We start from the raw sequence: 41,247 nt of genomic DNA on the forward strand, positions 1-41,247 counted from the left end.
TGGAAAGACCGATCGTTTTGGATTAGGTCCCTATTTGGTAGCAGATGGTAAGTTTTTTATTCTGAAAGATGATGGTGAACTAACGATTGCCAGAGCTTCAACAGAGAGATTTGAGATATTGGATAAAGTGAAGCTTCTTGACGGGCACGATGCCTGGGGGCCTATGGTTATAACCGATGGCCGGTTGTTGATGCGAGATTCAAAACACATGCTTTGTATTGATTTGCGTGCAAATTAAGATTGGACTTTGAAAAGACGAGACTATGAAGAATAAGCTAACATTAATTTTTTCTATTGTGCTCCTCCTACTTCTGGTGGCATTAATTGCTGGTGATCTATTTCTTGATAAACCCAATAGTCAAAAGAATATTTATGAGTATGATCTTAAGGCATTGAGGCAGGTTGATTCATCATTGATTGCTTATAAGGAAGTTTTCTCTTTTAAAATTAATTCAGAGGCTGTTTTCGGAATTGCTTTAGATACTAAAGATCGAATCTATGTGAGTGGTACCGATATGCTTTGGATTTTTGATTCGCAAGGGGAATTGCAATCGAGAATGAAAGTTAGAGGGGATGCTCATGCGGTTTGTATTTCCGAGTCGGGGAATATTCTTCTGGGTGTCGGGAACAGAGTTGATGTTCGCAAACCCGATGGCAGTTTGAATAATAGTTTTCAGATAAAAGGAGCGAAAGCATATATCAGTAGTTTGGTTGAAAAAGGTGGTCGGGTTTATATTGCCGATGCCGGACAGAAAATCGTTCATCAATATACTATCGACGGAAAAAAAATCAATATTATCGGGGCTAAAAATCTTGAAAAAGGGATTCGGGGCTTTGTGATTCCAAGTCCTTATTTTGATCTCATTTTGGGGCGTCAAGGTGAGCTTTGGGTTGTCAACCCTGGGCGACATGCATTGGAGGCCTATAATAAAGAAGGTGATTTGATATCAACCTGGGAGCGAACGTCTATGCAGCTTGATGGTTTTGGTGGTTGTTGCAATCCCAGTCATGTAGCCATGCTGTCGGATGGTTCGTTTGTGACCAGCGAAAAAGGATTAGAGAGAGTGAAAATTCATTTGCCATCCGGCGATTTTAAATCGGTAGTGGCAGCTCCGAGTCAATTCGATGAGGGCACTAAAGGTTTGGATTTGGCAGTTGATTCCAAGGATAGAATTCTTGTTTTGGATCCTTCCCGTAAGATGGTTCGAATTTTTGAACTTAAAGAATAAAACTGTAGTCAGAGATACATTAGATCGGAACCAGTTAAGTTATAATACAATGAATAGAAGACGTTTTTTACATCAAATTGGTAGAGGTACGATTTTAAGCGTATTAGCAATTTTTTCAGGAACGATGATTTATCGAAATCTAAACTCCGATGGAGAAAGCTGTGAATTCGATTTTGTATGTCGTAATTGTAAAAAAGTTAAGAGCTGTCGTTTACCTGATGGGATTGACTATAAGAATAAGAATTCGATACAATAACTTGTAGAAGAATGGATGATAAAGGAAAAAATAGAAGAGAGTTTATAAACACCTGTTTTCGTTTTGCGGCTGGTGCCACTTTAGTCGGCGTGACTGGTGTTTTAGCCCATAAAACAGTATCCGGGAATACGCTTTGGCAAATTGATACCACAAAGTGTACACAATGTGGACGTTGTGCAACTTCTTGTGTGATGAGCCCATCAGCAGTGAAATGTATTCATGTATACGATATGTGCGGCTACTGTGATTTGTGTGGCGGCTATTTGCGTCCGAATGTGAAGAATATTACTACGGGAGCTGAAAACCAACTTTGCCCAACCGGAGCGATTAAAAGAAAGTATGTTGAAGATCCATTTTTTGAATACGAAATAATTGAAGACTTGTGTATTGGTTGTGGTAAATGTGTAAAAGGCTGTGGTGCCTTCGGAAACGGATCGCTTCAATTGCAGGTGAGTCACGATTTGTGCGTGAATTGCAACCAATGCGCTATTGCACGCGATTGTCCTTCGGGAGCTTTTTCGCGCGTGCCAGCTGATGAGCCGTATAAGTTTTCAGGCTTCAAAAAAGAAAAGAAAGCTTAACCTAACTCAATACCTAAAATAGATTTCTAAATGTCAGAAATTTTAAAATACATATTTCGAACCTGGAATATTAAGAAGCTTGTCATGGTGCTGTCAATGTTTATTTTATTCATGACTTCAGGTTTTCCCCTTTTTGCACAACAGCAGCGATTCCCAAAACCAGAGTTTGAATCCGGTTATACGCAGCCTGTGACTTCAATGCCTGAAGCGCGCTCTGAATTTTTTGCAATTTTCGATGTTTTTGTACTCATATTTGCACTTTCGCTTATTTCCTGGTTGATATTAAAAAGAAGATCCAGAAAAGGTGTTTTGGCTGTATCCGTATTCTCAATTCTTTATTTCGGTTTTTTTCGTGAAGGCTGTATCTGTGCGGTGGGTTCTTTGCAGAATGTGACATTGGCACTCTTCCAACCGGAGTACAGTATTCCATTATCGGCCTTGGCATTTTTTGTCATCCCTTTGGTTTACACCTTATTTTTGGGTCGAACCTTTTGTGCCGGAGTTTGTCCTTTGGGAGCCATACAGGATGTTCTGTTATTGCGTCCGGTGACAATGAAAACCTGGTTGCAAAAAGTTTTGGGTTTAATTCCTTATATCTATTTAGGCCTGTCTGTTTTGTATGCTGCAACAGCTACCGATTTTATCATTTGCAGATACGATCCTTTTGTGGGAATTTACCGATTTGATGCCACCTTTTTCATGTTCTCTATCGGAGCTGTTTTTCTTCTTTTGAGTGCTTTTGTTGCTCGTCCTTATTGTCGATTCTTTTGCCCTTATGGTGTTCTTTTGAATTGGATGAGTCGTTTCTCTAAACATCATTTGACGATTACGCCTAATAAATGCATCCAATGTCGCCTGTGTGAAGATTCTTGTCCTTTGGGCGCTATTAATAAGCCCGTTCCGGTAAAGGTGATGGAAGACAGACCATCTGCAACTAAAAGATTCATAAGGTTGAGTTTGATCATACCCTTGCTTATGCTTTTGGGTGGTTGGACGCTTTCAAACTTTCATGAGAATTTGGCTAAGGTGAATTCTAAGGTTCGTTTGGCAAATGAATTGATGTCATTCAATCCTGATGTGATGTTGCCTTCTGTTGAAATTGAAGCTTTTAAATCAGCGGGGACTCCGGTTGAAGAATTGTATTCTCAGGCGGCAATTATTATTGAGCAGTTTTATGTAGGAGCCTGGATTTTGGGTGCCTTTTTAGGTCTGGTTTTCGGGCTGACTTTATCAAGTTTATCGGTATTTAAATATCGTGAAGACTATACGCCAGATAAAGGGGAATGTGTGAGTTGTGCCCGTTGTTTAAAATATTGTCCGGTTGAGAAGTGATCTCAAATTTATACTTGAATTGACTTAGGAATTAGATAAAAATATGAATACTAAATTTTCAAATAAAACAATCAATCTTCCTCTTTGGCGAGGAGTCGCTATTGTATCCGGCATTTTTGCCATATTGATTTGTACCATGGTTATTGTCAACTATATTCAAATTAATAAGGTTGATCCGGTTAATACCGAAGTGATTAATTCTTTGGTGGAACGATTGAATGACAACCCTGGCGATAATCAATTGCGAGAGCAAATCAGAGAGATGGATTTATTGGTTCGTAAAGCTTTTTTCACCAACCAGTGGGAGGTGCGAACGGGAGCTTACCTGTTATTGCTTTCTCTTATTGTGATGATTATTGCCATGCAGATTATGAGAATGGGCAAAAAAACATTGCCTTCAGTTGATGAAGCGTATAGCCAAAATATAATCAGCTATCAGCAAAATGCCAGAAAATGGGTTGGTCTTGGAGGTTCAGCCTTAGTACTTGTGACTTTGATATTGGCTTTTATCACGCATAAAGATTTGGGAACACGATTTACCGATGCGGCGAAAATCGCAAAGGCAAAAACTGAACGTGCCAATGAAGTGACGCCGGATGACGCAGTGGCTGATAAATCCAAAGAAGTTGAGAAAGAGCTTGCTGGATCAGAAGTAAAATCTGAAAACAAAGAGATTAAAAAGACTGTTGAGACACCTGTTGAAGAGACAGCACAAGCAAAGCCTGTTGAAAAAGTAGAAGAAGCTAAAAAAACGCCTGATGCTAAAAAATATACAGGCCAATATCCGAGTAAAGAGATGATGGCAAACTTCCCTTCCTTCAGGGGACCAGGAGGAAATGGAATTGCTTATCACAAAAATATACCGACAGAGTGGGATGGAGCTAGCGGAAAGAATATCAAGTGGAAAGTGACGATAGCTTTACATGCATATAATTCACCCGTCATTTGGGGAGATAAGCTTTTTTTATCAGGAGCTGATGCGAACCAAAGAGAAGTGTATTGCTACAATACACAATCTGGGAAATTAGTCTGGACAGCCAAAATTGGCCAGATTCCAGGTTCACCTGATCAGGTACCTGATGTAACCCCTGATACCGGATATGCAGCATCAAGTTTAAGCACCGATGGGGAATCCGTTTTTGCTATTTTTTCTAATGGTGATCTGATTGCTCTTGATATGAATGGGAAACCCGTTTGGTCTAAGAATTTAGGATTACCTGATAATCATTATGGACATTCATCTTCTTTAGTTGTTTTTGAGGATAAGTTGATTGTTCAGTATGATCATAAAAAAGGAGGAAAAGTGATGGCTTTTTCGACTAAAACAGGTGATGAATTGTGGAGCACAGCCAGAAAAGTGAAAGTATCGTGGGCATCTCCGGTTGTCGTTAAAAATGGCGACCGAGCGGAGGTTTTGTTAGCTGCTGATCCTTGTGTGGCTTCCTATGATGCGTTGACTGGTGAAGAGTTGTGGAAGCTGGATTGTATAACTGGTGAAGTGGGCCCATCTGTGGCTTATGCCAATGGAATCGTCTTTGCTCTTAATGAATATGCCAGTTTGGTAGCTATCAAAACAGGTGATCAGCCGGAAATTCTTTGGGAGGCTTACGATTATTTATCGGATGTTCCAAGTCCTGTTGCCACGGACAAATATCTATTTGTAGTGACATCCTATGGTCTTGTGGCTTGTTACGATGCTTTATCAGGAGAACTTTATTGGGAGCATGAGTTTGATAATGGTTTTTATGCCTCGCCAATCTTGGTTGATGGTAAAATATATTTAATAGATAGAGTAGGAAGCATGCATATTTTTAAGGCTGATAAGGAATTTGTTTCCATTGCGACATCAAATATAGGTGAAAAGACAGATTCAACACCTGCCTTTGCAGATGGTCATATTTTTATCCGAGCAGGAAAGAACCTTTATTGTATTGGAAAGTAAAGATTCTGATGATTTGAAAAAGAAACCATGAATAAGATAACCGACATAGTAGATAGAATTGTTGAAGAGAAAGGGAAGTCACCTGAAAAAGTGATTTCCATTTTGCAGGCCATTCAAGCTGAGCTCAACTATTTGCCAGAAGAGGCTTTAAAACGTGTTTGCGAAATCACAGAGATTACTCAAGCTCAGATTTCCGGGATCTCAACCTTTTATTCTCAATTCCGTCATCAACCGGTAGGTGAACATATCGTTCGTGTTTGTGTGGGGACAGCTTGTCATGTTAAGGGTGCAGGTCAGGTTTACGATGCTTTTCGAAGAGAATTGAGTTTGCCTGATGGGAAAGATACAGATACGGATAAAAAATTCACGCTTGAAGAAGTCGCCTGTTTGGGCTGTTGTACGCTGGCTCCTGTGGTGCAGATAGACGATGTGACCTATGGGCATGTCGAAACCGGAACCGTTAAGGATGTGCTTGAAGATTTTCTTTCGAAGGAGGGAATTCAAGAAGAAGAGAAAATAAGAACGCTCTCAGAAAAAGGTTTGCCTCAAGGTGAAATCCGAATCGGATTGGGGTCTTGTTGTATTGCAAGTGGCAGTTCTGGAGTGAAAGAAGCTTTGGAGGAAAGCTTGGATAGCAGTGGTATCAATGTCGATGTGAAACAAGTCGGTTGTGTTGGTGTTTGCAATCAGGTACCGATGATGGAAATTCACAAACCTGGAGAGGAAGCTGTCTTTTATACAAAATTAAAATCTGAAGATGTTGGGGATATTATTCAAAAGCATTTTCAGTCCAAAGGATTTTTGAATCGATTCAAAAGTCGATTTTACAATTATGCTGAGAATTTAACTTTCAGCGACATGCCTCAAACTTCTGGCAGGTATCGAGCTAATGAAGAAAAAACGCCTATTGCTGAGTTTCTAAAAGGGCAAGTGAATATTGCAACAGAATTTAGAGGCCTGATCAAGCCATCTGATTTTGATGAATATAAAAGTAAGGAAGGCTTTTCGGCTCTGAAAAAATGTTTGAAAGAACTGTCCCCCGATCAAATTATTGATGAGATTGAAAAAAGCGGCTTAAAAGGACGGGGAGGAGCTGGTTTTCCGTCTGCTATAAAATGGCGCTTGGTACAGAAAGCTCAAGCCGATAAGAAATTCATCATTTGCAATGGCGATGAGGGAGACCCAGGTGCCTTTATGGATAGAATGCTCTTGGAATCTTACCCATTTAGAGTGATTGAAGGGATTATTATTGGTGCTTATGCTGTAGGTGCTACGGAAGGACGTTTATATATTAGAGCAGAGTATCCTTTGGCGGTAGAGCGGATTCGGGAAGGCATAAAAATCTGTAGAGAACAGGGTATACTTGGTGAAAACATATTAGGTTCTGATTTTTCTTTTGATATGGAAATTTTCGAAGGAGCAGGTGCTTTTGTATGTGGCGAAGAAACAGCCTTGATTGCTTCTATTGAAGGCAAGCGAGGTATTCCACAATTGCGTCCGCCCTATCCGGCTGAAAAAGGACTTTGGAATCAACCCACACTTATAAATAATACGGAGACCTTTTCTCTTGTTCCCTGGATACTAAGAAACGGATCGAATAAGTTCAGTGAGATTGGAACGGATAAAAGTAAAGGAACAAAAGTTTTTGCCTTGGCCGGTAAGATCAATCGAGGAGGACTGATAGAGGTTCCTATGGGGATATCGATTCGTCAGATTGTTGAAGAAATTGGGGGTGGTATAGCCGGTGGAAAGAAATTTAAAGCCGTGCAAATTGGAGGTCCTTCAGGGGGATGTATTCCTGCTTCAATGGCGGATACAACAATTGATTTCGACTCTTTGAAAGAAATTGGTGCCATGATGGGATCAGGAGGATTAATTGTTCTTGATGAATCGGATTGCATGGTGGATATTGCTCATTACTTTTTGTCTTTTACTCAGGATGAATCTTGTGGTCGATGCACTTTTTGTCGAATTGGAACGCGTCGGATGCTTGAAATTTTGGAGAAAATAAAAACAGGTAAGGGCAAACTCGAAGATCTGGATCTGCTTGAAAAATTGGCAATCAATACCAAGAAAGGGAGTATTTGTGGTTTGGGACAAACAGCGCCGAATCCCGTTTTATCGACCTTGAAATATTTTAGACACGAATATGAAGCCCATATTAATGGGATTTGTCCATCAGGAAAGTGTGAACGTTTGATTAAGTATGAAATAAAGGATGAATGCACAGGTTGTACCAAATGTGCACAGCGATGTCCGGTTGATGCTATAAAGGCCAAGCCTTATGAATTGCACGAAGTTGATAATGAACTTTGTATTAAATGTGACATTTGCAGGCAAATTTGTCCGGTTGATGCAGTCGTTGTACGATAAAAAGGAATTCAATTTAAAATCAGTAATCTGATAGATACCGATTATGGTAAGAATAAAAATTGACAATAAAGATATAGAGGTATCTGCAGATACAACGGTTTTAAAGGCTGCTGAATCTTTAGGGATCCACATTCCTTCCATGTGCTATTTAGATGGATGTTCAAATCATCCAACTTGTATGGTTTGCATGGTGAAGGATATTAAATCGGGAAAGATGATGCCATCCTGCGCAACGAAAGTTGTTGAGGGCATGGAGTTGGCTAGTGAGGACGAAGAAGTGTTTGGTGCCAGGAAAGAGGCCGTAGAACTTCTTTTGAGCGATCATGTTGGCGATTGTGAAGCACCATGTCGGGTGGCTTGTCCTGCTTTTATGGATATTCCAAAAATGAACCGTTTTATTGCTGATGGGAAATTCGATGAGGCCATTCTGATTGTGAAAGAAGAAATCGCCTTGCCACATATATTGGGTTATATCTGCTCAGCGCCTTGCGAGAAAGTTTGTCGTAGAAAGGATGTGGATGAAGCTGTTTCAATTTGTGTTTTGAAGCGAACCGTTGCCGAAGAATCAGAAAATACTTACTTACCTGAATTGAACGCAGTAAGTGGAAAAAAAGTTGCAGTGATTGGTTCAGGAGTTGCTGGTTTGGCAGCGAGCTTTCATATTCTAAAAGAAGGCCATGCTTGCAGTCTTTTTGAAAGAGAGTCTGTTTGGGGAGGAAGCTTACAAACTGAAATAGCTGATGGAAAAATGCCTCAGGAGGTCTTGGATTCAGAAATTAGGATTCTTCAGCAATTGGGTCTAGAGATAAATTTAAACACACCATTATCATTAGAGAGCTTTGAGAATATTCGAAAGGAATATGATGCTGTGATTTTAGCAACCGGTTCGATTTCCGATGAAATAAGTAACTTGAATCTCGATTTTAAGGGTGAAAAGGAAGCTTTTAAAACCAATTTACCTGATGTTTTTGCTTGTGGCAGTCTGCTCCGATTACAAAAGATGGCTGTGAAAGCTTTGGCTCAGGGAAAAGAGGCAGCGCATTCTGTTAACCTATACTTGAGGGGGCAAGAGGTTGAAACGCCTAAGAGAAAATTCAATTCTCGTTTTGGAGTCTTAAGTCAAACTGAAGCTTTGGAATATCTGAAAGAATCAGTAGAGGGAGAGAGAAAAGATATCAATAGTAGAGAAGACGCAATTGCTGAAGCAAAAAGATGTTTGCACTGTGATTGTCGAAAGATGGACAATTGTAAATTGAGAGATTGTGCAGAAATCTATCAGGCTGATCGAAGAAAGTTTTTATTGGGGGATCGAGAATCTCTTAAGAAGCATTTTAATCACGAGAGTATCGTTTACGAACCAGAGAAGTGTATTAAATGTGGCTTGTGCATTGAAATTGCTCAAAAGAATAATGAATTAACAGGTGTGACTTTTATTGGTCGAGGTTTCGATGTAGAAATGGCAGTCCCTTTTAATCAGAATATGAATCAGGCTTTAACTAAAACGGCTCAAAAATGTGCTGAAGCTTGCCCAACGGGTGCTTTGGCTTTGAAGTAAGAACCGAAATATGAAACAATTAATATTTGTAATACTTATTTGTCTAAGTTTTGGAGGCTCAGCTCAAAACCAGTCTAACTGGTTGTCTTTTCGAGGCAACTCGGAATTAACAGGCTGTACCAATGCTGAGATTCCCAAGGCTCCAAAATTACTTTGGACTTATAAAACGGGAGATGCCATTAAATCATCCCCCATTATAAGTAATGGAACTGTTTATGTTGGATCAAATGATGGGAAGCTTTATGCTATTACGAGCGAAGGCAAGTTGAAATGGACATTCGATGCTAAAACTTCGGTTGAAGCAGCACCTTTATACTTGGATGGAAATATTTACTTTGGTTCATTAGAAGGCAAGTTCTTTTGTTTGAATGCCAGTTCTGGCGAGGAGAGATGGGAATACACAACTGAAGGACAAATTTCAGGATCGGCTTCATGGTTTTATTCCTCAGAAGAAAAGAAAAAGCGACTCCTTTTTGGTAGCTACGATTACTTCCTGCATTGCGTGGATGCCAAGACAGGTAAAGGGCTTTGGAAATATGAATCGAATAATTATATCAACGGTGCACCAGCTTGCAACGGAAAAATTGCGGTGTTTGGTGGTTGCGATGGTTTTATTCATCAAGTTGATGTGAAAACCGGATTGGTTAAAGATACTTTAAATGCGGGATCCTATATTGCTTCGTCGACAGCTCTGGACGGGCAAAAGGCTTATTTCGGTAATTACGATGGGCTATTTTATTGTGCTGATCTGAAGGCTGGAAAAGTGCTTTGGCAGAAAGAAGGGGGGATGTCCTTTTTGGGTTCGCCATCTGTCAACAAAGATAAGGTGATTATTGGTGCAACGAATAGAGTGGTATATTGCTACAATAAGAAAACAGGTGATCTCATTTGGCAATATAAAACGAAGGGGAAAATTGAGGGTTCACCAGTGATCACAAAAAACTCAGTTTTGATCGCTTCAGGTGATGGCCGAATTTATCAACTGAATTTGAATACTGGTGCCAAAATATGGTCTTATGAAATTGGACGAGCGATTGTATCAACTCCGGCTGTGATAGAAGATATGATTGTTGTAACGGCAATGGATGGCCGAATTTATGCTTTTGGAAAGAAATAATTTAATAATAGGACGGATGTTAAAACTCGATAAAATCACAAAATATTACGAAGCAACCGAATCGACTATCCGAAGAATGGTTCTGGATGAGCTTTCTCTTGAAATTTCTAAGGGAGATCGTGTTGCCATATTGGGACCATCGGGCTCGGGTAAAAGTACACTGCTTAATGTAATGAGTTCTCTTGATCTTCCCAATTCTGGTACAGTTCTATTTGATCATGAAGAAATTTCATCTTATGATTCAAATCAATTGGCTCAGTTTCGAAATCAGAAAATTGGATTTGTGTTTCAAGCTCATCATTTGTTGCCTCAGTTGAGTTTGCTGGAAAACGTTTTGTTACCCTACCTGCCCGAAAAGGATAAAGCCACGAAAAAAGAGGCTGAGACAAGAGCGTTGGAATTATTGGATTTTGTAGGTTTATCAAACCATATTCATCAACGTCCGGGGCAAATGTCAGGCGGAGAATGTCAGCGCGCAGCAGTTGTGAGAGCCTTAATTCATGAGCCTAAGTTGATTTTAGCTGATGAACCAACTGGCTCGCTGGATAAGGAGAGTGCTGATCAACTCGCAAAACTGTTTGTTCGGATTAACGAAGAGCAGGGAGTGACGATGGTTGTTGTGACGCATTCACAGGATTTGGCAGCACATATGAAACGTATTTGCCGTATTGAAAATGGTAAAATTAAGGAATAGCGAATTTTGAAGATGAATTTATATCGATACATATTAAGAAGTCTTTGGTTTTTCAGGAAACAGCACTTGGCTGTTTTGCTGGGCACCCTTATCAGTACAGCAGTTTTAACCGGGGCTCTAATTATTGGCGATTCCGTAAAATATAGTTTGCACCAATTGCTGAATATGCGATTGGGTGAAATTGATTTCGCCATGCCAACGGGTGATCGATTTGTTCGAGCCGACTTGGCAAAAGATATTTCCGAGGATTTGGGGATTAAAGTCGAGTCTGTTTTAAGTGTAAAAGGTTTGGCTATCGAGTCTGAATCACAAACACGGGTTAATGGCGTTCAGGTTTATGGTATCGACAATGCTTTTTCAGAATTATCAGAAGAGGTTTTGCCAGAACTGAATGAGGATGAAGTCGCAATTAGCGAAAATCTGGCAGAAAAGCTGGGTTTGGTTCCAGGGAATGAATTTTTACTGAGGGTTGAAAAGGCAAATTTGGTTCCGGTAAATGCACCTTTTGTTTCTGATGAGGATCAATCATTAGCCCTGCGCCTAAGTGTAAAAGCGATTCTTGATGACAAACAACTCGGACGTTTTAGTTTGAGAAGCAATCAGGTTGCACCCTATAATATTTTCATGTCGAGAGCATTTCTTGCTGAAGAAATGGAATTGCAGGGGAAAGTCAATTTGTTGCTGGCAAGTTCTCATGCTAAAGCAGAAATTACTGAGGCAAACATGAATGAAAGCCTGGCTAAGAAGTGGCAACTTGCCGATGCGGGTTTACATTTGAATGAACTGAACGAACAATCTGTTTTTGAATTGAGTTCCGATCGCATTTTTATTGATGAACCCATCGCCAACGAAATTCAGAAAATGTCTTTGCCCAAAGATGCTTTGCTTACTTATTTTGTAAATGGACTGGAATCGAAAACGGAAAGAACCCCCTATTCATTTGTAACGGCGATAGAGAATGAAGATGTGTTTTCTGATATTCGAACCGATCGAATTCATATCAGTTCGTGGTTGGCTAAAGATCTCAAACTGAAAGTTGGTGACAGTTTGAAGTTGGATTATTTTGTGATTGGTCCCCTGCGTTCTCTGGAGGAAGAGAGTCGGAGTTTTCTTGTTTCGGGCATATTTTCGGAGAATACAAAGAAGTTGGATCAGGCCATGATGCCTTCGTTCCCGGGGCTTTCGAATGCAGGAAGTTGCAACGAATGGGATGCGGGTATTCCTATCGATTTTAGTCAGATTCGCGATAAGGATGAGGCCTATTGGAAAAAATATAAAGGCACACCTAAGGCGATGATAGGCATGTCGAGTGCCTTAAACATGTGGAGTAATAAATATGGCCAATACACCGCTTTTCGCTTTCATAAGGATGAGTTGACTTTGCCTGTTTTGGAGAAACAAATCCTGAAGCGTTTGCATCCCTCAATGCTAAATTTGACCTTTATCTCCGTTCGAAACCAAGGTGAGAATGCGGCTAATAATATGGTCGATTTTGGAGAGCTGTTTTTAAGTCTGAGTTTCTTCATAATTGCTGCCGGTATTCTACTTACTTTATTGATTTACGCTTTAAATCTGGAAAATAGAAATCAGGAAACAGGTATTTTAAAGGGATTGGGGTTTAGTGATAGAAAAATATTAAAGATTCGTTTTTTTGAGTCTTTGCCTACAATAATTTTGGGTGGAATTTTAGGGAGTTTAATGGGAATAGCCTACAATCAAGCGATTATTTGGGGATTGAATTCTGTTTGGCAGGATGTGGTTCGCACCAACATGATTCAGTTAGATGTTCAAACTCAAACCTTAATGACTGGTGCTGTAATCGGAATGCTCATTGCCCTGTTATCTGTTTATTGGGTGAGTCGTAAGCATCTGAAAAAATCGGTAGTTGGGTTGATTCAAAATACAAATTTAAGCTCTAACTTAAAAAAGAAGAAAAGCCTGTCACTTCTGATTGCAGGATTGACTTTTGTGATTTCAATTTTAATTGCAGCTTATGCTTTTGCAAGTTCAGATATTCTTAATGCTGAATTATTGATGTCATCAGGTGGTTTGTTGATGATCGCTTGTTTTGCCACTTTTTACTATTTCCTGATTTTAAAAGATGAGCAAAATAGGATGTCTGTACCATCTTTAGTGGAATTGGCTATTAAGAATGCTGCCAGAAATAAAGGGCGAAGTCTGAGCACAATTATTTTATTGGCTTTAGGCTGTTTCTCGGTGATGATTACCGGAGCCAATCGTAAAACTTTTGTTGATGCCGAAGATTCCCCACAGTCTGGAACGGGAGCTTATAAATATTGGATAGAGACGAGTTTGCCTGTTTTGAATGATATCAATACCGATGAGGGAAAAGAGAAGCTTGGTTTGACAGAAGATTCCTTGATGAATTCAGCTGATTTTGTGCAATTCCGAAGTTTGGCGGGTGACGATGCATCTTGTTTAAATCTGAATCAGGTTCAACGTCCACGAGTACTGGGGTTTAAGCTTGGTCATTTTAATCAGCGATCTGCTTTCTCATTCGCATCATTACATGAAAGAGTAGATAAGAATCACCCTTGGTTAGCCTTAAATCAGGATTTTGGTCCCGATGTCATACCTGCCTATGCTGACCAAACTGTTATTGTTTGGGGACTTAAAAAAGCTGTGGGGGACACGCTTCAGTATAAGGATGAATTTGGAAAAACAATCAAGTTGCTTCTGATAGGTGGATTGAATAATTCCATCTTTCAAGGAAATATTCTGATTTCAGATCAAAACTTTCAAGCACATTACCCATCGGTAAGCGGATCGAAATTGATTCTGGTTGATGGAGTCAATAAACAGGGTATTCAGATGATTGAAGATCAATTACAGGATTATGGACCTCAGGTTCAAAAAGCCAGCCAACGTTTGGCAGCTTTTTATTCTGTAGAGAACACCTATTTGAATATGTTTATGTTGTTGGGTGCTCTTGGCGTGATGATTGGGACTCTTGGTTTGGGAATTGTTTTATTAAGAAACATGCTTGAGCGGAAAAAAGAGTTGGCTCTATTGAAAGCATTGGGATTTGAGCAAAAAGACATCTTTAGGCTGGTGATGATTGAGAACTTGTTTTTATTAGTTGTCGGTTTATCGAGTGGTGCTTTAGCGGCTTGGGTAGGCATGTTGCCTTCCTTGTTTTCCGATGCCTTTAGTATGCCGGTGGCTTTTGTTTTACAGGTAACACTCGCCATTCTGTTTTTTGCTTTGATATCGATTTATATCCCGGCAAAATTGGCTATGAAACAAAATCTGATCGAGAGTTTAAAAAATGAATAAAAATACACCAGATATAGTTCAAAGAATAACCGACCAAAATCAATAAACTAACCCAAAGAAAAATGAAAAATTTAAGCTTGTTAATCTGTTTGGTACTGTTTTTCTCATGTACCCCGAAAAAGAAAGAAGTCAGCCAATGGCGTGGTGAAAATCGAACTGGAATTTACGATGAGCCTGATTTATTAACTGAATGGCCAGAGAATGGGCCTGCTTTGCTATGGGAATTCAATGGCGTTGGAAATGGATATGGTTCGCCAGTGGTTTCGAATGATAAACTTTTTGTGAATGGTGAAATTGACAGTTTAGCCTATTTGATGGCCTTTGATATGGAAGGGAAAATGCTTTGGAAGACTGAGTTTGGAACCGACTGGATGAAGAATTTTATTGGGTCGCGTTCGGCACCAACGGTCGTAGATGGTTTGGTTTATGTGGCATCCAGTATGGGCGATATCGCTTGTATCAATACGGAGACGGGTGAGAAAAAATGGGGCTTGAACATGATTGATAAATTTAAGGGGAAGAATACCCGATTTGGCTATTCACAATCTCTTGAAATTGATGGTGATTTGGTATACTGCGCTCCGGGTGGTGAAGAGGTGAATATTGTTGCCTTAGATCGTTTTACCGGTGAAACCAAGTGGACGAATAAAGCTTTTGGAGAAATTCCTGCTTATTGTTCGCCTACTTTGTTAGAGTTTCCTACCCGAAATGTTTTGGTTACCTTTTCTGACAATGCACTTTTCGGCTTGGAATCTCAGACAGGTGAATTGCTATGGTCTCATATGCAGGATACGCTTTGCGATATTCATGGGAATACGCCTATTTATGAAAATGGCTATTTGTATTATGTTGCAGGATGTGGAAATGGTACTGTGAAACTTCAGATTTCTAAAGATGGAAGTCAGATTACCGAAATATGGAGAAATAAGCAGCTTGATAATATTATGGGGGGAGCTGTAAAAGTGAATAATAGGATTTATGCTTCCGGTCATCGTAGAAAGAAATGGAAAGCCATTGATGCCAATTCTGGTGAGATGGTTGACAGTCTTAAATTTGGACGTGGAGCGACTATTGCCGCAAATGGATTCTTGTATTGTTACAACGAGCAAGGAAAAGTGGCCTTAGTAAAAACGGAACCTAAAATGGAGATTGTGAGTTCTTTTAAAGTGAGAAAAGGGACCAAAGAGCACTTTGCCCAACCGGTAATTAATAAGGGTATCTTGTACATCCGTCATGGGAATGTCTTATTGGCATATGATATTAAATCTCAAGGATAGAGATGAGTTATAAGCTGTGAGATTTCACAGCTTATTTCCAATGATTCAAATCTAAAAATATGACTAAGAAAATATTTATTTGTGGTTGTGAGAAAGATGGTAAGATTGAGAAGGAATCTGTAGAAAGATTGATTCAGAGTCTGGAGGAGAAGAACATCGGCTACACCTATATCGAGGATCTTTGTGGAACGGTACTTAAAAACCCTGACGACTTGGAGAGTTTATTTACAGCTGAAGATGCCCTTGTTTTTGGTTGTCAGTCTCGTGCCATGCAGAATTTAATAGGCAATAGTGGGAAGAAAGTTCAAGAGAATAGAACAGAGTATTATCATATAGACGATAAGGATGGCAATAAGCTTGTTGAATCGGTTAGAACAGATAATCCTAAAGCTCTGAAAATTAAATATGCCGATGAATGGAACCCCTGGTATCCGGTGATTGACTATGAGCGTTGTAATGGTTGTCGAAAATGTCTTAACTTTTGTCTCTTTAGTGTTTATTCTGTGGAAGATGATGGATCGGTTGTGGTCTCAGCATCGGCAAATTGCAAAGATATGTGCCCGGCTTGTGCTCGTGTGTGTCCGCAAAATGCAATTATTTTCCCCAAGCATGCCGATAGTCCAATCGATGGGGGTGAAGGAGAAATGTTATCAGGAGACAATGTTTTGGAACAAATTCAGAACGATGATGTGTATTCGGTTTTAAGTGCTCGACGCAATAATTTTAAAGTTTCTCTTTTGAAAAAGGAGCAACTGAAAATGGCTGAGGAAGAAAGAAAAAACTGCAGTACTACAGAAGAAGTAGAAGAAAAGGCTTGTGATTGCAATTGTAACTGCAAAACGGAGATTGAGCCAGATTGTGCATGTAAGGATGAGGATTCGGATAAAAACTGTTGCTGCTAATAAGAGAACTCGAATATGATTTTAAAATTAGGGAATAGAATAATGCGACAGGTGGACTTCCGATTACTTTGGAAGCTTGGCTATAACTTGGGATGGAAAGGCATGCGCACTGTGGCAAAGCATAAGAAACGATTGAAGAAGGGTGAGTTATTTCCTGCGTTTTTAATGATTTCATTAACCGATAATTGCAATCTGAATTGTCAGGGCTGTTGGGTGAGCATCAACAATAAATCCCAGGGGATGGATGTTGAAACCCTCAATAATGTGATTGAATCGGGAAAGAAAAAGGGATCGTATTTCTTCGGACTTCTGGGAGGAGAACCTCTGATGTATCCCCATCTGTTTGATGTGATAGAGAAGCATTCTGATTGTTACTTTCAGCTGTTTACAAACGGAACCTTATTGTCCGACGAATATGCTCAGCGTATGCGAAAATTAGGAAATGTATCTCCACTGATTAGTGTTGAGGGATTAAAAGATGTTAGCGATGTTCGCCGGGGAGCCAATGATGTTTACGGCCGAACGATGAAAGGCATCGAAGCCTCTGTGAATAATAAGTTGTTTACCGGGGTTGCGACTTCGGTTTGTAAATCGAATTTTAAGGAATTAGTCAGTGAGGATTTTGTAAATGCATGTATCGAAAAAGGAGTTCATTATTTGTGGTACTATATTTACAGACCTGTTGGAGCGCGCCCAACAACAGAACTTGCTTTGTCCGAAGAAGAAATTCTGGAGTTGAGACAGTTTGTGGTTGATATTCGTGTGAAAGCCCCCCTGATGATTATTGATACCTATTGGGATGAAAAAGGGAAAGCATTATGTCCCGGAGCCATTGGTCTGAGCCATCATATTAATCCTTTTGGCGATATTGAATTTTGCCCACCCATTCAGTTTGCCAGAGAAAATATTGGGAATGGAAAAGATTTGGATGGCGTGATTGAAAATTCGACTTTCCTAAGGAATATGCGGACTCGAATCAGTGATAAAACCCAAGGTTGTATTTTACTTGATGATCCTGAGTATTTAAACACAATATTGAAAGACACTGAGGCTTACGATTCGTCTAACAGAAATGCGAGCTTTCAGGAGTTAAGCCAAATGCGCCCATGTGCCGGGCATCATATACCGGGTAAGGAAATTCCGGAAAAAAGTTTTGTTTATCGCTTTGCTAAGAAATATTCTTTTTTTGGATTCGGAGCCTACGGATAAAAACATATCAAACGTGCTCACTGAGTGGAGTCGAAGTGGATTATAAAGGGAGGAAAAGTGTAGTTGAAGTGAGTGGAAGTTTTAATAATCGTACCATTTAGCTATTTGTAAAATGATATTAAAAAATAATAATCCTTCGGGAGGATTAGGAAACAGTTTGCCTCAATCACCTGATAAACTGAAACAAATTCGGGATTTAATTTGTGATTATACAGCTGAAAGGGAACTGATTCCTCCTTTGCAAGAGGAGGAGGTGATTTTTCATTCGGGTGAATTGATTAAGAAACATCCTGAGCTTTTTTTATATCAAAAGCTTTTGGCAGTCATGATCAATAATCATTCGTGGCGCGATATCGTTTCAGGTATTCCGTTCAACCGACGTATTTTATTACTTCCCAAATGTATTGCTCATGCGACAGAATGCCCGGCTCAATTTGACGAATTGGGTTTGCTTTGCGAACAGTGTGGCAAGTGTGATATTGCTGATATTACGACTCGGGCGGATGAATTGGGTTACCACACGCTCGTTAGCGAAGGGACAACAACAGTCAGTACTCTTTTGGGATCGGGCAAGGTTGAATGTGTCATAGGCGTTGGCTGTTTGCATTCTTTCGAGAAATCTTTTCCCTTGGCTGTAAAAGAAGCTGTTCCTTCAATTGCAATTCCATTGTATAACAACGACTGTAAGAATTCAAAAGTGGATAAGTTATGGCTGGACGAAATTTTGCCAATTCGCAAAGAAAGCAATTGGTACGGCTGGATTAATATTGATGCGCTTAGGTCTGAAGTTAATTCCTGGTTTGAAAAAGATCAGCTTGCAGTTTATATAAATGGTGAGGATGAAAGTTCTCAAATTGCAATTGATTGGTTAGCACAAGGTGGGAAACGCTGGCGTCCTCTGATTATGCTTGCTGTATATAAAGCATTGATGGGATCAGAAGCTGTAATGGATGAATGTATTCAGAAACTGGCCGTTTCAATTGAGTGTTTTCATAAGGCGTCGTTGGTTCACGATGATATTGTTGATGAAGACCATGAACGTTACGCTCAACCAACTCTTCACAGGCAATATGATACACCTGTTGCTATAAATGTGGGTGATTTGATTTTGGGTTTTGGCTATCAGTTTATTGCAGAGTCAGGCGCAAAGCATATTCGAAAATTATTAAAAATTGCTTCGTATGGTCATCGTGATTTGGCTATAGGGCAAGGCGAAGAACTATTGTGGCGAAGAAACAAAGCCCTTTTATCTGTTGAGGATATTCTGAAAATTTTCAGTTTGAAGACTTCACCGGCTTTTGAAGTCGCTTTGCAGTTTGGTGCGATTATTTCAGATGCCGGGGACGAGGTGATGCAAGTTTTGACAACTTACAGTTCTGCATTAGGAATTGCCTATCAGATTAAAGATGATTTGGATGATTTCAATTTAGGGAATATCGATAATGCTTTTAATACCATTCAGCCTTCATTGGTTACAGCTATTGTCAATCGGGAACATCCTGACAAGATGAAAGTTTGGTTTGAGGATTTTCAGAAAGGGAATGATTTATGCAAAAAAGAGATTTGGAAGCAAACTGAAATCCGGGAAGGTATAAAAGAAGCTGAGCAGATGCTCGAGAATTATAAGCTAAAAGCTCTCAGTAGTATTACAGATCTGAAAAGTCCAGCCCTAAAAATATTATTGACTCGCCTCTTGAATAAAATTCTGAACGGATGACAAACTGCAATCAGGAGATATTAAAGGCTCTTTTAAAATCGAAGAGCTTGTTAAGCGATGAGGCTTTGCGGGAGATTCAATCTTTTGTCAGTTCTCAAAAATGCGATACGGGAGGCTTCAAGGATAGATCGGGGAAGCCTGATCTGTATTACTCTGTTTTTGCTTATACTCTGGCTTTTGTTTACGATATTGAATTGGATATCGAAAAGGAATTCAGATTCTTAAAATCCTTTCAGAACGTCCAAGAGTTGGATTTGATACATGCAGTTTGTTACATTCGCTGTTATTTGTTGCTTCTATTAATTCAGCAAAAACAAAAGTTTGGTTTTAAACCTGAGATTAGGGATTTCGACAGCTTTCTGGGGAAGGTTCTGATGAAAGGTTTAATAAAAAAGGTGAAAAAAGATTGTCAGGCTTTGCTTGAGTTGCTTGAAACTTACAAGTCCAAAGATGGAGGTTATAATCACAATAAAAAACAGGCTGATCAAGCGACTGTTTATGCTTCATTTTTGGTTTGGACGCTTTATCAGGATTTGAATGAAGATGAAGCCGTTTTAAATCGAATAACCAATCAGCTTGATACCTTAAAATGTGATGATGCTTCATTTGCTAATGATCATTCTTCACAAACGGGTGTGACTTCAGCAACCGCTGCAGGTTTAATTATGACAGCGAATAATGATCGGAATTATGACGATTCTATTACATATTTAAAGCAGAATTACACGTCCAGAGGTGGTTTTAAAGCTGCTTCTGGTTTGCCAATTGCCGACCTTCTTTCCACAAGTACGGCATTATTAGCTCTTTATATGGTTGGAGAGAATTTACAGGATCTGTCTGAAAAATCTATCGATTTTATTAATTTGCATTGGGATGAGTCAGGAGGCTTTTTTGGAAGTATCGCCGATATGACATGTGATGTTGAGTATACATATTATGCTCTTTTGGGTATTGGGATACTAATCTAATTCGAGTGACTTTATGAATGAGAAAAGGAAACAACTTTTTCAGAACCTGGAACAAAAAATTCTTTCGTTAAGAAACGAAAACAACCTGTGGACGGGGCGATTATCAAGTAGTGCTTTGTCGACAGCACTTGCCGTTTTTGCTTTATGGAAATACGATAAACAAAAATATAAGCAACAAATTACTCATGGTCTGAATTGGCTGGTTGCTAACAGAAATGCTGATGGCGCCTGGGGTGATACCATACGAAGTCAGAGTAATTTGAGTACAACATTGATAAGCTGGGCGACTTTTTCTATTGTCGAGGAGGATGAGAAATTTCAGGAGCCGATTCATGAAGCAGAAGCCTGGTTGAAAAGACGAGTGGGAAGCTTAGAGCCGGAGATGCTTAGTCAGGCTATACTCGATCATTATAAAAGTGACCAAACCTTTTCTGTACCTATATTGGCTATGTGTGCCATATCGGGTCGATTGGGTGAGAATGGATGGAAGTTGGTTCCACAACTACCTTATCATTTAGCTATTTTTCCGCATCGTTTATTCCGTTGGTTAAAATTATCAGTGGTGAGTTACGCCATTCCAGCACTAATTGCTATCGGTTTAGTGAAAAGTCAACACTCGAAAAAGAATATCTTCAGACGTGCGGTTAGAGCGACCTGTCGAAAAAGAGTTTTAAATGTACTTAAATCTAAACAGCCCGATAATGGGGGATTTCTTGAGGCAACACCTTTAACGGCTTTTGTTTTGATGAGCATGGTACATGCCGATTATCAAGAATTAGATATTTGTGAAAAGGCGGCTCAATTCCTGAGTCATTCAATTCGTGAAGATGGCAGTTGGCCAATTGATACAAATCTTTCAACCTGGGTGAGTAGTTTATCCTTAAATGCTTTGAGTGATGCTTCTCTAAGTTTGATTGATAGTCAGTCGGATATGCAGGCGAATTTATTGGAACAACAATATAAAAAGATACATCCTTTTACCCGAACAAAACCCGGAGGCTGGGCATGGACCAATTTACAGGGTGGTGTTCCCGATACCGATGATACCTCCGGTGCTCTTATTGCTTTACATCGATTAAGTAAGGATAAGGGGCTTGCTTTGGAGGCCGCTCGTAATGGTATCAGTTGGTTAATCAGCTTACAAAACAAAGATGGTGGTTTCCCCACTTTTTGTAAGGGCTGGGGTAAATTGCCATTTGATTGTTCTTGTCCTGATATTTCTGCTCATGCTCTTAAATCATTTGTGATTTGGAGAGATGAATTTGATAAGAAGTTTCAAAAGAAAATAAATAAAAGCTTGAAGAAAGCTGTAAGCTATTTGAAGAAAGCTCAATTGCAAGATGGCTCTTTTCAACCTCTTTGGTTTGGAAATGAGCTTGGAGAGCACCACCAGAATCCGGTTTACGGGACTTCTATTGTTTTATATGGGCTTGCTGAACTTCAGAAATCCGGTTATGAGGGTCTCAATACGATGATTGAAAAGGCGATTCGTTTTTTATCAATGACTCAACATCATCATGGAGGTTGGGGAGGCGATAAAGATTTGCCACCGAGTATTGAAGAAACTTCTTTGGCATTAAGAGCGATGGCTGCTTGTGGTAAGGAGAGCCTTGCACATAGAGCCGCAGAATGCTTGATGCAGATTATTCCGGAGAATTTAGATGAGATAAAAGCAACACCTATTGGCCTTTATTTTGCTTCGTTGTGGTATTACGAAGACATGTACCCATTGGTATTTGCCTGTTCGGCTCTGAAAGAGCTGGATTAAAAAACTGATAAATTGAGGGATTTAAGATGGAAAATATTTTATTCGCGTATTACGAAAGAATTTTTGAGCGTAAGCTTTCTCTTGATGAAAAAGTGTTTATCAAAGACTCATCGAAATATGAAAGTTTCAAGAAAAAACAACTTTTGTTTTCAAGTGGAGACGCGAATACCAGGCATTATATTGTTGAAAAAGGCTTGTTACGTTTGTATATTATCGATCCTTCAGGAAAGGAATTCAATATTCTTTTTGCCAAAGAAAATCAGGTGATAGGGGATCTTTCTACTCCATTACCAACCTCCTTCTTTTTAGAAGCTATTGAAGATAGTCGTGTTTTTTCGATTGATGACGATCAGTTTAGAAAATTAACGGATAATTTCTCAAAGATTACAGAGACATTAAAGCGGTCCTATATCTTTTTACAGAAACGCTTCATTTCCATTTTATCAAAAACGGCCGAAGAGAATTATGAAGAACTTATTGCTGAATACCCCGATTTGGTACAGCGTCTTCCACAGTATCATATTTCGTCTTATTTAGGAGTTACACCTGTTTTTTTAAGTCAGATTATGGCAAAAAGAGCAAGAAAGAAATAAAAGATCTGAATTTATTAAACTAGTTTATTTTTTCCGCAAATGAGGTCTCGTATGTTTGCAGTGTTGAAACATTAAAAATAAAGAGATATGAAAAGAATAGGATTTTTTATATTAATGGGCCTCATATTCATTAATAAAGTGGATGCAGAACAGCCGGTTAAGAATGTAAAAGCGTTTAACGTTCAGACAAAAGAAAGTAAGGTGTTTTGGACTGGGAAAAAAGTCTCAGGTAAACATACAGGTGAAATTTCACTTAAGGATGGTGAGATTGTTTTAAATGGGAATAAGTTTGTCAGTGCAAACATTAATATCGATATGTCTTCCATTATTTGCTCGGATATTACCAATGAACAATGGAATAAGAAACTGATAGGACATTTAAAATCTGATGATTTTTTCTCTGTTGAAAAGTTTCCGGAGTCAAATTTTAAAACAACTCAGTTTACTAAAATTCAGAATGCCAAGCCTGATGAAGCTAATTATACCGTCAAAGGGATTTTGAGTATTAAGGGAATTAGCCATGAAATTACTTTTCCTGCAAAATTGGAGATGAGGAATGATGCCCTTTGGGTTGATGCATTGCTTTCTGTTGACAGAACAAAATGGGATATTAAATATGGTTCGGGGTCATTTTTTGATGATTTAGGAGATAATATGATTCACGATATGTTCGAAATAAAATTTCAACTGGTTTCAAGAATAAATTGAGCCGTAAAAAAGGGAAAAGACCAAATGATCTTTTCCCTTTTTTTATGACTTGGATTCCAATACATACTGAGCTGTATCTCTACTCTTCTGTTCCAGAAGAATAGTGCGATCATCAGTCATTTGTTTAATTGAATCGATATCGTAGTGACGAATTGTAATCAACTCAAGGTTTTCGTTGTATCTAACCTCATAATCAACCTTAAGCGCTTCAATTAATTTGTCAATGTTTTTGCTGTTATCCACACAAAGTGAAAAACTAATTGCAGAATTCTGAGTCAGATTTACTTTTAAACGGTATTTTGCAATAAGTGAGAAAATGGGTCCGAGATTTTCTTCGATAACAAATGAATAATCTTTGGGACGAATTGAAATCAAACGTTGTTTCTCTTTTTGAATGAATATGGGGATTTTACCTGTTTTTTCAATGGAGGCTTCACTAACTAAAGTTCCCTGATCAAAATAATTGATGAATGATTTAACATACATAGGGATACTTTTTTCCCGTAAGGGCTGAATGGTTTTGGGATGAATAACCTTTGCTCCAAAAAAAGCAAGTTCAATGGCTTCCTGATAAGAGATCCGTTTCAGTTGTTTGGCTTCAGGTATCCATTTGGGGTCAGCATTCATCACACCGGGCACATCTTTCCAAATTGAAACTTCTTCGGCATCTAAAATATTAGCAAGTATAGCGGCGGTATAATCAGAGCCTTCGCGCCCCAGTGTTGTTGTTAAATTTGATGAGGTCCCACCAATAAAACCTTGAGTGATATACATAAATGTATCTTGAAATGTGAAGGCTTTAGGAAGTAGCTGACGTGAAAGTGCCCAGTCAACTTTTGCCTCTCCGAATGTGTCGTTTGTTTTTAAATACCTTCTGATATCAATCCATTGGTTGTTAATGCCATTGCATTTTAAGTATTCGGATATAATCTTTGTCGATAAAAGTTCGCCATATGCGACGATTTGATCGTATTCGAATTCATAATTAAGCGATGCTGGTTTTTGCAGATAAGCACTAAGCTCATCGAAAAGTTTTTCAATTTTGGATATTGAAGCTGTTTCCGTTTTTGCAAATAAGGTGTTTATAATATCCAGATGGTAGGTTTTAATTTCATTAAATTGTTTTAAAACCAAATCATTTTTTTTGTTGAAAAAATTGGCGACTATTTCTTCCAATGCGTTCGTGGTTTTCCCCATGGCAGAAACCACAATTAAGCTTTCATTTTTATACGATTGTACAATCTTGAAAAAATTCATAACGCCTTCAGCAGAATTTACTGAAGCTCCTCCGAATTTGAAAACATCCATTCGTTCTATTGTTTAATTCTATAATAAGAGCCAATATATGGCTGATATATCTGATAATTAATTTGAGATCTTATCTTAATGTAAGGAATGTAAATTATACCAGACGTCATAAAATAGATCAGTATTTGAAATTAATAAATAAACTGAAGCGAGGGGCTTCTGTTCTGTTTTTTTAACACAAAAGTTTGTCGCACACGTTTGAAATAAGCTTTAGGAGGTTCGATAAAAAAAGCTAACTTTATGCCACCAAACAAAACCAAACGTATTAAAAAGCCAAACAAAATGACCGAACACAACAATGTTCAAACCCTGAATCAGTTTATTATTCAGCGTCAAGCTGAATACCCCAATGCTTCAGGAGAGTTATCACGACTGCTTCATCACATTGGAATTGCTTCTAAAATTGTGAACCGAGCTGTTAATAAAGCGGGTTTAGTTGATGTTTTAGGAGCTCATGGAGATCAAAATGTACAAGGTGAAGATCAACAGAAGCTTGATGTTTTTGCAGATACTCATTTTATAAATGCTCTTAGAGGGAGTGGGGAGTGCGCTGCTATTGCTTCGGAAGAGAACGAAGATATCATCATTTTTGATGATGCAATGGGACGAAATGCAAAGTATGTTTTTTGTATGGATCCTTTGGATGGTTCTTCAAATATTGATGTCAATGTTTCTATTGGAACAATCTTTTCTATTTATCAGCGTGTAAGTAAAAAAGGGGAATTGCCAACCAAGGAAGATTTCTTACAAGAAGGGACTAAGCAGGTTGCTGCAGGTTACGTGATTTATGGATCTTCAACCATGTTGGTTTATACAACAGGAAATGGAGTAAACGGATTTACGCTTGATCCTTCAATTGGAGAATTCTGTTTGTCGCATCCTAATATTAAGACCCCAAAAAATGGAAAAATTTATTCCATTAACGAGGGGAATTATATCAACTTACCTGGCGGTGTGAAGAAATACATCAAATATTGCCAGGAAAAAGATCCAAAGACCAATCGACCTTATACATCCCGATATATTGGATCATTGGTAGCAGATTTTCATAGAAATTTACTTAAGGGTGGAATTTTCATCTATCCTAATACAAGTGCTAATAGTAATGGCAAACTACGTTTGCTTTACGAATGCAATCCAATTGCTTTTATCGCCGAACAGGCTGGAGGAAAGGCAACCAACGGGGTTGAGCGTATCTTGAAAATTAAGCCAGATTCCATTCACCAACGTGTACCTTTCTACACGGGTTCATCAGCAATGGTAAAGAAAGCCGAAGATTTTTTGGATTTCTTTAATAATATATAAGAGATTTTATCTTTAAAATATCAAGAAAGCAGAGCCGATAGTGGTTCTGCTTTTTTGCTTTTAGGAGGATTCAAATTTCTTATGAAAGGGTACAATTATCTATTCCCAAACAATTTCCCTAAATTTGTGTGCATTACAAAAAGGAGAAAAATTGGAATTAGATCAAATTATAAACTTATTTAAAGAGCATCCGGCTCGTTATTCAATACAGAAATTTTTAGATCAGGAATCTCAGACGAAGCTTCATTTAAAGGGAATGCAAGGCTCATCTTTAGCTATTTTAGCTGCTTCACTTCCTAATGATAAAAGGGCACAGGTTTTTGTTCTGAATGACAAGGAAGAAGCTGCTTATTTCTACAATGACCTAAGTACTTTGCTTGATGAAGAACAGGTTTTGTATTTCCCTTCTTCATTTAAGCGTTCGGCTCAATATGAAAGCACAGATAATTCAAATATTATTCTTCGTGCCGAAGTTTTAAATCGCTTGCTTTCGAAAAAGAATCCGTGTTATATTGTGACTTTCCCTGAGGCTATAGCTGAGAAAGTCATTAGCCCTGAACAGTTGGAGGAGAATACGCTTAAGATTACCGTGGGCGAAAAATTATCTCCCGAGTTTATCGAAGAGGTTCTGGTCGATTATAAATTCGAAAGGTCTGATTTTGTTGTAGAACCCGGTCAATATTCTATTCGTGGCTCCATTATCGATATTTTCTCTTTTTCTGATGAATACCCTTATCGAATTGACTTTTTTGGAGAAGAAGTGGATTCAATTCGCTTGTTCGATGTGGAAAATCAATTATCAAAAGAGAAGTTGAATACGGTTGATATTATCCCTAATATTCAAGAAAATTTGAATGATGAGGCACGTATTTCATTCTTCAAATTTTTGCCTGAAAACTCGATTTGTTGGATTAAGAATGTTGCTTTTATAGCGGATAGAATTAATTCCATTTATGAAAAGACGATTGAGAAAAAGGCCTATGTTGAGTTTGGTGAGGATCGAATTTCGGTTCAGGATTACCTAATTCAAGGGCCCGATTTTATAGATCATATTAATGCTTTTAAAGGTTTGGAATTTGGACAGAAATTCTATTTTCCGGCTGAAAATATTATTGAGTTTAATCAGAGTCCTCAGCCAGCTTTTAATAAGAATTTTGATCTGTTGGGACAGGAATTGCAGAATAACAATGCAAAAGCTCTGGAGAATTATATTTTTTCAGATAACTCCAAGCAGATTGAACGGATTCACAATATATTTGATGATAAAGGAATTGAGGTCATTTTCACTGATGTGAATCGAACCCTTCATCAGGGCTTCTCTGATGCAGACCTTAGAATTGCGTGTTATACCGATCATCAGATTTTTGACAGGCATCATAAGTTTCGTTTAAAGAATGCTACGGTTCACAAGGGCAAGGAAACCGTAACTCTAAAGGAGATTAATCGACTTCATCCGGGAGATTTTATCGTTCATTCCGATCATGGGATTGGTCGTTTTGGTGGCTTGCAGCGTATCGAAACCAATGGGAAATCACAAGAAGTGATTCGTTTGGTTTATAAGGATGATGATATTCTTTATGTGAGTTTACATTCTTTGCATAAAATATCGAAGTACAAAGGTAAGGACGGGAGTGCTCCTAAAATATATAAGTTGGGTACAGGTGCCTGGCAAAAGTTGAAAGACAAAACGAAGTCTAAGATTAAAGATATTGCTAAGGATCTGATTCTTTTGTATTCAAAGCGAAAAGCTGAACGTGGATTTCAATTCAGTCCGGATAGTTATATGCAGCAGGAACTTGAGGCTTCTTTTATTTACGAGGATACACCAGATCAGGTTAAGGCAACTCAATCGGTTAAAGAGGGCATGGAATCGCCAACCCCAATGGACCGATTGGTTTGTGGTGACGTAGGTTTTGGGAAAACCGAAATTGCAGTTCGTGCCGCCTTTAAGGCTGTGGCCGATAATAAACAAGTCGCAATTCTTGTACCGACAACCATTTTGGCTTTTCAACACTATAAAACCTTTAGCGATCGACTTAAGGATTTTCCTTGTCGAATTGATTATATCTCGCGAATGCGAAAGGCAAAAGATCAAAAAGAAATCTTGAAAGATTTGGCTGCTGGTCAGATTGATATTTTAATCGGAACGCATCGCATCATTGGTAAGGATATCCGGTTTAAGGATATGGGGCTTTTGATTGTTGATGAGGAGCAAAAATTTGGTGTATCTGTAAAAGAGAAATTGAAACAGATGAAAGTTAATGTGGATACCTTGACTTTAACGGCAACACCTATCCCACGTACCCTCCAGTTTTCACTGATGGGTGCTCGAGATTTATCGATTATCAACACACCACCGCCTAACCGGTATCCGATTGTAACTGAAATTCACAATTTTAATGAAGATATCATTCGCGAAGCCATAACTTACGAGGTGGAGCGAAATGGACAGGTCTTTTTTATTCACAACAGGGTTCAGAATATTCATGAGGTTGAAGCCATGCTGCACCGTGCTGTACCTGGAATTTCGACAATTGTTGCTCATGGGCAAATGGATGGCCCCAAGTTGGAGAAGATCATGCTGGAATTCATTCGGGGTGACTACGACGTGCTGATTGCAACAACTATAATTGAATCGGGACTTGATATCCCGAATGCGAATACCATTATAATTAACAATGGGCAGAATTTTGGCTTGAGTGAATTGCATCAATTGCGAGGTCGGGTAGGTCGATCAAACAAAAAAGCCTTTTGTTATTTGCTGACGCCACCTATGGAGTCGATGACGCAAGAAGCTCGCCAGCGATTAAATGCAATTGAAAGCTTTTCTGAGTTGGGAAGTGGGTTTAATATTGCCATGCAGGATTTGGATATTCGTGGTGCAGGTAATCTTTTAGGCGGTGAGCAAAGTGGTTTCATCTCGGATATTGGTTACGAAACTTATCAAAGAATATTGAATGAAGCTATGCTTGAACTCAAGGAAACGGAATTCAAGGATGTTTTTGCTGAAGAAAAGAGTCAGGAAGAAGAGGAAATTAAACGATTTATATCGGACTGTCAGATTGATACGGACTTGGAGATATTATTCCCTGAGACTTATATTGAGAGTATTTCTGAACGAATCCGTTTGTATAGGGAGTTGGATAATTTACAAACTGAAGAAGAAATCGAAACGTTTGCTATTCAGTTGAGAGACCGTTTTGGAGAGATACCTGAGGCATCTGTCGAATTGCTTAATGTGGTTCGTTTGAGATGGTATGCTTTAGACTTAGGAATTGAGAAACTGATTTTAAAGTCGAAGAAGATGGTTCTGTATTTTGTGAACGATCATCAATCGGCCTATTATCAATCGCCACAGTTTTCAAGAGTATTGGCTTTTGTTCAGTCTCAAACAATACCTTGTAAGATGAAAGAAGCAAGGCATCGATTAAGCTTGAGTTTTGAAAATGTGATGAGTATTAAACATGCAACGGAGGTATTGGAGAAATTCTCTGAACCTGTATCTTTATAAAAAAGAGATGAATTTAATTATCGACATAGGAAATACGCAAACAAAATACGCAATCTTTGAAGGTAAGAATATGCTTGAGTTTTGTGAATCACACATTTCAGATATGGATTTGATTCTTCTCTGGCAAAAGAAATATCCCGGATTAGATGCCCTTATTGTATCTTCGGTTCAAGGTAGACCTGATGTTTTTCTTAAGTCGTTGGAGTCTCTGTTCGATAGTGTAATCTTCTTTGATCAGAACACACCAACTCCGCTTGAAAATCTGTACGAAACGAAAGAAACGTTAGGCTACGACCGCTTAGCAGCATGTGTAGGTGCCAATACACTGCATCCGAATGTTAATTTATTGGTGATTGATGCTGGAACTGCAATTACGTTTGACTTTGTTAATGCTAAAAATCAATATTTGGGTGGTACAATATCACCTGGATTGGCAATGAGATTTAAAGCATTAAACACATTTACGAAGAAATTGCCCTTGTTGGAGAAATCAGAAACCCATGCCCTAATAGGTAAGAATACATCTCAGGCTATCATCTCCGGGGTTCAAAATAGTCTTCTATTTGAGATTGATAGCTATATCGATAAGCTTACAGAGAGTCATTCGGGAGCTAAAATATTTTTAACGGGAGGGGATTCTGAATTTATTCATCCAAAATTGAAAAATGAAACCTTTTGTGTTAGGACGCTTTTGTTGGGTGGACTGAATGCCATTCTTAATTATAATAAATCCTAATATCGAGATTATTCTGGATCGCTTTGCAGCTTGTTAATTTATTTATAGTTTTGCACTTGTCAGATTTTTTAGATCCACAAGGCGAATTCTTATATTTTCTTTCGTTAAGCTTTTTTAACTAATAGATGCGGAGAATGGTATGTGGTTTGCCCTGAGATTAATTATATTTAAAAAAGATTAAGATCTTCCATCGACACAAATAACTAACTAGATTATAAAATAGAGTATCATGAAAACTAGACTTACAATCCTTACTGCTGTCCTTATGCTATCGACGATGTTCGGAGTAAATGCTCAGACCAAAGAGTCGAAGTATGGCGTAGATAGTGCAAAAACAGTTTTGAATGCATCGCTATATAGTGAAATGGTGAAGCAAAAGAATTATAAAGACGCTCTTCCAAATTGGAGATATGTCTTTAATAATGCTCCTAAATTTCAAAGATCAACTTATTCGAAGGGTGTGGATATCATGCGTAGTATGTTCGTTTCGACGAAAAATCCTAAATATATCGATACTTTGATGATGGTTTATGATCAAAGAATCAAATACTACGGTTCAAACCGAAAATATCCTACAGGATGGATTCTTGGACGTAAAGGTGGGGATTTTTTCACATATAGTAAGAAAGAGCCTGTGTTAATCAAGAAGGCTTATGATATCATGAAAAAATCGATCGAGATACAAGGTGTTGATTCTGAGGCTGCAGTTGTTAATAAGACAATGGAAGCTGGCAAGCTTTTGGTTTTAGCTGGTAAATTGTCTCCTGAAGCCGTTATTGATGACTACTTATCATTCATGGATCTTCTGAAAAATCAAATGGAAAAGTATCCTAAGAAAGTAACTAATATTAAGGCGGCTATTGTAAATGTTGAAAATGATTTCTTTGCAGCTGGTGTTGCTGACTGTGAGACTTTGAGTAATATCTTTACTCCTAAGTTCGAAGCAAATCCTGATGATATGGTTCTGATCAATAAGATTATGAAAATGTTGAATCGTCAGGAATGTGAAGATGGTGCGTTATATGCTAAAGTAGCAGAGCAAAAATACAAGCTTGAGCCAAGTGCTGATGCCGCTCACAACCTAGCTAAAATGTTCATTAAGAAAAAGCAATTCTCTAAGAGTAAGGAATACCTTTCTAAGTCAATTGGTTTAGAAGAAGATGCTGAAGTTAAAGCAGATCTACATTTTAAATTGGCAAGTATTCTCCTTATGGAGCACAATCTTGTTGCTTCTAGAAACAATGCTTTAGCTGCCATCAAAAATAAGCCAAATTGGGGACAGCCATACTTGTTAATTGGTAAGTGTTATGCTGCAGGAAGTAAAGAATTTCCTGGTAAAATGCACGAGAAGCAGGCTGTGTATTGGGTTGCTGTTGACAAATTCATGAAAGCGAAAAGCGTAGATCCTGAATGTGCTGAAGAAGCGAATAAGCTAATCCAAACTTACTCGAAGTATTTCCCAGCTAAAGAAGAAGCATTTATGCAAGGTCTTAAAGAGGGTGAAACTTATAAAGTAGGTGATTGGATCAATGAAACAACTAAGATTAGACTAAACGAGTAATCAGTTGAAAAAGACGATTCAAATAGAATTCATATATAAAAGCATTGTTGCCCTTCTTGGGGTGACAATGCTTTTGTCTTGTGAAAACAGTATTAAAGAAGTTAAAAGCATAACTGCTGAGGAAACACGCCCAGAGACTTATGGCGAAAATGTAGAATTTATTTTTACAGATTCAACTCGAATTCAATATAAAGCATTTGCAATTGTTTTTTTGCAAATTAAAAATGAGGAAGAAGAGTATGATGAGTTTCCTAAGGGAGGGAATGTTATTTCATACAATAAAGATGGCTCTCAGGCGTGGACGATTAAATCCAATTATGCCAAACATATCGTTAAGGATCAGATTTGGGAACTTCGAAATGATGTTGTTGCCGTTAGTGATGATGGTAAAACGATAAATACAGAGCTTATGTATTGGGATCAGAAGAGTCGAAAGATCTATTCTGATCAGTATGTTCGAATTACGGAAAAAGACGGACAAATGTTGGAGGGGAATAGTTTTACAGCGGATGACAAACTGAATCAGATTTTATTGAGTCAGGTTAGCGGTGAAGTTTTTCTTGAAGACAAAAATATTAAGGAATAAAGGCTCATCAGTAGCTTGTGAAAATTACTTGTATGAAAATGCAGGTAATTTTTTTGTATATAGGTTTTTATTCTTGATCAAAATCTCCATCTTTAAATGTCCTTATATGCGACTAATAAAGGACTGTTTATAAATTTAAATAAGAAGATGAAACAAAAATTACCGTTCATTTTAGAAATTATTTGGTTGATTGTAGCCATCATTAGTATCCTATTTGCTATAGTTAGAACTAATAATTTGGGTTTCAAAGAGAATATCATGTTGTATGTTATCGCGATGCTAGCCTCTTTAATGTATGGTTCTCGCCGATATTTACGAAAAACAAGAGACGGTATAAACCAAGATAAGGAATAATGAACGAGCTCTTTATAATCCTAAGTATGTTGGCTCTTTCAGCATTTTTCTCGGGTATGGAAATTGCCTTTGTGGCAGCCAATAAGTTGAGAATGGAGCTTGATAAAAGTAAAAATACGGTGACTTCACGGATCATCAATGTTTTTACAAATCATCCTGGACATTATATTTCAACCATGTTGGTTGGAAACAATATTGCTTTGGTTATCTATGGTATCATGATGGCTAAAATTCTTGAACCAACCATTGCTCTTTGGGTTGAATCCGAATTGTTAATAATGACCATTCAGACAATCTTTTCAACACTCCTGATTCTTTTTACAGCGGAATTTTTACCCAAGACACTTTTTAGATTAAATCCCAATTTATCTCTAAACCTGTTCGCTGTTCCGGTGATGTTCTTCTATGTTATTTTTTATCCCGTAACCGTTGTAACGATGATGTTTTCGAAAAATATCATTAGTCGGATATTAAGGACAGAAATTTCAGACGAGGTTGCGTCGCATGCATTTGGGAAAGTTGATTTGGATCATTTGGTTCAAGAGGGGCAGGAAGCTCAATCTGTATTGGAAGAAGATGAACACAATATGAAGCTTTTTAGAAATGCTTTAGACTTTTCAAATGTGAAGTTGCGTGAGTGTTTTGTACCACGAACAGAGATCGAAGCTATGGACATTAGTGGAGAGATTGAAGATTTGACCCAGCGATTTATCGAAACGGGTTATTCACGTATCATGATATATAAAGAATCGATCGATAACATCATTGGTTATGTGCATTCGTCTGTATTATTTAGAAAACCGCAAAGTATAAAAGCTGCACTAAGTCGAGTTATAATTGTACCGGAGACAATGGCAGCTCATAAGCTCTTGAATCTTTTTACCAGAGAACAAAAAAGTGTGGCGGTGGTTGTGGATGAATTTGGCGGGACATCTGGTATGGTAACCATTGAGGACATTATGGAGGAAATATTTGGTGAGATTGAGGACGAACATGATAGTGTTGATTTGGTAGAGGAACAATTGAGTGAAACCGAATTTATTTTTTCGGGAAGAATCGAAATTGACTACTTAAATGATAAATATAAGCTTGAACTTCCTGTTTCGGATGATTTTGAAACTTTGAATGGGTTCATTATTTTCAATCATGGCAGTATTCCTAATAGCAATGAAATTATTCGAATAAAGGAATTCCGAATTCAAATTGTTGAAGTTTCCAAGACCCGTATCAATAAGGTAAAATTGACTCTTTTATCCTAGATTTATGATCTTTTTCTCAAACCTAACTATAATTTTGACTGATGTCAAAGTCATTTCTCCTTATAATATATAGCGGTATCTTGTAAAGCTTATTGGCTTAAATCTTTTCATTTTCAAAAGATTATCACAAGCATTTTTCCGTCTTATTTGCTAATTGTTAATTGGTTCGATATTTATCTATAAAAAGCCGAAAAGCTCTTTAGATAAAAGCCTTGTTCTTGTTCATTTTTTTGTATATTCGTAGCCTATTTTAAGAATAATTAAATCTTTTTAGATGGCAACATTACAGAAAATAAGAAACCGCGGAGTTTTTATAGGGATTATCATTGGTGGAGCCTTGTTGGCATTTATAGCCGGTGATGCCTTAAAATCAGGTGGTTCTCTTTTGACAAACTCACGAAATGAGATGGCTGAAATTGCAGGGGAATCTGTAAATATTCGTGATTTCCAAAACAGATTCAACCACAATCTTGAAGTGACTAAATTAATGAGTGGGCAGAATTCAATTCCTGCTGACCAAATGGATAAGATCAGAGAGCAAGTTTGGCAACAAATGGTTCAAGAGATCGTAATGAATCGTGAGTACGATGAGTTGGGAATTAGTTTGACTTCTCAGGAGTTATTCGATATGATTCAAGGGAAAAATATTGATCCTACAATTCGTCAATTATTTACAGGTGAGGATGGTCAATTCGATAAAGACAATGTTGTAAAAACACTTAAGCAGTTAATTGCTGCGCCTGATGGAACACCTCAAAAAGCTTATTGGTTGAATATTGAGGAGTCTTTAATTGCTCAAAGAACTTTGACTAAGTATAATGCTTTGATTGCAAAGGGTCTTTATATTCCTGCGGCATATGCTAAGAATATGGCTGCTAACGGGTCTAAGAAAGTAAGCTTTGACTATGTTGTTAAAAGTTATAACTCAATCTCAGATTCAACTGTTAATGTAACTGCTGAAGAGATTAAAGCGTACTACAACGATCATAAAGAGCTTTTCAAACAGAGCGAATCAAGAAAGATCGATTACGTGCCTTTCAATATTGAGCCATCAACTGATGATTTCAAATACACTGAGAAATGGATCGCCGATATGAAAGCTGACTTCACAGCTGAAGAAAATGTTGCTCAATTCTTGGAGTTGAATTCTGATACAAAATTCAATACATATTATTTTGCTGCGGGTGAGAACTCAAACAAGGCGCTTGATGCATTTATGTTTTCTGGTAAAAAAGGTGACGTTTATGGACCTTACGATGAAAAAGATGCTTACAAATTGGCTAAGATATCTGATATTAGAATGATGTCTGACTCGGTAAAAGCGCGTCATATTTTAATCCGTCCGGTTAATGGTGATTTCAAGGCTGCTGAAGCTAAAGCTGACAGTTTGAAACAACTATTGGATAAAGGTGCTAAATTTGCTGATTTGGCTAAGACAAATTCTGATGATCAAGGTTCCGCTGTTAATGGTGGTGATTTAGGCTGGTTTACTCAAGGACGTATGGTTCCTGCATTTAACGATGCTGCATTCTCGTCTAAGAAAAACGAAGTGAAGATTGTTAAAACTCAGTTTGGAGCTCACCTAATTCAAGTTGTGGGATTAAGTAAGCCAGTTAAAAAAGTTCAAATTGCCGTTTTAGATCGTAAAGTTGAGGCGAGTCAGAAAACATTCCAGGCAGCTTATGCAGCAGCTCGTAAATTCGCTGGTGAAAATCAGGATAGAGCTTCTTTCTTTAAAGCAATTTCAGAGCAGAATTTAACTCGTCGTGTTGCAAACCTTAAGAAGGATACTAAATTGATTCCAGGTCTTGAAAGTTCAAGAGAATTGGTTCGTGTTGCATATAATACGGACAATATGGAAACTATTCTTTTAAATAATGATAACTCTGCAGTATTTGAGTTTGGTGATAAATTCGTTGTTGCTATTCTTTCTGATATCAAAGAAGAAGGTTATGCTTCAGTAACTGATGTACAGGCATCTGTTGAAAGAGAAGTTAGAAAGAATAAGAAAGCAGAAATGATTATTGCTTCAATGGCAAAGAACTCTAAAGGTGCACAGTCTTTATTGTCAGTTGCTCAGAAAGAAAATCTTGAAGTGAAGAATGCTGCTGATGTAACTTTCCAATCATTCCAAATTCCTGGTGCAGGTATCGAACCTAATGTGATTGCTAATGCAAGTAACATTGAAAAGGGTAAGCTTTCTGCTCCTATCAAAGGCAACCAAGGTGTTTATATGATTTTGGTAAACGATATAAAAGAAGATGCGCTTACTCAAGATGCGATCGATGTATTTAAATCGCGCATGACTCAAAACTATCAGTATCGTACAAACTATCAGTCAATGCAAGTTCTTAGAGAAAATGCAGATATTGTTGATAAGCGTTACAAATTCTATTAGTAGATAAATTGAAACGTGATGATTTTGTTTATCACTTTCAGATACCATATAAAAGCGAGTTGGGAAACCTTCTCGCTTTTTTTATCCTAAAGAGTCTGATTTTGTTGCGAATTAAGACTGGCTAGGGGAGAAGGATACAATAAGTCGATTAGAATGCTTATTTTTGTCGCATTAAGCTGAATGTTGATTTAGCTGATTGGAAACAATGCATTTCGACAATGTCGTTAAAGTATAATTGAAATTTAATTCAGAATATAAATATGAGTGTTATTAAGGAATTGCAAGCAAGAAGTGGTTCGGTTTGTGAACTGTGTGGAGCTACTGATGATTTGAATGTTTATGAAGTGCCACCTGCCGCGAAAGAAGGAAGTGATAAATGTCTGTTGCTTTGTTCAACCTGTTCGGAACAATTGGATAATCCTGAAAAAGTTGATGTGAACCATTGGAGATGTTTAAATGATAGCATGTGGAGTGAGGTACCTGCTGTACAGGTGATGGCATGGCGTATGTTGAATCGTTTACGTTCTGAAGGTTGGCCTCAGGATTTGCTTGATATGCTTTATTTGGATGAAGAAACAATGGCATGGGCTCAGGCTACTGGCGAAGGCGAAAATGAAGAAGATAAAGTTAGACACCTGGATAGTAATGGCGCTCTTTTAGAGTCTGGCGATTCAGTTGTTCTAATCAAAGATTTAAATGTGAAAGGTGGCGGTTTTACAGCTAAGCGTGGGACACATGTTCGTAATATTTCATTGGTTTATGATAATGCTGAACAAATTGAAGGCCGTGTAAATGGTCAAATGATTGTTATCCTGACACAATATGTGAAGAAAGCTTAAGCTGATCACGATTTGATATAGAAAAACGAAATGGGTGACTATCTCGTTTTTTTTGATTTAATTGAAGGTAAAAAGCCACAAACAAGTATATGTTTGTGGCTTTTATTTTGATAAAATAAGAAGTGTTATTGCCTCGTAGTTCTATTTTTGTTGGTCAAGTTCCTGAAGTAAAATATCAACAGCTTTTCTTAATTGCTGATCCTTTCCCTGGCTAACTACATCGTAGTCATAAAGAACTTTATAGTCTGGTTCCAACTGTTTGTTTTCTAGGAAATCGCCTTCTGAATCCATATAACCAATTTGAGGGATCCCAAAATACATATTACCATTCATAAGGCTTTCCCACCAAACAGAAGTCATGGTACCGGCAACAGGTGCTCCAACTAACTTTCCAAGTCCCATTGTTTTGTAAACCCAGGGTGTGCCGTGTGCATTTGAGTAGTTGCCTTCACTCACCAACATAATGGATGGTTTCTTCCATCTTTTACGGGGTTGTTCGCCGATTTTTTGTCCTCGTGGCAATTGAGTTAGATACTTCTTTCCGCTGAAAAGAACTTCGATATCTTCGTGCATATGTCCACCACCATTATAACGTGTATCGATAACGATAGCTTCCATATTGTTGTAGCGACCCATTACTTCAGAGTAAAGCGTTCTAAAACTATTATCATTCATTCCTTTGATATGAACATAGCCAATGCGGCCGTTTGATACCAGTTCGGTTTCAGCTCGACGCTGCTTAATCCAACGCTCATACAATAGGTTATCGAATTTTCTTTTTGAGATTGGTTTAACCACTTCGTCCCAACGCTTTTTAGTTGTTGGGTTGTAAAAACTTAATAGGGTGTTTTTACCGCTTTTGTGATTTAAAAGGGGATAGTAATCCATTCCTTCAGTGATTTCAACGCCATCAATTTTCTCGATGATGCAAGCAATCGTTGCTTTTGATTTAGCTTTCTTAAGAGGCGATTTGTCAACAATTTCGGCAATTCTTAAACCTTTGCCCTTGTAGTTGTCGTCGAAGAAAACACCCAGATTCGCCGTTTTGTCTCCGTTTGGATATCTTGTCCAGGCACCGGCTCCGGTGTGAGAGGCATTTAGCTCACCCAAAAGTTCACTCAATAGTTCTGCAAAATCATATGAGTTGTTGATGTATGGAAGGAATCGCTTGTATTCCAGTTTGTATGCATCCCAATCGACCCCATGCATATCTACACGGTAAAATTTCTCTTTGGTTTGTCTCCATGCATGTTCGAATAGGTATTCGCGTTCGGCATCCTCATTCAAATTCATTTCAGCTTGGTAGCTGATATTTTTACGTTTGTTTCCAGCTGTTGCAATACGCATTAATCGACTTCCAGAACGTAAAAATATATATTTACCATCCTTCGTGATGCTCATATCAGAACTTGAACCGGAAAGCTTTAGAACTTTCTTGGTTTCATCTTCTTTAAAATTGTGCATCCAAAGGTCATAGCCATCTTCAAACTTACTTAAATAGTAAAGTTTATCACCTTTAGGTGTCATTACGGCATCAGAAAGATTTGATGAATTAATAGTTAAACGAGTGACGCGATCTTCATAATTATTTAGATCAATCTCAATGTCTTTAAGCTTTTTTTCATCCTTTTTCTTCTTTTTATCTTTCTTGTCGTCTTTTTTGTCAGCCTCGTTTTTTTCTTTGTCAAGAGCCTCTTGTAATTCGGCTTCTTCTTTGCTCATATTGAATTTGTCGAAAGCTTCCTGAGTAAAGAACATGGCAAATACATCGTTTTGAGAGCCCCAGCTTGCATGGTTGCGCATACCAAAACGATCAGAAAACCAGATCATGGCTTTGCCGCCCATAACCCACTTGGCATTACCGTCGATATAACCCGAGTTGGTTAAATCAGTTACCGTTTTATTGCCTTGTGCATCTATCAAGCCAATATCAGAATTCGGCCAACGTGTTTTGGCATTGTAGTCCATTAAAAACCACTTACCATCCGGAGACCATTCAAAATACAAGTCTTCATCGGTATAAGAATAGTTCCATTTGCCTTCCAATATGGTTCTGATCTTTTTGCTTTTTAAGTTGATAACCTGCAATTCTGTTCTGTTTGCTAAATAGGCCACTTCTTTTCCGTCAGGAGAAAAAACAGGGCGAAAAGTTTCATCTGTATTTGCAAGAATTTCGTCTTCTTCTAAAAGTGTAGAATGAGTGAAGTCGATTTCAGTCTCGTTTTTGATTCGTGTACGATACAGGTTCCAGCTTCCGTTTCGCTCACTGGCGTAAATCAAACTTTTACCATCAGGACTAAAACTGACACTGCGCTCTTGTTCGGGTGTGTTGGTAATACGTTTTGTTGTTGCATACTCAACTGATGTCACGAAAACTTCTCCACGCACAATAAAAGCGACTTCTTTTCCGTCAGGAGAAACCGACATTTCGGTTGCACCTGATGATTTTTTCAGGAACTCATTTTGGTAGGCGGTATGGTCAATTCTGATGTTTACATCTAGTTTTTTAGCCTCGTTGTTACCTGTTTGAGTATAAATCTCACCTCGGAAACCAAAACACAATGTGTTGTTTGCGCTTACTGATAAAAAGCGAACTGGGTTTTTACTGTATTTTGTGATTTGAGTTTTGTTGGTACCTCCATTAGCATCCATCTTCCAGATATTGAAAGAACCCGATTTTTCACTCAAATAATAAATTGCAGACTCGTCATTGTTGTAAACGGGTTGACGATCTTCGCCTTCGAATGTGCTAAGGAAATTGTGTTTTCCTGTTTTGACATCGAATTTGCGTATGTCGCGAGCAACTGATGATGTGTGATGTTTTCTCCAGGTGTTCTCTCCAGCTTTTTTGTCTGTGTATACCAGTTGAGTCATCTCTTTATTGTATCGAGCATCTTCGGCTGGAGTCGTTAATATTTGTTGTGGACGCCCTCCTTCTACTGATACGGCGTATAATTCAGTCAGATATCCCTTTGGAAACATGGCATTTTTATAATTGTCAGCAATTGCTGCAGTAAAAAGGACTGATTTGCCATCAGGAGTAAATGATGTTGGGATTTCTTTTGCCGAATTTGTTGTTAAGCGTTTGGGGGTTCCACCGTTAATCGACATTAGAAAAATGTCGAAATTGCCATTTCTTTCTGAAGCAAATGCAAGTTGTTTCCCATCTGGCGACCAAATTGCATTGTAATCGTAAGCAGGGTTTGAAGTCAAACGAATGGCTTCACCTCCTTTTGCATCTACCTTATATATGTCGCCCATATAATTGAATGCAACTGTTTTTCCATCAGGAGAGATACTCGGGTATCGCATCCATAGCGGATTTGTTTGAGCCCAACTACTAGCGCTTAGCAGTAATAAGCCGGCTCCAATCATTAATTTTTTTAAAATCATGGTCTTTTTTGAGTGTTAAAGGTTTTGTTGGTTTTCTGGTGTCTGGAATAATTGATGTATTCCTCGTTTGGCAAAGCTATCGACAAAAGAAAAATTATCAAATAGAGTATTCATTATTTTATCTTCAGATTTTGTCATTTTTTGAAGAGGGTGATTCTATGTGATTGTTGTTCAGATGCTTTATTCGCTAAGATATTGTTTTTTATATCTGTGCCTATAGTTTTTCGATAAACGAGTCATATATTAAGATGTAGTACGTGTTGTGATTTTTATTGAATCTTAGTCTTAAAGTGAATTTGCTTGTTGAGATATACTTATAGAGAAATCTTTTTGTTATACTGGCTTGAAAAAAAAAATATTGAAATTTTGATTCAGATTATCAGCGCTTTAGGCTTTAACTTGAAAAAAGTGGATCTTCGCATTAGGAAAGTTGAAATAAAAAGGTCTATATTTGCACTCGCTTTAAGAGAGAGGCGCTG

General features: G+C 38.1%; 29 protein-coding genes (1 of these 29 cut by a window edge). 27 read left to right on the plus strand and 2 right to left on the minus strand.

The window, feature by feature from the left end; genetic code table 11:
• The 19 genes from EV201_RS15735 to EV201_RS15825 form a co-directional block, all read left to right on the plus strand.
• Positions 1 to 238, plus strand: partial view of an outer membrane protein assembly factor BamB family protein gene (locus EV201_RS15735; RefSeq protein WP_130308602.1) — the 3' end only. 1,190 nt of this gene lie to the left of the window's left edge; the window shows 238 of its 1,428 coding nt (coding positions 1,191–1,428); its start codon lies beyond the left edge, outside the window; the stop codon is at positions 236 to 238.
• A 25-nt stretch (positions 239 to 263) separates the two neighbouring features.
• Positions 264 to 1,229: an NHL repeat-containing protein gene (locus EV201_RS15740; protein ID WP_130308603.1), complete on the plus strand. Its 966-nt coding sequence runs from the start codon at positions 264 to 266 to the stop codon at positions 1,227 to 1,229.
• A 49-nt stretch (positions 1,230 to 1,278) separates the two neighbouring features.
• A complete protein-coding gene (locus EV201_RS15745; protein ID WP_130308604.1) occupies positions 1,279 to 1,485 on the plus strand; it encodes a hypothetical protein in 207 nt (68 codons plus the stop codon).
• An 11-nt stretch (positions 1,486 to 1,496) separates the two neighbouring features.
• Entirely contained in the window at positions 1,497 to 2,066 is a 570-nt protein-coding gene (locus EV201_RS15750) for a 4Fe-4S dicluster domain-containing protein (RefSeq protein ID WP_130308605.1), read from the plus strand.
• A gap of 30 nt (positions 2,067 to 2,096) precedes the next feature.
• On the plus strand, positions 2,097 to 3,398 hold the full coding sequence (locus EV201_RS15755; RefSeq protein ID WP_130308606.1) for a 4Fe-4S binding protein: 1,302 nt from the start codon (positions 2,097 to 2,099) through the stop codon (positions 3,396 to 3,398).
• A gap of 43 nt (positions 3,399 to 3,441) precedes the next feature.
• Complete coding sequence (locus EV201_RS15760) at positions 3,442 to 5,340, plus strand: outer membrane protein assembly factor BamB family protein (RefSeq protein WP_130308607.1); 1,899 nt, start codon at positions 3,442 to 3,444, stop codon at positions 5,338 to 5,340.
• 27 nt (positions 5,341 to 5,367) lie between these two features.
• Positions 5,368 to 7,713 carry an NAD(P)H-dependent oxidoreductase subunit E gene (locus EV201_RS15765; RefSeq protein WP_130308608.1) on the plus strand — a complete coding sequence of 782 codons (2,346 nt, stop codon included), beginning with the start codon at positions 5,368 to 5,370 and terminating at the stop codon, positions 7,711 to 7,713.
• A 43-nt stretch (positions 7,714 to 7,756) separates the two neighbouring features.
• Positions 7,757 to 9,268, plus strand: a complete 1,512-nt coding sequence (locus EV201_RS15770; protein WP_130308609.1) for a 2Fe-2S iron-sulfur cluster-binding protein — start codon at positions 7,757 to 7,759, stop codon at positions 9,266 to 9,268.
• Between the two features lie 10 nt (positions 9,269 to 9,278).
• Positions 9,279 to 10,385, plus strand: coding sequence for a beta-alanine-activating enzyme beta-propeller domain-containing protein (locus EV201_RS15775; RefSeq protein WP_130308610.1), 1,107 nt, complete (start codon positions 9,279 to 9,281; stop codon positions 10,383 to 10,385).
• A 16-nt stretch (positions 10,386 to 10,401) separates the two neighbouring features.
• Positions 10,402 to 11,079: an ABC transporter ATP-binding protein gene (locus EV201_RS15780; RefSeq protein WP_165389684.1), complete on the plus strand. Its 678-nt coding sequence runs from the start codon at positions 10,402 to 10,404 to the stop codon at positions 11,077 to 11,079.
• A 12-nt stretch (positions 11,080 to 11,091) separates the two neighbouring features.
• Positions 11,092 to 14,376: an ABC transporter permease gene (locus EV201_RS15785; RefSeq protein ID WP_130308612.1), complete on the plus strand. Its 3,285-nt coding sequence runs from the start codon at positions 11,092 to 11,094 to the stop codon at positions 14,374 to 14,376.
• Positions 14,377 to 14,438: 62 nt separating this feature from the next.
• Positions 14,439 to 15,653, plus strand: a complete 1,215-nt coding sequence (locus tag EV201_RS15790; RefSeq protein ID WP_130308613.1) for an outer membrane protein assembly factor BamB family protein — start codon at positions 14,439 to 14,441, stop codon at positions 15,651 to 15,653.
• A gap of 59 nt (positions 15,654 to 15,712) precedes the next feature.
• A complete protein-coding gene (locus tag EV201_RS15795) occupies positions 15,713 to 16,555 on the plus strand; it encodes an ATP-binding protein (protein WP_130308614.1) in 843 nt (280 codons plus the stop codon).
• A 15-nt stretch (positions 16,556 to 16,570) separates the two neighbouring features.
• Positions 16,571 to 17,764, plus strand: coding sequence for a radical SAM protein (locus EV201_RS15800; protein WP_130308615.1), 1,194 nt, complete (start codon positions 16,571 to 16,573; stop codon positions 17,762 to 17,764).
• Between the two features lie 112 nt (positions 17,765 to 17,876).
• Positions 17,877 to 19,481, plus strand: a complete 1,605-nt coding sequence (locus EV201_RS15805; RefSeq protein ID WP_130308616.1) for a polyprenyl synthetase family protein — start codon at positions 17,877 to 17,879, stop codon at positions 19,479 to 19,481.
• A complete protein-coding gene (locus tag EV201_RS15810; RefSeq protein ID WP_130308617.1) occupies positions 19,478 to 20,449 on the plus strand; it encodes a prenyltransferase/squalene oxidase repeat-containing protein in 972 nt (323 codons plus the stop codon). Before EV201_RS15805 ends, EV201_RS15810 begins: the two co-directional genes overlap by 4 nt.
• A gap of 13 nt (positions 20,450 to 20,462) precedes the next feature.
• Positions 20,463 to 22,217 carry a prenyltransferase/squalene oxidase repeat-containing protein gene (locus tag EV201_RS15815; RefSeq protein WP_130308618.1) on the plus strand — a complete coding sequence of 585 codons (1,755 nt, stop codon included), beginning with the start codon at positions 20,463 to 20,465 and terminating at the stop codon, positions 22,215 to 22,217.
• 26 nt (positions 22,218 to 22,243) lie between these two features.
• Positions 22,244 to 22,810 (plus strand): Crp/Fnr family transcriptional regulator, encoded by a 567-nt coding sequence (locus tag EV201_RS15820; RefSeq protein ID WP_130308619.1) that lies wholly within the window; start codon positions 22,244 to 22,246, stop codon positions 22,808 to 22,810.
• A gap of 87 nt (positions 22,811 to 22,897) precedes the next feature.
• Complete coding sequence (locus EV201_RS15825) at positions 22,898 to 23,518, plus strand: YceI family protein (protein WP_130308620.1); 621 nt, start codon at positions 22,898 to 22,900, stop codon at positions 23,516 to 23,518.
• A 42-nt stretch (positions 23,519 to 23,560) separates the two neighbouring features.
• On the opposite strand, the gene EV201_RS15830 is transcribed toward EV201_RS15825, so the two are convergent.
• Entirely contained in the window at positions 23,561 to 24,826 is a 1,266-nt protein-coding gene (locus EV201_RS15830; protein ID WP_130308621.1) for an aspartate kinase, read from the minus strand.
• Positions 24,827 to 25,066: 240 nt separating this feature from the next.
• On the opposite strand from EV201_RS15830, the gene fbp reads away from it, so the two are divergent.
• From fbp to EV201_RS15870, 8 genes are all read left to right on the plus strand, one after another.
• Positions 25,067 to 26,131 carry a class 1 fructose-bisphosphatase gene (gene fbp, locus EV201_RS15835; protein WP_242610507.1) on the plus strand — a complete coding sequence of 355 codons (1,065 nt, stop codon included), beginning with the start codon at positions 25,067 to 25,069 and terminating at the stop codon, positions 26,129 to 26,131.
• 151 nt (positions 26,132 to 26,282) lie between these two features.
• A complete protein-coding gene (mfd, locus tag EV201_RS15840; RefSeq protein ID WP_130308622.1) occupies positions 26,283 to 29,642 on the plus strand; it encodes a transcription-repair coupling factor in 3,360 nt (1,119 codons plus the stop codon).
• 7 nt (positions 29,643 to 29,649) lie between these two features.
• Positions 29,650 to 30,378 carry a type III pantothenate kinase gene (locus EV201_RS15845; RefSeq protein ID WP_165389685.1) on the plus strand — a complete coding sequence of 243 codons (729 nt, stop codon included), beginning with the start codon at positions 29,650 to 29,652 and terminating at the stop codon, positions 30,376 to 30,378.
• A 229-nt stretch (positions 30,379 to 30,607) separates the two neighbouring features.
• Positions 30,608 to 31,939 carry a tetratricopeptide repeat protein gene (locus EV201_RS15850; protein WP_130308624.1) on the plus strand — a complete coding sequence of 444 codons (1,332 nt, stop codon included), beginning with the start codon at positions 30,608 to 30,610 and terminating at the stop codon, positions 31,937 to 31,939.
• A 4-nt stretch (positions 31,940 to 31,943) separates the two neighbouring features.
• Positions 31,944 to 32,525, plus strand: coding sequence for an LPS export ABC transporter periplasmic protein LptC (gene lptC / locus EV201_RS15855; protein ID WP_130308625.1), 582 nt, complete (start codon positions 31,944 to 31,946; stop codon positions 32,523 to 32,525).
• 353 nt (positions 32,526 to 32,878) lie between these two features.
• A complete protein-coding gene (locus tag EV201_RS15860) occupies positions 32,879 to 34,138 on the plus strand; it encodes a hemolysin family protein (protein ID WP_130308626.1) in 1,260 nt (419 codons plus the stop codon).
• A gap of 274 nt (positions 34,139 to 34,412) precedes the next feature.
• On the plus strand, positions 34,413 to 36,536 hold the full coding sequence (locus tag EV201_RS15865; protein ID WP_130308627.1) for a peptidylprolyl isomerase: 2,124 nt from the start codon (positions 34,413 to 34,415) through the stop codon (positions 36,534 to 36,536).
• Between the two features lie 260 nt (positions 36,537 to 36,796).
• A complete protein-coding gene (locus EV201_RS15870; RefSeq protein ID WP_130308628.1) occupies positions 36,797 to 37,375 on the plus strand; it encodes a PhnA domain-containing protein in 579 nt (192 codons plus the stop codon).
• 141 nt (positions 37,376 to 37,516) lie between these two features.
• Here EV201_RS15870 and EV201_RS15875 read toward each other — a convergent pair whose 3' ends face one another.
• Entirely contained in the window at positions 37,517 to 40,768 is a 3,252-nt protein-coding gene (locus EV201_RS15875; protein ID WP_130308629.1) for a S41 family peptidase, read from the minus strand.
• Positions 40,769 to 41,247 lie beyond the last annotated feature (479 nt).

The organism is Ancylomarina subtilis (genome assembly GCF_004217115.1).
In the GTDB taxonomy this organism is placed as follows: domain Bacteria; phylum Bacteroidota; class Bacteroidia; order Bacteroidales; family Marinifilaceae; genus Ancylomarina; species Ancylomarina subtilis.

Excerpts from the sequence above, each read along its gene's own strand:
- EV201_RS15740 (WP_130308603.1), top strand. The coding sequence starts at position 264 with ATGAAGAATAAGCTAACATTAATTTTTTCTATTGTGCTCCTCCTACTT.
- EV201_RS15745 (WP_130308604.1), top strand. The coding sequence starts at position 1,279 with ATGAATAGAAGACGTTTTTTACATCAAATTGGTAGAGGTACGATTTTA.
- EV201_RS15750 (WP_130308605.1), top strand. The coding sequence starts at position 1,497 with ATGGATGATAAAGGAAAAAATAGAAGAGAGTTTATAAACACCTGTTTT.
- EV201_RS15755 (WP_130308606.1), top strand. The coding sequence starts at position 2,097 with ATGTCAGAAATTTTAAAATACATATTTCGAACCTGGAATATTAAGAAG.
- EV201_RS15760 (WP_130308607.1), top strand. The coding sequence starts at position 3,442 with ATGAATACTAAATTTTCAAATAAAACAATCAATCTTCCTCTTTGGCGA.
- EV201_RS15765 (WP_130308608.1), top strand. The coding sequence starts at position 5,368 with ATGAATAAGATAACCGACATAGTAGATAGAATTGTTGAAGAGAAAGGG.
- EV201_RS15770 (WP_130308609.1), top strand. The coding sequence starts at position 7,757 with ATGGTAAGAATAAAAATTGACAATAAAGATATAGAGGTATCTGCAGAT.
- EV201_RS15775 (WP_130308610.1), top strand. The coding sequence starts at position 9,279 with ATGAAACAATTAATATTTGTAATACTTATTTGTCTAAGTTTTGGAGGC.
- EV201_RS15780 (WP_165389684.1), top strand. The coding sequence starts at position 10,402 with ATGTTAAAACTCGATAAAATCACAAAATATTACGAAGCAACCGAATCG.
- EV201_RS15785 (WP_130308612.1), top strand. The coding sequence starts at position 11,092 with ATGAATTTATATCGATACATATTAAGAAGTCTTTGGTTTTTCAGGAAA.
- EV201_RS15790 (WP_130308613.1), top strand. The coding sequence starts at position 14,439 with ATGAAAAATTTAAGCTTGTTAATCTGTTTGGTACTGTTTTTCTCATGT.
- EV201_RS15795 (WP_130308614.1), top strand. The coding sequence starts at position 15,713 with ATGACTAAGAAAATATTTATTTGTGGTTGTGAGAAAGATGGTAAGATT.
- EV201_RS15800 (WP_130308615.1), top strand. The coding sequence starts at position 16,571 with ATGATTTTAAAATTAGGGAATAGAATAATGCGACAGGTGGACTTCCGA.
- EV201_RS15805 (WP_130308616.1), top strand. The coding sequence starts at position 17,877 with ATGATATTAAAAAATAATAATCCTTCGGGAGGATTAGGAAACAGTTTG.
- EV201_RS15810 (WP_130308617.1), top strand. The coding sequence starts at position 19,478 with ATGACAAACTGCAATCAGGAGATATTAAAGGCTCTTTTAAAATCGAAG.
- EV201_RS15815 (WP_130308618.1), top strand. The coding sequence starts at position 20,463 with ATGAATGAGAAAAGGAAACAACTTTTTCAGAACCTGGAACAAAAAATT.
- EV201_RS15820 (WP_130308619.1), top strand. The coding sequence starts at position 22,244 with ATGGAAAATATTTTATTCGCGTATTACGAAAGAATTTTTGAGCGTAAG.
- EV201_RS15825 (WP_130308620.1), top strand. The coding sequence starts at position 22,898 with ATGAAAAGAATAGGATTTTTTATATTAATGGGCCTCATATTCATTAAT.
- EV201_RS15830 (WP_130308621.1), bottom strand. The coding sequence starts at position 24,826 with ATGGATGTTTTCAAATTCGGAGGAGCTTCAGTAAATTCTGCTGAAGGC.
- fbp (WP_242610507.1), top strand. The coding sequence starts at position 25,067 with ATGCCACCAAACAAAACCAAACGTATTAAAAAGCCAAACAAAATGACC.
- EV201_RS15845 (WP_165389685.1), top strand. The coding sequence starts at position 29,650 with ATGAATTTAATTATCGACATAGGAAATACGCAAACAAAATACGCAATC.
- EV201_RS15850 (WP_130308624.1), top strand. The coding sequence starts at position 30,608 with ATGAAAACTAGACTTACAATCCTTACTGCTGTCCTTATGCTATCGACG.
- EV201_RS15860 (WP_130308626.1), top strand. The coding sequence starts at position 32,879 with ATGAACGAGCTCTTTATAATCCTAAGTATGTTGGCTCTTTCAGCATTT.
- EV201_RS15865 (WP_130308627.1), top strand. The coding sequence starts at position 34,413 with ATGGCAACATTACAGAAAATAAGAAACCGCGGAGTTTTTATAGGGATT.
- EV201_RS15870 (WP_130308628.1), top strand. The coding sequence starts at position 36,797 with ATGAGTGTTATTAAGGAATTGCAAGCAAGAAGTGGTTCGGTTTGTGAA.
- EV201_RS15875 (WP_130308629.1), bottom strand. The coding sequence starts at position 40,768 with ATGATTTTAAAAAAATTAATGATTGGAGCCGGCTTATTACTGCTAAGC.